The organism is Paraburkholderia panacisoli (assembly GCF_008369935.1).
Classification (GTDB): Bacteria; Pseudomonadota; Gammaproteobacteria; order Burkholderiales; family Burkholderiaceae; genus Paraburkholderia; species Paraburkholderia panacisoli.
Window position 1 is genome coordinate 1 of record NZ_VTUZ01000045.1, and the last position, 57,671, is coordinate 57,671.

Sequence of the window (57,671 nt, forward strand, 5' to 3'; positions counted from 1 at the left end):
GGGATTCGCGAACGATTTCGACGCGGCCTGGGCCCAGGCGGTAAGGGGGCTCAACATCGCCCGCTGGAATTCGTGAAATTGATAGAGCATAGGTGCTCCGTTTTAAGCGGTTCGCATGGGGCTGCGCAAACACGCGTATCGCGTCGCGGCGGGCCGTTTAGCTAGCCTCAGTTTGACGATCACGATACATCCGTGTCGGTACGTGGCTATTGTCGGTAAAGGCGGTTATCAGGCATGTTCGCGATAGCCTCGGCATCGACGAGACTTTCGGCGATTTTTTGCTTGGCGGGATTGTTGATCCATGATGGTTCGCTCATCGAAGTGTCGGGGATGCGCGGATGGCGCAAACAAGATGCTGCAAGATACCTCGTCCCCTGGTCGCTGCATGAACGTGTTATGCCGGAATCACCGACACTCATGCGGAACTATGATGTCCGTTCATTGCAGGCCGCTTCGGGTCGGGCGGAAATGCGTTCCACGAGCCATCCTCAGGCCGCAAGAAGAATATCGAAACCATCGCGCCCGATCGCAACGTCCGGAGATCTGCACAGCGCTTGCGCTGCCGGACGGTACGGTGAACTTGAGGGACGCGGACAGCCATCTCCAGTGTCGGAGATAGCCATTTTTCGACGGCCCAGTCTAAGGACCTCTCCGCAGCTCTCATATCGTTCTCCACGGCTCGCGGCGCGTCGACGAAGCAAGTTTGCCAACAGGCAGACGCAAGCACAATCGAAGGGATGCGTCGAAATCTGCCACGCGCACGATGTCTTCTGCCACACAACGGCGATACGATTTATTGCCGGACCGTCACGGAGGGTTCTGGCCGGGCACGCGACGAGCGCAGTCGCAACGCAAAGGTCCGCTGTCCGGGGCACAGCCGTCGCTCGAAAGTCCCTGCGAAAGAGTGGACCAGCGGCCATAGATGGCCGTACTGAGCCCGATGGCGATCGCTTCAAATCAACCGCGAACGGCATTCAAAATCTTCTATAGCGCCGTTCGCAGTCGTTCGACATCGCGGTACGCTGCCCACAATTCCAGATCGCCGCGCCACTCATCCTCCACGCCGCACGATCGCCAGCGTTACGGCGGCGCCCAGCGTCAGGAGCTGGGCGCCGCGCCCGTCGCGTTCATCACGATTGGCTAATGCCACGACGGGCGACGAGTGCCCTATATGCGCAAAAGATGTCCCGCTGTTCAGCATCGACCCGGACCCGGACTCGCCAACGCCGTGCTCACGTGATTGCGCCGGTAGTGGCGCGACCTGGGTCGAGATCGTTGCCCGTATATAGACATCACGTATCGAACTGCGGCGCGTCACGCCGGTTGGATTGACGCGCAGCTGATCACGTTCACTCGACGGACGTGGCAGCAACAGGCATCGAGAGTTGACCACGTACGCACAAAACCATCGCTAAGACGCCAGCGAAATCGATCGCCGCGCCGAACCGAAATGCGCTGCTGTAGCCGCCGAAATACTGGATCAGGAACCCCGTCAGCGCCGGGCCGATAATGCCGGACAGATTACTCAGGAAATGAATGAAGCCGCCGACACCACCCTGCCGGTGCAGCGGGAGTATTTCGTGCTGAATTGCCCAGATCGACTGGCAAGAGCCAGTGAGAAAGAACAGCGCCGCTGCAATCAGCGCGACCGCCGCGGTTAGCGAACCGGCCGACGTGATGCCAAGCACTGCAACGCCCGATAGCGCAAGCGGAATGGTTGCCACGAGCTTGCGTGCCATGATCGGGTCGTCCATCCGGCGGTAGATGAAGTCGCCGATAACGCCGCCGCCGAAATAGCCGAGTGCGCCGCAGATCCATGGAATCGATGTGATGATGCTCATCGACCGCAGGTCGAGATGCATCACGTTGGTCAGATAGCTCGGCAGCCAGGAGATGAACACGTACTGCGTGTAGTTCACGGCGAAAAGACCCGCGCCGAGCGCAAGCGTACTTGGACGGCGCAAATACGCACCAAGCGTCATGCCGTCTTCTTCGACGTTGCGTGCTTCGGCGACCGCGCGGCTCGCGGCGATCAGTTTCCGTTCCTCATCGCCGACGCGATGGCTTTGAGCGGGCGTTTCGGTAACGAACAGGCGCCAGCACACGATCCACACCAAGCCGAGGATCCCGATTACCACAAACGACGCTCGCCACCCGAAGGCCACTGCGATCAGACCGACGACCGGCCCGGCGATCGCATTGCCGAGCGTCTGCCCGGAAAAGGTGAAGCCGATCATCGTCGCCGCTTCATGACGGGGAAACCAGTTGGAGATCGTGCGGTTCGTGTTCGAACTCATCGGCCCTTCGCCAATGCCGAAGAATATCCGGTAGATCAACAGCGACACAAAGCCGGTAGCAGCTGCGGTGAGCCCGCAGAACAGCGACCAGACAGTCATTGCCCACGTGAAGACGCGCAAGGTACCCCACTTGTCCGAAAAGTAGCCACCGAGAAACGAAAAAACCGAGTAGCCAACGAAGAAAGTGCTGAAGACGATGCCGAGCTGCGAGGGCGACAGATCAAGCGACTTGCCGACGATCGGTGCGACGATGCCTAGCGCTGCGCGGTCCATGTAGTTGATCGCGCCGGCTGTAAATAAAAGGCCGGCTACTACATAGCGATATTTTCCAGGCTGCATATTTGTGTCCGTGAATTTATTTGGCTGTGCCGCGGCCAAACCTATGGGATCGGTCCGCACAACGCCGCCGCGGCCGCTTTGCAGACCATGCGAATCGCTACGCCCGTCATTTCACATCGGTCCGGCCCTGCAGTACTCGAGGTAGCGCGGCGCTGCCGACATAACAGAAGCCGATGCCTTCGATGCGGTCGCGGGCGCGGAATTTGACGACACCATCCTCCCGCCTCGACGCTGTCTGCGTAGCGAACGAAGTCACGCGCTCCAGCGGAACGACGGCACTGCAGACGGCAAGCGGTTCGCTTCCTGGCATTGTCAGCACTCCTCCTGGAGGTCGGCCGCGTTTCGGTTCACGGCCGTCTGCAACGGAGTGTGATAGCCCTTGACGAGCTGGAACAGTATCCTTTGGTATATCCAGACGATAAAACGCCGGCAGCGGATCGGGCCACTTTGCAGTGCGCGCTTGATTACTGTTTCGCCGCAAGACGGATTCTGCCGTTCCCATGATCGCGATCAGGTTGGGTAAATCTGTTATGCAAGAGATTCTTCGCTGTTGTGTATAGGCCGTTCGCGATCGGAATGCCAACATGAGTCCTCTTTGAGGGGAATACCATGAGCACCACGGTCCGATATGACTTCCGCAGCGACACCGTTACCCGGCCAGGTCTGGCCATGCGCGCGGCCATTGCCGCGGCCGAAGTTGGCGATGACGTCATGGGCGATGACCCGACCGTCAAGCGGCTTGAAGAACGGATGGCTGACATGCTCGGGAAAGAGGCAGCTCTATTCGTGTCGTCGGGTACGCAGTCGAACCTGATCGCGCTCATGGCGCATTGCGAGCGCGGCGACGAGTACATCGTCGGCCAGAATGCCCACTGCTACCGCTGGGAGGCGGGCGGCGCAGCGGTGCTGGGCGGTATCCAGCCCCAGCCACTGAACAACCAGGCGGACGGTTCGCTGCTGCTCAAGGACATCGAGGAAGCCATTAAACCGGATGATCCACACTTCGCGCGCACGCGCCTGCTCGCCCTCGAAAACACGATCGGCGGAAAGGTTTTACCACTGTCTTACGCCGATGCTGCGACGATGCTGGCCCGTCGGCACGGCCTCGCCTGCCACCTGGACGGAGCCCGGGTATTTAACGCCGCCGTGGCCCTGAGGCTTCCGGTCAGCATGCTCGCGCGCCCGTTCGACACCGTGTCCGTATGCCTTTCCAAAGGACTCGGCGCGCCAGCAGGATCGGTGCTCGTTGGTCCTGCGGCAGTTGTCGCCAAAGCAAGACGCCTGCGCAAGATGCTGGGCGGCGGCCTGAGGCAAGCAGGGATTCTCGCTGCGGCGGGTCTTTATGCGCTGGATCACCATATCGAACGGCTCGCTGACGATCATGCCAATGCAAAGTCGCTCGCGCAGGGTTTGTCGGAACTTCCAGGTCTGTCCGTATCGGTGCCCGCCACAAATATCGTCTTCGTGGATGTGGCCGCCGAGGTCGCATTGGACTTCGCAAACCATCTGGCCGCGCAGGGTGTCGGCGTCACGTCCGTATATGGCGCAACCAGACAGCGCTGGGTCACGCACCTTGACGTCGGCGAGCAAGCCGTAGCGTTTGCGCTTGCTGCCGCGCGCGATTTCTTTGCCGGCCGCGATTCGCGTAGCCTCGCGAGCGTGCCTCACGCTGAGCACAGCTAGCTCCTTAGCGTGCGCGATAGCCCTAAAGAAGTCTCCCCGTCACCCTCAACCATGCGCAATCATGCAAGCTGAAAATTTTTCGCTGCAACAGTACTTCGACCGGATTGGCTTTCAAAAAAGCGGGAAAGCGGACATTGCAACCATCACAGATATGATGAGGTGTCAGCTATTCACCGTGCCGTTCGAAAATCTCGATGTGCAGGCGAAAAAAATCGTCTCACTGATTCCCGAGGAGATCGTCAGAAAGATTCTCCACAAAAGGCGAGGTGGGTATTGCTATGAAGTGAATGGACTCTTTGCTATGGCACTTGAGGCAACGGGCATTCCATATCAATTCGTTGCCGCCCGGCCGATGTTCTACCCGGTCAAGAGACCCAAGACCCATATGGCGCTCGTTCTAACGTTGGACGGTGTCCGCTGGTTGTGTGACCTGGGCTTCGGAAGTTATGGGATCAGGGCTCCGATGCGACTGGATCTGCTGGACGTTCAAGTAGAACAGGACTCGGATACGTTCATGCTGACCCTATCCGACAATCAGGAATACGTATTGAAAGCGATGGTCGATGGCGAATGGACCAATCAATATGCATTCGACCTGTCTCGCCATGAATGGATTGATTTTGTGCCCGCCAATTACCTGAATTCCACGCACCCGGACGCAGTATTTGTGCAGAAGCTATTGATTGTCCTGCACGACCAGGCCGGTCGAAAGATCCTGTTTGGCGACACGCTAAAGATCGTGAAAAACGGACAAACTGAACAGCGAACCATTGTTCCCGGTGATCGTATATCGATGTTGTCGCGAGAGTTTGGCCTGGACGCTACGGAGCGCTGATCGCTTTGGAGGCACCTTGGGACAACCGATCTGGCGCATTCTGAGCACCCAAGGTCCGCAAGTTGCGGTTTAAACCGACCTTCGAACGCACTACCACTGTTCAAGTGAAACGAAACACCCCGTTGAGCCTTAAAGCTTCACGGGGTTTTTTTAGCGGCGCTTTTTTGACGCGACGGCAAATTTGTTGATCGCCAATCGCGCGTGGTTTTGCTGCGGCGGCCAATCGTTGCCGGCTGCATTCTTCAACTCGTCCTCTGTCATGCGGCGACATCGCATCGCGCCAGTATCGCCGCCCAAAGCAATCCGCCCTATCGCGCTCTGCCCACTCCGCCCCAGTTGAAACCAGACCCGGCCTGCAACGCGGGTACCCACTTCGCGCAAACCTGAAACGCCAGCAGCGCGCCGCCTACCGCAAACAGAACGGGAATCAGAAAGTCCTGCCCCACGTGCGTAAATTCAAACACGAGCACCACCGCCGTGATCGGCATCTGCATCGAAGCCGCGAGAAACGCCGTCGCACCGACCACCGCAAACGCCCCTAACGACGCCCCCGGCCAGAACACGCTCCACGTTCCGCCGAGCACGATCGCCAGCAACGCGCCGTTCGCAAGGCCGGGCGTCAACAGCCCGCCCTCCGCACCCGCGCGCAAACTGCTCGCGGTGATCACGACCTTCAGCACCAGGAGCATCGCGGCGAGGCTGATCGTCAGGCCGCCATCGAATGCCAGGCCTGCCGGGCCTTTGCCGTTGCCGAGCAACTGCGGGAAATGCATGGCCAGCACGCCGATGATCGCGAAGTTCAACAGCGACATCACCGGCAAGCGCCAATCCTTCGGCGCCGCGGCGCGCGAGCGCTTCATCAGTTCCGTAAAGCCCCTCGCGGCCGCGCCGAAAATCGGCCCGCAGACAACGGACCACGCGACCAGCGAGGCGCTCACTGTCATCGACGGCACGAGATATTGATGCTCGTTACCCAATCCCACTTGCGCGACCAGCGCCGCGATCGACGAAGTCACGATGGCCGGCACCAACGCCGGCCAGCCGAAGGTGCCCAGCAGGACTTCGAGCACGAACACCGCGCCGCCGAGCGGCACGTTGTACACCGCGGCCAGCCCGGCGCCCGCACCACACGCAACCATGATCCGGCTCTGCGCGACCGACAGCCCCGCGCGGCGCGACAGCCATCCGGCGAGCGCCGAGCCGATTTCACGCGGCGCCACTTCGCGGCCGAGCGGCGAACCCAGCGCGACCGTGACGATCTGCAGCAGCGCGTGGACTGCCGTGCTCGCCAGAGGCATCTGTGGATCGTCGGATTTGACGGCCTGACGGATGCTCACGAGCGGCCGCCCGAAGCGATACAGCGCCCACCAGCCGAGGCCCGCGACGAGTCCGCAGATCGTCAGGACCAGCACGCGGTGCTCGGGTGTCGCAGCGCTCACGCCTTGCAGAAAGCTCTCCGCGCTGATCGCGTGCGCGACGCTGTATCCATACGCGAGGTGCTGGATCGCGTGCAGCAACAACGCGAGCAGCATGCCGCCTAGACCCGCGCCGATGCCGGTGAGCAAGGTGACCGAGGTGACTGCCGCGAACGAGCTGTGTTCACGGCGCACCGGCATGGAAGTGTTTGATTTGACTGACATGATGCGTTGATGGAGCGGGATGGAAGGGACGGCAGCCATCTTATTCCGCAACGCACCATGAATCAAATTGATTTTTAAGATCTACTGATGCGCTATTTGCATATATGAATTAGACGGAACGCTTGCCTGTGGAACGCGTTGGGATGGGCACGGCTCAGCGATGAGCTGGCAAAGAGGCAGATCGTCATTGATCCGTCTCGCTTCGATACGCGACGCGGAGGCCACTCGAGCCGCAGTGATACGCACCCCACAAACTGATTCCGACGAGTGCAACCCTCTACCCCACCCGCCCAATATATGGTTCACTGCATTTAATCCGGCCGCGCTGCAACCCCATTAAACATTACATAAAACAAACACCAATCCAGACCAAATTACATTTATCCAACATTAAGCATGCATTGTGAATTCAGCACGAAAATTGCTCCAGGGATTAATACGGATAAACGTGCGGTCATTCATGCAAGCGCTTAACAGTCGGCGTACACTCGCCGCAAGCCCTTACCAGAGGGCGCACGGGGCTGCGAAGCCGCCCGTCGTCAAATACGGGTTACTGGAGAGACAGGAGAACAATCAATGAGCTGGACACGGGAACAGAGAAACGTCACGATCGCCGCCTATCTAGGCTGGACACTCGACGCATTCGATTTCTTTCTAATGGTGTTCGTATTGAAAGATATCGCGGCGGAATTCAATACGACCATTCCGTCGGTCGCGGTTGCGATTATGTTGACCTTGATGATGCGTCCGGTCGGCGCATTGATTTTCGGCTGGCTCGCCGACAAGTACGGCCGCCGTCCCACGTTGATGCTCAACATCGCGTGCTTCTCGCTGCTCGAACTGCTGTCTGGTCTGTCGCCGAACCTGATGACGCTGCTCGTGCTGCGCGCGCTGTTCGGTATCGCGATGGGCGGCGAATGGGGCGTCGGCGGCGCACTGACCATGGAAACCGTGCCGCCCAAATCGCGCGGCATCGTCTCGGGTCTGCTGCAGGCGGGTTATCCGAGCGGCTATCTGCTGGCGTCGATCGTGTTCGGGGTGTTCTACCAATACATCGGCTGGCGGGGCATGTTCTTTGTCGGCGTGCTGCCCGCGCTGCTCGTGCTGTATGTGCGCGCGCACGTGCCGGAGTCGCCGGCCTTCAAGACGCTCGAAAAGAAAGTGCGGCCTGGCCTCATCGCCACGCTGAAGCAGAACGTCGGCTTGTCGCTCTACGCGATCGTGCTGATGACCGCGTTCAACTTCTTCTCGCACGGCTCGCAGGATCTGTATCCGACCTTCCTGCGCGTGCAGCATCAGTTCGACGCGCACACGGTGTCGTGGATCACGATCGTGTTGAACATCGGCGCAATCTGCGGCGGGCTGTTCTTCGGCTGGTTCTCCGAAAAGATCGGCCGCAAGCGCGCGATCTTCATCGCCGTGCTGATCGCGTTGCCGGTGCTGCCGTTGTGGGCGTTCTCGAGCACGCCGGTGCTGCTCGCGCTCGGCGCGTTCCTGATGCAGATCTCCGTGCAAGGCGCATGGGGCGTGATTCCGGTGCACCTGAACGAAATCTCGCCCGATGAAATTCGCGCGACCTTCCCCGGCCTCGTGTACCAGCTCGGCAATCTGATCGCGTCGGTCAACGGCCCGTTGCAGGCGAGCGCCGCTGAAGCGCACGGCAACGACTACGCGCTCGTGATGGCGGTGGTGATCGGCATCGTCGTCGTGGTGATCGCCGCGCTGATTCCGTTCAGCCGCGAGCGGCGCGGCATCGACATGACGCAATCGGCCAAGGAAGTCGCTGCGCATGCCACAGGAAGCCCCGTTGGAGGACAGGTTTAAGCGTTCGAACCAAACGGCGATTTCGCGGGCGCGTTCTCCCGCACAATAGCTGCAAAGGCGGTCCTATCCGCCGCGACGCAAAAGACGCGTCATGTCATACACGCCAGGCCAAACACAGCCAGCAAGCAACACGAGGCCGTTCCGATTTCGATCGGAACGGCCTTTTCTATTTCCGCGCGATCTGACGCGTCGCGCGCAGCGCAAAGGCGGTTCTCGTCAGGTCTTCTAGAGGAGTTAGTCGACTACGACCCTTGATCGCATCGCCCGTCCTTCCTTATCCTGAAAAAAACGGCCGTTTCAAATTTCGATTTGAAGCGATTGTTTGCGGGCCGCACGCCCGGCAAACTGGGAGACGCTATACATGGCAGTTCGCACGACAGGCCGGCATGCCGGCGATACGAAATCGCGCATTCTCGACGCCGCCGAAACACTGTTCATCGAATGCGGCTATGAGGCGATGTCGCTGCGCCAGATTACTTCGCGCGCCGAGGTCAATCTCGCGGCGGTCAACTATCACTTCGGCAGCAAGGAATCGCTGATTCATTCGATGCTGTCGCGTCGGCTCGACCGGCTCAACGAGGAACGGCTCAAGCTGCTCGACCGCTTCGACGCAATGCTCGGCGCGCGTCTGACCTGCGAGCACGTGCTCGGCGCCATGTTCATTCCGGCGCTGCGTCTGTCACGCGATCCGCGGGTCGGCGGCAAGGCCTTTCTGCGTTTGCTGGGCCTCGCTTATACCGATCCGTCGCCGTTCATTCGCGACTTTCTGAACGGGCATTACGAGACCGTGGCGGCGCGCTTTTTCGATGCGTTCCAGCGCGCGTTGCCGCATCTGCCGCGCGAAGAACTGGGCTGGCGTCTGCACTTCGCAATCGGTGCGCTGTCGGGCGTGCTGGCCGGCACCGATACCGACAGCCTGATTTCCGAGTTCTCGCAGGGCAAGTCGATGAACGATCTGCAGTTGATCGCACGGCTGGCATCGCTGATGGTGGCCGCGCTCAAGGCGCCGTTGCCCGACAGCTCGCAACTGGCCGCGTTCGCCGCGGTGCTGGGCGACGCGGCCGAAAGCGCGGCGGAAAGCGCCGCGCACGGCGCGGGAGAATGCGGGCTGGACAGCGCGAACGGGGCCGCCGCCGCGCCGCAGGCGCGAACGCATGGGCAAAGCGCGACGGGAGCATCGGTGGACGGCGCATCGGATGGCGAACGCCGGGGCGGCGGCATCGAAGCGGCTTCGTTTCAGCACGCGATGCACGGCACGGCGTAGAGGCAAAAAACGTAGCAGCCGATGCGCACGGCGCCGTCATGGGCAGTCCGCGCGAAACCCGGCGGCGAGCCGCGGCGTGCGGCGCGATAAACCCCGCTGCCCTATTGCGCGAGAAGCCGCGCAACATGGCAAGCACGCCGAAGCATCGATGCCGCCGAAGCAGCAATACGAAGCCGGCACGCGAGGCGATCGAAGACGCAAAGAAAACCGCAACGCAACGAGGCGACAGGTAAGCAACGCACACGGTGAACCCCGCACATTCGACCTGCGCTTCGAGACCGCGCACCTAAGTCAGCACACGGGGTCGAACTATCAATACGGCGCGCACGAGGTCACAGGAGCGCTTCGCAGCAAGCAGCAGCACAAGCGCGGCATAAGCGCAGCACGAGAGCAATAAAAGCGCGTCCCGAAGCGCCGCAACCGCAACGCGAAGCAGCCACACCGCCGCGCGGAAGATCACAGGAACGCGAGCCGTCCGCCCCACGTATGCGTTCGCACGCATCATCGAAACAGGAGGAAACGTCATGTCGTGGTTCATCCTAGTGCTCGTCATTGCCGCTCTTGCGCTCGTCTACGTTCAGGCGCGCGCGTCCTGGTGGCTGGCCGCCATGATCGTCTGGGTGGCGGCCGCGCATGTCAGCGGCGCAGCGGGACCCGCCGCCACGACTCTGCTCGCGATCGTGCTCGTCCTCCCTGCCCTCGCGCTCACGCTCAAGCCGCTGCGCCGCGCGTGGCTGACCAGACCGGTGCTCGACGTCTTCCGCAAGATCCTGCCCGAGATGTCGCCGACCGAGCGCGATGCGATCGAGGCGGGCACGGTCTGGTGGGACGCCGAGCTGTTCTCGGGACGCCCGCACTGGGACAAACTCCTCGGCTACGGCCCGGCCACGCTGACGCCCGAAGAGCAGGCATTCCTCGACGTCGAATGCGAGCAACTGTGCGATCTCGCGAACGACTGGGAAACCACCATGGTCTGGCAGGACCTGTCGCCGGTCACCTGGCAGTTCATCAAGGAGCGCGGCTTTCTCGGCATGATCATTCCGAAGCAGTACGGCGGCAAGCAGTTCTCCGCGTACGCGCATTCGCAGGTCATCATGAAGCTCGCCACCCGCTGCTCGGCCGCCGCCGTTTCGGTGATGGTGCCGAACTCGCTCGGCCCCGCCGAACTGCTGATGCAGTACGGCACCGAGGAACAGAAGAACCACTATCTGCCGCGCCTTGCGCGCGGCGACGAAATCCCCTGCTTCGCGTTGACAAGCCCTTACGCCGGTTCCGACGCGGCGGCGATTCCGGACATCGGCATCGTCTGCAAGGGCAGTTTTGAAGGCCGCGAGACGCTGGGCTTTCGCGTCACCTGGGACAAGCGCTACATCACGCTCGGGCCGATCGCGACCGTGCTCGGCCTCGCGTTCCGCGCGCTCGACCCCGACCACCTGCTCGGTTCGACCGACGAGCCCGGCATCACCTGCGCGCTGATTCCGACCGAACACCCAGGCGTGAATATCGGCCGCCGTCACTGGCCGCTGAACGCGGTGTTCCAGAACGGCCCGAACTCGGGCAAGGATGTGTTCATTCCGCTCGACTGGGTGATCGGCGGGCGCACGCAGGTCGGCAACGGCTGGCGCATGCTGATGGAATGCCTCGCGGCAGGCCGCGCGATTTCGCTGCCGTCGTCGAATGTCGGGATGGCCAAGCTCGCGGTGCGCGGCATCGGCGCGTATGCCGCGATTCGCCGCCAGTTCCGCACCGCCGTCGGCAAGTTCGAAGGCGTGCAGGAAGCGCTCGGCCGCATGGGCGGCAATCTGTACGTGATGGACGCCGCGCGCCGGCTGTCCGCACAGGCGGTGGACCTCGGCGAAAAGCCGTCGGTGATTTCGGCGATCGCCAAGTATCACATCACCGAACGGGCCCGCATGGTCATCAACGACGGCATGGATGTCGTGGCCGGCAAGGGCATCTGCATGGGGCCGTCGAACTTTCTCGCGCGCGCCTATCAGCAGGTGCCGATTTCGATCACCGTGGAAGGCGCCAACATTCTCACGCGCTGCCTGATCATCTTCGGCCAGGGCGCGATCCGCTGCCATCCGTATGTGCTGAAGGAAATGGCCGCGACGCGCGAAAGCGATCATGCCAAGGCGCTGCGCGATTTCGACGCGGCGTTCTTCGGCCATGTGAGCTTCACGCTTTCCAACGTCGTGCGCAGTTTCGTGTACGGCATCACAGGCGGCGTTCTGATCGCAAAGCCGCGCACCGCGTATGCGCCGCTGCATGGGTACTACCGCGCGGCCACGCGCGTGTCGACCGCCTTCGCGCTGCTCGCCGACGTCTCGATGTTCGTGCTCGGCGCCGATCTGAAACGCCGCGAGCGCCTCTCCGCCCGGCTCGGCGACGTGCTGTCCCAGCTGTACCTGATCTCGGCGACGCTCAAGCGCTTCGAAGACGAGGGCCGTCAGGAGGCCGATCTGCCGCTCGTGCGCTGGGGCGTCGAGGACGCGCTGTACAAGGCGCAGCACGCGCTCGACGGCGTGCTCGCGAATTACCCGAACCGGCTCGCCGCCGGCCTCGTGCGCGCGCTCGCGTTCCCGTTCGGCCTGCCGTACCGCGAACCGTCGGACCGCATCGGCGGCGACATCGCCGAGCTGATGCAAACGCCCGGCGCGGCGCGCGAGCGTCTGGTGTCCGACTCCTATGTGCCGCATCCGGATGTCGACGCGCTCGGCTACGGCGAGCTGGTGTTCGAACTGAACCCGCGCGTCACGCAAATCGACCAGAAGCTGCGCGACGCGGTCAGACAAGGCCTGCTCGCCCCGATGCCGCAAAGCCTCGCGGAGCTCGGCGCATGGACCGACGCGGCCCAGCAGCAAGGCCTGATCGACGCCGACGAGCGCCGCGTGCTCGATGACTACGCGCGCTATGGCGCGCAGGTCGTGAAGGTCGACGACTTCCCGGCCGACTTCGACATGCTCGCCGGCCTGCAAAAACGCAAGGAGGCGCTCGACCGCGCGCTGGAACTCGCGGCCTGAGTCCCGGCCTGAGTCTCGGCCTGGGCCCAGCGGGGCGCGCGAAAAACCTGGTGGCAAGGCGTACCGGATGCGCTCAACTCAGTGCACACTGACACACGTCCGGCCAGCGGAGCAAACAACAATATGAACGACTCTTATCTGCAGTTCGTCAACTCGCCGTTCGGCGCGCGCCTCGCGCGCTCGGTCGGCCTGCCCAGGCCCGAGGTGCTGCGCCGCTATCGCGCGGACCGGCCGGAGTTCGAAGGCCTGGTGGCGATCGGCGGGGGGCGCGAGCCACGTCTGTTCGACGCGCTCGCGAATCTGGTGGCGAGCATCGGCGTAACGAGTGTCGCGCACGGGAGCGCCGGCCTGTGGGTGCCGCTCGCCACTCGCCACGGTCTGATGACCGGCCGCTTCGAAGCGGCGGAGCCCGGCTCGCCCGGCAGGCTCGCCGCCCTGCTGTTCGACGCGAGCGGGATCGAAGACAGCAGCCAGCTCGCGCCGCTCTATCAGTTCTTCCACGACACGCTGCGCTCGCTCGGCAAGTGCGGCCGCATCGTCGTGCTGGGACGGCCGCCGCAGGCTTGCGCGAGCCCGCGCCAATGGACCGCGCAGCGCGCGCTCGAAGGCCTGACGCGCTCGCTCGGCAAGGAAGCGGGTCGCGGCAGCACGGCGAATCTCGTGTATGTCGCGCAAGGCGCGGAAAGCGGCGTCGAAGCGACGCTGCGCTTCTTTCTGTCGCCGCGTTCGGCGTATGTGTCGGGTCAGGTGGTGAGCATCGACGCGGGCGGCGCGGGCGACACAGCCGGGGCTCACGCGCCGCCCGCATTCGACTGGGCGCAGCCGCTCGCGGGCCGGCGCGCGGTCGTGACGGGCGCCGCGCGCGGCATCGGCGCGTCGATTGCGAGCGTGCTGGCCGCCGAAGGCGCGCACGTGATCGGCATCGATATCCCGTCGGCGCGCGACGCGCTCGACGCAACGATGCGCCAGCTGAACGGCACCGCGCTCGCGTTCGACATCGCCGCGCCGGAAGCCGCCGCGCAGATCGCCGCCGCGCTCGACGAACTGGGCGTCGACATCGTCGTGCACAACGCCGGCATCACGAAGGACAAGACCATCGCGAAGATGACCGACGCCACATGGCAAAGCGTGATCGACATCAATCTCAGCGCGCAGGAACGGATCGATGATGCGCTGCTCGGCGCCGGCATCCTGCGTGACGGCGGCCGCATCATCGGCGTGTCGTCGATCAGCGGGATTGCGGGCAATCGCGGCCAGACCAATTACGCGACCTCGAAGGCCGGCGTGATCGGCCGGGTGCAAAGCATGGCGCCGTCGCTGCGCGCGCGCGGCATCACGATCAACGCGGTCGCGCCCGGCTTCATCGAAACGCAGATGACCGCGAAGATTCCGCTCGCAATCCGCGAAGCCGGCCGCCGCATGAACTCGATGAGCCAAGGCGGCCAGCCGGTCGACGTCGCACAGACCATCGCATGGCTCGCGCATCCGGGCTCGGCGGGCGTCACGGGCCAGGTCGTGCGCGTATGCGGACAAAGCCTGATTGGAGCATGAGCATGCGCGAACCAGGGGACCCGTTCGGCAGCGGGGCGGCGGGCGCGGCGCGCGGCGACGCGGTGCGGCCGAAGACCGTCGTCATCGAAACCTTGCCCGCGCCGGCGAAACTCTATGCGCGCGCGTTGACGGGCATCGTCAAGCGCGCACGCCAGACACCCACGCCGCAACTGCCGCCGCTGCGCCTCGTGCGCCCCGCCGTCGTGCTCGAGCCGGGGCCGGTCTGGCGTTACGCGCGCGTGTGCGGCTTCATCCCCGAGCACGGCGTGCCGCTCACCTATCCGCACCTGCTCGCCTTCCCGCTGCATCTGCTGATGCTGACCGACCCGGCGTTTCCGTGGCCGGCGCTCGGGCTCGTGCATCTGGCCAATCACGTGCGGCTGCGCCGGCCGCTCGCGTACAAGGACCTGCTGCGCGTCGAGGTGGAATTCGGCGCCCTGCTGCGCCACGACAAAGGTCAGGCGTTCGTGCTGCATACGCGCATGTACCGGCGCGGCGAGGCGGTGTGGGACGGCGACAGCGTCTATCTGAAACGCGCGGTGCCCGCGAGCGGCAGCGCGCTCGAGCCGCTCGAACTCGGCCCCGCCGCGCTGCAACGGATCGCGCGCTGGCAGCTCGCGCCGCAACTGGGCCGCGACTACGCGGGCGTGTCAGGCGACTACAACCCGATCCATCTCACCGCGCTGTCGGCGAAGGCGTTCGGTTTTCCGCGCGCGATCGCGCACGGCATGTGGACGCTGGCGCGCGCCGCATCCGCGCTGCAACCGCCCAAGCCGCTGGCCGAAGCGTCGCTCAGCGCCGAATTCAAGCTGCCGCTGCTGCTGCCGGGCGAGGCGTCGTTGTGGAGCGCGTCGCCGTCGCTGATCGAACGCGATTTCGAGTTGCGCGACATCGCCGGCGAAAAGCCGCATTTGCGCGGCCGCATGCAGTGGAGGCTGCAATGAAATCCGCGCGCCGTTATCGCCGTGTGGAATTCATGCCGCCCCGCGGACGTTGTTGCATCACGGCGTGCTGATCCCGCTCGCACAAATCACACCACTCAACCACAGCGAACGCCCCAAGGAGCCGAGCATGTCCAACCCGCTACCCGCCGTGCGCCGCGTCGCCATCGTCGGGGGCAACCGGATACCGTTTGCCCGTTCGAACACCGCCTACGCGAGCGCGTCGAATCAGGACATGCTGAGCTTCACGCTGCAAGGGCTGATCGACCGCTACAACCTGCATGGCGAACGCCTGGGCGAGGTCGCGGCCGGCGCCGTCATCAAGCATTCGCGCGACTTCAATCTGACGCGCGAAGCCGTGCTCTCCACCACCCTGGCCAGGGAGACACCCGCGTACGACGTGCAGCAAGCCTGCGGCACCGGACTCGAAGCGGCGATCCTCGTCGCCAACAAGATCGCGCTCGGGCAGATCGACGCGGGCATCGCGGGCGGCGTCGACACGACCTCGGACGCGCCGATCGGCGTCAACGAAAAGATGCGCCAGATCCTGCTCGAAGCGAATCGCAGCAAGAGCGCCGGGCAGCGCGTGGGCGCGCTGGCCAGGCTGCGGCCCGGCATGTTCTTCAAGCCGCTGCTGCCGCGCAACAACGAGCCACGCACGGGGCTCTCGATGGGCGAGCATTGCGAACTGATGGCCAAGCGCTGGAACATCTCGCGCGAGGCGCAGGACGTGCTCGCCCGGGAGAGCCATCGCAAGCTCGCCGACGCGTACGCACGCGGCTTCGTCAACGACCTGATGACGCCGTACCGGGGTCTTGCGCGCGACAACAACCTGCGCGCCGATCTGACGCTCGAAAAGCTCGCGGGCCTGAAGCCGGTGTTCGACCGCGACGCCGGCACGCTGACCGCCGGCAACTCGACGCCGCTCACCGACGGCGCGTCCGCCGTGCTGCTCGCGAGCGACGATTGGGCGGCCCGGCGCGGGCTGCCGGTGCTCGCGTACCTGAGCTGGTCGGAGACGGCCGCGGTCGACTTTTTCGACAAGAAAGAAGGCCTGCTGATGGCGCCCGCCTACGCGGTGCCGCGCATGCTGGCGCGCGCCGGCCTCACGCTGCAGGACTTCGACCTGTACGAAATCCACGAAGCCTTCGCGGCCCAGGTGTTATGCACGCTCGCGGCGTGGCAGGATGACGAATATTGCCGCACGCAGCTCGGCCTGGCCGGCCCGCTCGGCGCAATCGACCGCGCCAGGCTGAACGTGAACGGCAGCTCGCTCGCCACCGGCCATCCGTTTGCGGCGACCGGTGGACGCATCGTCGCCGGCCTCGCGAAGATGCTCGCGCAACTCGATAAACCGGCCGGCACCGCACGCGGGCTGATCTCGATCTGCGCGGCAGGCGGCCAGGGGGTGGTCGCGATTCTGGAACGCTGAGGGTGGCAGCCGTTGTTGCGTTCGCTTGATTGAAGGGTTTGCTTTACGCGCGGCTGCAACGCACGCTTTGCCTGCATTGACGACCGGCCGCCAAACCAGCACACAAACAGATGAAGCCACGGCTTCAGGAGACGACCGATGATCCAGCCTACTCAAGCCCCGCTCCCGCCTGCCGCCGGGTCGGCCGCAGCGGCGAACCCCGCCCCGCACCGCGTGCCCAACACCGACGGCATCTGGTACGAGTCGTATCCGCCGGACGTGCCGCGTGACATCGATGTCACGCAATACGAATCGCTCGTGCAGTTCTTCGACGAATGCATCGCGCGGTTCCGCGAGCGGGTCGCGTATGTGAGCGTCGGCGCGAATCTGACCTACGGCGAACTGGGCCGCAAGGCCACCGCGTTCGGCGCGTATTTGCAGAGCATCGGCGTGAAGCCCGGCGAGCGCGTCGCGATTATGCTGCCGAATACGTTCCAGTATCCGGTGTCGCTGTTCGGCGTGCTGAAAGCGGGCGCGGTGGTGGTCAACGTGAATCCGCTCTATACGGTGCGCGAACTCGCGCATCAGTTGAAGGACAGCGGCGCGCAAACCATCATCGTGTTCGAGAACTTCGCGAAGACGGTCGAAGACGCGCTGCCTGGCACCAAGGTGAAGAACGTCATCGTGACCGGTCTCGGCGATCTGCTGGCCGACGGTCCGAATCTGAAGGGCCGTCTGCTCAATTTCATGTTGCGCCGCGTGAAGAAGATGGTGCCCGCGTACAAGCTGCCGCAAGCGGTGCCGCTGCTCGACGCGTTGTCGGCCGGTTACTCGCTGCCGCTGACGCCCGTGCGCGCCACGCACGACGACATCGCGCTCCTGCAGTACACGGGCGGCACCACCGGCGTCGCGAAAGGCGCGATGCTCACGCACAAGAACATCATCGCCAATCTGCTGCAGGCCAAGGCGTGGGCCGAGCGCGAGTTGAAGGGCGAGATCGAAACGGTCCTCACGCCGCTGCCGCTCTATCACATCTATTCGCTGACCGTGAACGCGCTGATCTTCATGGGGCTCGGCGGGCGCAACATCCTGATCGCCAATCCGCGCGACATGAAGCGCGTGATGATGATCATCCGTCACGAGAAATTCACCAGCATGACGGCGGTCAACACGCTGTACAACGCGTTTCTCGACAACGAGGAATTCCGCAAGCGCGACTTCTCGAACCTCAAGCTTGCGATGGCGGGCGGCATGGCAACCCAGAAGGCGGTGGCCGACCGTTTCAAGGCCGTCACCGGCAAGCCGATCATCGAAGGTTATGGGCTGACCGAATGCTCGCCGATCGTCTCGATGAACCCGATCGACCTCGACACCATGCGCGACTTCGACGGCTCGATCGGCTTGCCCGCGCCGTCCACGCACGTGCGCTTCAGGAAGGACGACGGCAGCTGGGCCAACATCGGCGAAGCGGGCGAGCTGTGCGTGAAGGGCCCGCAGGTGATGAAAGGCTACTGGAACCGCCCTGAAGAAACCGCCAAGGTAATCGACGACGAGGGCTGGCTCGCCACCGGCGACATCGGCGTGATGGACTCGCGCGGCTTCATCCGCCTGATCGACCGCAAGAAGGACTTGATCATCGTGTCGGGCTTCAACGTGTATCCGAATGAAATCGAGGACGTGATCGCCGCCCATCCGGACGTGCGCGAAGTGGCCGCAATCGGCGTGCCCGACGCGGCACACGGCGAACGCGTGAAGGTGTTCGTCGTCAGGCGCAACCCGTCGCTGACCGCCGAGCAGGTGATCGCCCATTGCCGCAAGAATCTGACCGGCTACAAGGTGCCGAAGCTGGTGGAGTTCCGCGACGAACTGCCGCAAACCAACGTCGGCAAGATTCTGCGCCGTGCGTTGCGCGACGAGGAACTCGCCAAGCAAAAGTCTGCCTGACAGGGAACGCTGCGTTGGCGTCGCGCTTTTGCGCTATCTCGCGTCAGGTTCCGGAGGCCCGATGAAGCACCGCATGTCCGCACGCTCATGCCGGTCGCCGGCCTTCATGCGCGTCGCCGCAGTCGTCAAGACTGCGGTGCGCGCCGCCGCGTCAGGGTGCGCGCTGTCGTCACGCGGACTGCTGAGCTGCGCGCTGCTTGCCGGCGCCGCCATCGTCGCGGCGCCAGCGGCGTTCGCACAGAACGACGACACCCCGCCCCCGCTCGATGCCGCGAGCGCCGTCAAGGCGCCGACCACGCCGCCCGCGCAGGTCGGCAAGCTCACGCTGGATCAGCAGGTCAAATGGCTGCGCGCCGCGCAACGCAGCGGCACGCTGGAAAAACTCGCCGACGCGCAGCTGGTCGCGCTGTTCCAGTCGCTCGATCCGCTCGCGCTGCCGCGCTACATCAAGGAAGGGCCGACCGGCTACGCATCGTACGAGTTCACCATGCTGCGCTCGGAGCGCATTCACGGCCAGTGGCCCGACAAGCCCGATCACATGCTGGTTCGGCTCGCGCATGACCCGCTGCGGATCTACGCGAAGTGGCTGCCCGACGGCGCGCGCGCGGGCCAGGAAATCATCTACGACGAGTCCAGACGGACCGACGAAATGTACGGCCACCTGGGCGGGCTGATGAATGTGATGCCGTTGTGGACCGCGCTGAACGGTGCGCTCGCGCGCTCGCAATCGAACCACGACGTGCGCGATCTGGGCACCGAGTACATCGCGAGTCAGTACCTCAGCGAGGGCAAGAAATTCATCGAGGCCGGCTTGCCGCGCTCGACCCAGGTGGAAGTCAAGACGATCGACGGCGTGCGCGTGGTGGCCTTCACGTTCGAAACGCCGACCGGCCAGCCGCAGTTCTACGCGAAGAAGGAAACGCTCGGGCTCGATCTGCGGCATCCGTACTTCCGCAGCGTCGAGTCTTATGACAACGACGGCAAGCTGTTCGAGCGGATCGTGTTCGAAACCATCACGCCGAAGACTTTCGACGACGCCACCTTCGATCCGAAGAACAAGGCGTACAACTTCTAGCTTCCACTGTGCTCGTCGCGTGAAAGGCGCGGCGTGAACGCGAAGACGACGTGCGCCTGTTGCGCAGTTGAGCCCGTGCCCGGCTCGTGGCTGTGTGCGACCCGCAGATGCCCCGTGCGGGTGACAAGTTCGCCGAGCACGAAGTAGTCGGATGCGCGCGTGATGCCGATCAGCGCAGGTGGGGCCGGCGCGGCAGTGGGGCCGGATTGCCGGCCGAGAAGCGGCGCGAGCGTCGTGTACCACAGTGCGCCGATGTCGCCACCGGTTTCGAACGTCGGCAGCTTCAGTTGCGCGGCATAGCGCGCGAACGACGGCCCGCCAGCGAGCGTCGAATCGACGACCGCGAGCGTGCCGTCACGCGTTGCCGCGCGTGCGAACCACGGCCACACGCCGCTTGCCACGGTGGACCACCATGCTCCAGTCATCATGAAAGTGCGTCGGTCCATGGATGACTCCTGTCGCTATCGAGCGAAGCGCGCGCGTTGCCCGCGTTCACGTGTACCCGCGCCGGTCGCGCCACGCCGCCGGCCAGATGCCCTGCTTGCCCGGCGCGAGAATGCCGTTCGGGTCGAGCGCGTCCTTGATCGTTTCCGACAGCCGCAGCAACGCGCCATCGTTGAAGCTGTACTGAGCCGCCGCAAAATCCATGTACGCGAGATGCGCGCGATACTCGCCGTACCCCGCCGCGCGCGCATCGCTCATCAGCGAACGCAGCAACGCGCCGGCCTGCTCGACCTGGTCCGCGTCGTCGCGGTCGAAGATCGCCGCGAAGATGTGATGCAGATGACGCTCGCCCGCCGTGAATCCCCCGTAGTAATCGAAGCCGTATTCCGCCGCGCGCGTCTTGACCATCGTGTATTGGCGCAACGCGTCGCGCCCGGTCGCCGGACACACCGGCGCGAAGTCCACGTGAGCGCCCGCGCCGCCGCGCCAGTCGAGCATACGAAACGCGCTCATCGCGGGAATGCCGGCGAGGTTGCGGTCGCCGCCGCCGGTGGGCTGCGCATCGCCCGCATAACGCGCGGCGAAAAACCGCGCCTGCGGCACGCGGGCGAACGCGCGCTGCACGATCGCATGGCGTGCGTCGATCAGTTCGGGCGTGCCGTAGAGCGCGAAATGCAGATTCCAGCGCCCGACGTTCAGCTTGTCGAGCATCGCGACGACCGCGCTTTCCGGCATCGCACCCGGGCCCTCATACCACTGCCTGCGGGCCGACAAACCCGCCGCGCGGCGCAAGCCGCCTTCGATCACCGCGCGGTTGCGGATCGTTTCGTCGAGCCGCAATGGCCGCAGAATGTCGACGATCGCCTCGAGATCGGCCTCGTGGCGAAACTGGACTTCGCCGAGCAGATACGCGGGCGGCGCGGGCATCAGCCAAACCCCCAGCTTGGTGACGATGCCGTAATTCGACTGCATGAACATCGCATCGAACGAGGGGCCGTAGCCCGGCTGATACAGCTGCCATGCGGTGCCGATCTCGATGCCGCCCATGCCGGTGCGCAGCACGTCGCCGTTGGCGAGCACCACTTCCATCCCGCACTGCGTCGCCGCATGATCGCCGTACGCGGTGTAGCCGAAGCCGCGTTCGAGCGTGTTGCCGACCACGCTGCCCCAGCCGGCCGCGGGCGGATCGACCCACAGCTTGTAGCCCTTGTCGCGCAGATGCGCATACAGATCGAAGTAGCTGACGCCCGGTTCGACCAGCGCGTACGCGAGCGTCTCGTTGACCTCGATGATGCGGTTCATCCGCTGCAGATCGAGCACGACCGATCCCGCGAGACGCGGCGCGGCGCCGCCGTACGCGAAGTTGCGGCCGGTCGAGACGGTCCACAACGGAATCCGGTATTGATTGGCGACGCGCAGCACCGCGCGAATCTCGTCGACCGATGCGGGCAGCAGCGCAGCGCTCGCTGAAAACGCCTCGCGCTCGCCCGGCGCGAATGGATCGAGATAGGCGGTGAGCCCTGTCGTCGAAGTCACCACGTGCGCATCGCCGACAATCGCCCGCCATGCGGCGAGCGCGCGATCGAATTGCGCGGCGGAGAGTTTGGGCGGGACGCTCAAGGGCAATGAATATTCCTCCGGCGGGATGAAAGACGCGGCGGTGTATGAGCCTGTGTATTTTGCGCTTATGCGTTCCCGTGGCTCCGTGCGGTCGCCCGCTACTGCCACGCTTCCGGCTTGCCGCCGAGCGCGCTGCACACGTCGATCGCGATCGAGCGCAGCTTGCCTTCCGCGATCGACCCGGACAACGCATAGCCCAAGCGGTCGCTGACCCAGTAGAAGGTGCGCCGGTTGCCGTCGCGGAACAGGCGGAACGCGGTTTCGTCGCGCGCAATACCGGTGACGTACAACGTGAGGCGCTCGCCGGCGGTATTCTCGTACATGAATTGCGCGGCCGGTCCGGCCTCGCCGGGCAACAGCCTTCCACCCACCAGCGAGTAGCCATATTCCTGCAACGACGGCACCGACAGAGGACGGTTCAGCCGCTTGGACAGCCAGTTGATCAGATGCTCTTCTTCGCTCGCGGCGACTTCCACCGGATGACGCCGCTCCGGCGTGTACACCGCGTAGGCGATGTCCGCGCGCTGCGCGAAGCTCGGCGGCTGGCTGCCCGCGCCCCATGCCCCGTCCCACTTGCCGCCCGTCAGGCGCGGCGCGAGCGGACCCACCGCCAGCGCAAGCCCCGCGCCGACCGCGAGCCAGCACGCGGCGAGGCCCGCGCGCTGCCACCACGGCGGGCTGCGGCGCACCACGATGAACGCGGGTTCGTCTGCGGCGTCGCGTTCGGGGTCGTCGTGACGCGCGTCGAACTCAGCGCGCGCGCTGCGCTGCGGCGCGCCGCACAGCGCGCGCAGCGCGGCTTTCTGCGCACGCCACGCGGCCACCCGTGCGGCGGCCTGCGGATGCTGCTCCAGTTGCGCCTCTATCGCGGCGTGCTGCGCATGCGGCAGTTCGCCGTCCACAAACGCCGACAGCGCTCGCAGATCGAGCCCTTCGGGCAAGCTGGAATCGTAGTCGTCGTTATTCATTTCTGGTTTCTCACCACTTTCAACGGCGGAGACTTGCGCGTTGAGCCTTGGGTTGGCCCATGCGCCGGCCCCTCCGTCAGCAGCACGCGCATATGCTCACGCGCGCGCGACAGCCGCGACATCACCGTGCCTATCGGCACACCGAGCGCCTTTGACGCTTCCTGATAAGACAGCTCTTCCACGCAGACGAGCAGCAGCACTTCACGCTGCTCGACCGGCAGACAGTACAACGCGCGCTGCAAGTCGCGCAGCATCAGACCGTCGACTTCGGCTTGCGGCGCTTCGAGATTGCGCCACGGCGCGCTTTCGTCGTCGACGGCGATTTCGCGGCGGCCGCGCAGCTGATCGATATAAAGGTGCCGCAGGATCGTCAGAAGCCACGCCCGCAAATTGCTGTCGGGCCGGAACGCCGACCAGCGCGCGAGTGCACGCTCCGCCGTATCCTGCACGAGATCGTCGGCCCACGCCCGGTCGCCCGTCAGCGCGCGCGCATAGCGCCGCAACTGCGGGAGCCACGCGATCACATCCGCTTCGAAGCTCACCTTGCGAGCGGAAACTCAGTAGCCACCACCGCCACTACTGGTGCCGCTGGTACCTGACGCGCCGCTGTCGGTCGCGGACGTGCAACCGCCCGTTGCGAGCGACCCGAGCGCAAGCGCGAGCAACACGAAGACGGCGGACAGGATACGGGATGCTTTCATGGCGAATCTCCTTTGGCGTGCGCTGGCTGGCCAGCGCCCCGATCGGCCGCGTGCGGAATTGCAGGGCGGCCATGTATGACTTAACGCGAGCGCAGCGCGATTTATTCCCAGCAAAGGGCTTGCACCTATCCTTTTCCGCCATCCGCGCCGGGAACGCCTGGGGAATGCGTGGATGATGCCCGCGGCGATGCGGAAGAAACCGCCATAGCCCAGCAGATTCGTAACTCAACGTTACAGCCAATAGTTATCAGATGCTTATGCGCTCACAAGCCGTTATAGTGGACGCAGTTCGGGCCGCCGACTCGTTCCGCCCCACACAGGGTAGAATTGCGGCGAACCACCGTCTTTTTAACCTGAATTGTCCATGGCATCCGCAGAATCGCACCCGCAAAACGATTTCATGAACGCTGCGCGCAAAGAACGAAAGCGCGTCGAGATCTATCTCGTCAACGGCATTCGCCTGACGGGGTGCATCGAATCGTTCGATCAATACCTGGTGATGCTGCGCACACCTGTGGGTCTGCAAGGCATCTACAAGCGCGCGATCTCCACGATCCAGCTCGACACCGGCACACGTCCGGCGCCGCGCGCCGGGCGGCCGGCGCATGGCGAGCACAACACGCGTGGCCCGCACGGCTCGCGTGAACCGCGCGACCATCGTGAGCCGCGCGAACCGCGTGAACCGCGCGAGTCGTACGGGGCGTCGTCCACGGAGCGCTCATCGTCCGAGCGCGGCAGCGGCACGTCCGACGGCCCGGTGGTCGTCACGCGCCGCCGGCGTCTGTTCGGCACGGGCGGCGACGGCAACCACGGCGGCGGCAATCATGGCGGCAGCAATCATGGCGGCAGCGGCAGCGGCAGCCCCGGCAACAACAGTGGCAACAACGGCAACGAATAAGCGGCCGGCGCGGCGCTCGGCTATGCCACCGGCTGGCCGAGACGCTGCAAGATCTTCTCCAGTTGCATCACCGCTGCTTCCTCAGCTCGAATCCCCCTTTGACCGCCAACTCGCGGCGCCGTCAGTAGTCGGCATTCAGCGTGCGCAGCGCCGGTTACCTCGTTACCCACTCCGGATGTCCCCCAGTTCTGCTTCCACGACGTGCTACGCGATCACGCGCTGGGCGCGGTGGTTTGTTCCGGTCCATGTTGTTTTCGCTGCCTCGTGATTGGCTAGTGCTGTTGCGCTCTCTCCCGAGCGAGGCGCTGCCGGTTCGTGCGATGCGGTCTGCTGCGGCTTGCGGCGGCTTTTGCGTTCCGCTTCGCTGCCTGGCGGCACACGGAAAACGACGCGACGGCGTGCGAATTCAACGGATGCTGTGGCATTGGATGCTGGCTGACGCTCGCGTCATGCTGGCGGCCTCGAAAGGCGACATTTGCGATGCACGCTTGAGCCATTCGGCCGACACTCGGCGAGGTCCGCCATGCGCTATGCTGAATAGTCGACTCTCTTTTAGCGGAGCAAGTCATGACCAGCAAGAAGCCCCCCATATCTCAGCCCGGCATGCAGCCTGGCATCAAGTCCGCGGCGGCGCGGCCGTCGGCTGAATCCGACGATAGCCGTCTCGACGAGGCACTGGCGGAAAGCTTCCCCGCCAGCGACCCGATTGCCGTCGATTTGACAGATCCCCATGCGCCGGTTAAGGCAGCGTCCCCAGAGGGAAAGAAGCGGCGTTAGCGCAGGTGTTGGCGGCTGGTTTCGCCACTATGTGGGGCCACGCGAACGAGTTTGGAAATCGGAGAATGGTGGCCGCCACCGCTCGCGCGGAACATGCGGCGTTGGAGCGGAAAGCCGGCGCGCGCGATGGCGATGCACCTGGCCGCGAGAGCATCCGGCTTGCGGGGCAAACGTGGGCAGGCGAAAGCAGACAACACGGCGAAGATCGCTGATCAAGGCCGCCGGCCAGATAGCGATGTTGGCAGCGAATGTGATCAGCACCAGCGTGGGCGGCAAAGGCACTACGGCATCAGCATGGCCACAACCGTCATGCCCAGCAACCACCGCACGCTGTCAGTAAGTCAGCCGGAGCTTCCCCGTTCCGCCCTCCCCGCCAGACGAACCACAAGCCATCGCACTCAATGCGAAGGCAGGCCGCTCTCCAGTTGACGCTGAAGCTCGCGCACCTGGCGCTGCGCGACGCGCAACTGGTCCTGCGCGGCAAGCTTCTGTTGAGCCAGCGCCGTGGTTTCGGCGCGCTTCTCCTGCTGCTGGGTCGCAACGATGCTCTGCTGCTGCCGCGCGACATCGAGGTCGGCCTGCAAGCGGTTCGCGCGGTCCTGCGACAACGCGATCATCCGCTGCGTGAACGCCTTTTGCGCCTCGAGCTGCGTGCGGCGAATCTCGACATCCGACAGTTGCACCGTCTGACGCACGAAGTCCTTATAAATCATGTCGGCGCGCGCGGCGTCCTGCGTCTTGATCACGCGCCAGAAATTCTTTTGCTGGAACAGCGCGACGTAGTACGTCATTTCCTTGCCGTAAAACAGCAGACTCGCCCCGTAGCTGCCGTTGTAGGTGGTGCGCAGTTCGCTGAGATCCGACCCGTGGATCATCTGCTGCAATTCCGCCACATTGCCCGCGGCGGACTGCCGGCTTTCGTCCGGGGTCAGTGCAGTGGTCTCTGCTTGCCCGGTCTGTGCGGTCTGCGCGGTCTGTGCGGTGGTTGGCAGCGCGGTGCTCGTGCCGGGCTGGGAAACGACGCCAGCGCTTGCGTTACTGTCCTGCAGAGCCTGAGCATTCACACCTTGCACGGCTCCCACTGCGATGAATGCGGCGAGAGCAATCCGCCGTAGTTTCAACTTTCGGTCCATGTAATTCCTGCTTGAACAGTTTTTGTTTTAGTAGAAAACGGCTAATTATTACTTACTTTCGCGGGTTTCGGGCTCTTCGTCGAAAATTTGGTATCGGCGCATTTTCTTCCATGGAACCTTACGGCTGATGCCGAGATACAGCGCCGTGTGCTCGGCCATGTCTCATTTACTGCTGTCCACCAGCACTCCGGCCGCGCTCTCGGCCGGCACCGGCCCACTGGAGCACGCCAGCGCCGGCAGGCGCTGTAGCCGCGCCGCATCCCACGCGCCGATCTGGCGCACCGTCACGCCGATCCGCGCTGCCAGGTTACGCAACTCACGCACGTGCCGGGAAACCAGGTATCGGCGACCGCGTCGGCGAGCCAGTACGGCAGGTCCGGCAACGCGAACAGGCGCCCGGCGGCGATCACCTGCGCGATGAACGCCTGGAAGATCGCCATCTTGTCCACCGAGCCGCGCTCCTCGATCGACGGAATCTTCCACTCGATCACCGGGAGCCGGCAACACCGGTCGGCGTGGAACGTGCCGTCCTCTACCGATCAATTTCAATCAACCCGGCGCGCAAGGCCTTCGGACCGCGACCGAGAATGAGCTTACCGCGCCCGCCGAACAGTTGAGTGTGTCCGCGATGCCGCCGAAGGGCCGCGACAACGTCACGTATCTGACCGCGCACGCGTCGGTCCCCATCGACAGCAACGGCCTGATCGGCAAGATCGCCGCGTCGCACTATGGCGGCAATTGGGTCGACAATCCCGGCCTGCCCTCTTACATCGAACGCATCGTCATCAACGACGCGATCGGCGGCTCGTTCGCGTATCCGATCCTGTCGAGCCGCTCGCAAAGCGTGATCGGCACGGCGCCGGACTACGCGCCGCACGACGAGGGCCGCTATCACAACAAGCGGAACGGCGCGCGCATCGGCTTGCGCTCGCAAGTGCATGTGATGCAGCTGCAGGCCGGACATACCGGCGTGCAAACCGGCCAGGTGCGCCGCGCCAGTATCAGCGTGGCGAAGGCGTTCGACATTCTGGGCGGATCGAATCTGCCTGGCTCGAACCCTGCCAATCCTGCGTCGATCACTTCGTGAAGCGCGGCGCGAGCTTTCTCGCAAACTAACGAGTGGCCGCTGAAGATCGGCACCGCCGTTTCGCTCACCGGCAGTACAGCACGGTCTCATTGCCAACCTCGGAGCAGATCTCGTTCGGTGCGCAGCGTTTCGCACAGGGTTATCGACCGGGCGAAGCATCGGGCGATTCGGGCTGGGGCGCGCTGTTCGAAGTCATCCGCGCGTTCGCGCTGCGCTTCACGTATCTGCGCACGTTCACGCCGTACACATCTCGTTCGACATGGTGCGCGTCTATCTGCACGCGGGTACGTCGTCGCCATCGAAACTGTCGTCGATCGCGTTCGGCTTCCGGATCCCGGATGCGACGTAGTACAGCCTGGATCTGTCGGTGGCGAAGGCGGTCGACGACGCGCCGATGGAAAGCGCGTCGCGCAGCCCGTGCATCAACGCGACGTTCTCGTACCAGTTGAATTTGACGCTGCTTGAACGTGCCGGGCCCTGATTAGAGGTTCCCCTATCAAACGACGCGCGCACTTTCGCGTATTCTGCGCTGACGATGCAACCGGCGGCATGCACCCATGCACGCCGCGAGATGCAAATCACGTGAGCCGAAGCCAGACCTGAGAGGCAATACCAGGCCATCATGGCGGGCCTCGTCCGGGCACCGCCCGAGATACCGATAACGCCGCGCGACCACGAACGCGCCGTCTCTAATCAAGGAGGAAGACAATGACGCAATTCACCCAACACGCTCGCACAATCGCGCTTCGCACTGCCAAACATGCGGCTGTCGCCGGCCTGCTGCTCGCGAGCGCGGTGACGGCCATGGCGCAGACCGACACGCCGGTCGGCACGTGGCAAACCGTCGACGATCACACCGGCCAGCCCAAAGCGCTCGTGCAGATCGCGCAGGATGGCAGCGGCCAACTGAGCGGCAAGGTGATCAAGGGTCTCGGGGCAAACGATCAGCCTGATCGCCGCTGCACCGCTTGCACCGACGCACGCAAGGATCAGCCGATTCTCGGCATGACCATCATCAGCGACATGAAGAAGGACGGCGACGGCTGGGATCACGGGCAGATTCTCGACCCGGAAAACGGCAAGCTCTACAAGTGCAAGATGCACCTGGAAGATGGCGGCAACAAGCTGATCGTGCGTGGCTATATCGGCGTGGCGCTACTGGGCCGCTCGCAGACCTGGGTTCGTCAGCAGTAGTGCGCGACGCATGCAAGCACTGCCCTCTTTCGGGCCAGCGCGGATCATCTGTGAAGTGTGACTTACGCTGCCAGCAGCGTGTGCGCGGGCAGCGTCACCGCCAAAGCGCCGCTGCGGTCGGAATGAACAAAGAAACGGCCGGCGATCACTATCGCGCGGCCGTTTTGCATGTGAAGCAGACAGATCGACGCTGTCATGCAGCGTGCTTGAATGGCGACGCGTACGCGAACGGCGAAGCCGGCAGCGGTTTGCTCGGTGCAGGCTGGCACGCCGGAGGTGTAACGGCCACAGCAGGTACGGCAACCGGAGCGCTTTGCGTTGCGGCACGCTTCTGTTCGTCGCTCGCGTGCGTGCGCATGCGCGCTTCCATCAAGCAGCAGAGTTCCTCACTCGCGGCGCCGAGCAGTTGCTCCGTCACACGTTTGAGCACGCCGGATTCGTACCATGCCTTGAAGCGGCGATGACAGGTCTGATACGACGGGTATCTGCGCGGCATCGCGGACCAGGTTGCGCCGCTATACATGACCCACAGCACGCCGTTGAGCACCGATCGGGTATTGGCAAGCGGCCGGCCACGCTGTTCGGAACGCGGGCGCAGTTCAGGAAGCAACGGAGCAACACGCTGCCATTCTTCGTCAGTGATATCACGGTGCGGATTCATAGCTTCTCCTTTATCTAAACCAAGACAAAAGGTAGCCTGTGGTGCGCGCCCGGGACATAAGACCAATCTGAATCTTGAAAATGCGCCGTTTGGTGCAATCAGTTCGACCACTGAGCGTGATCTATCGCAAACGTATCGGCGGCCGTACCACTTGATCCGCCGGCTGACATCAGTTCGATGAGCGGCCCGAATACGCGCCCTGAAGCCGCTCAGGTCAGCGACGTGTCGACGATCCGTCGCGGCGTGTCGAGATACTCCTTCGACTGCATCTCGACAATCCGCGATACCGTGCGCGTGAATTCGTTCGCCATCGGCCCGTCCACGTACAGTTGCTCGGGCGGCACCGCGGCGGACATCAGCAGCTTGACCTTGTGGTCGTAAAACACGTCGATCAGCCACGTGAAGCGGCGCGCTTCCGAGGCCATGCGCACCGACATCTGCGGCACGCCAGAGAGAATCACTGCGTGAAAACGGCTGGCCAGTTCCAGATAGTCGTTCTGCGAACGCGGGCCGCCGCACAGCGTCGCGAAGTCGAACCACACGACGCCGTCCGCGCGGCGCAGCGCCTTCAGCTCGCGCTTCTCGATATGCAGGATCGGGCTCTCGTCGGGGACCGCGGCGAGGCGCGAGAACGCGTCGCGCAGCGCCTTGTCGGCGACCGCGCCGAGCGGCGTGTGATACACCTCCACCTGAGCGAGCGTGCGCTGCCGGTAGTCGATGCCCGCATCGACGTTGATCACGTCGAGCTTGTCCTTGATCAGCTCGATGGCCGGCAACATACGATCGCGATGCAGCCCGTCCGGATACAGCGTGTCCGGATCGTAGTTGGACGTCATCACGAACTGCACGCCGTTCTCGAACATCTTGTCGAGCAGACGGTACAGGATCATCGCATCCGCAATATCCGATACGTGGAATTCGTCGAAGCAGATCAGGCGGTAGCGCTTCGCGATGCGGCGCGCGAGTTCGTCGAGCGGATCGGCCGTGCCCTTCAGCTCTTCCAGTTCGCGATGCACTTCGCGCATGAACTCGTGAAAATGCAGCCGAGTCTTGCGATGCAGCGGCACGATCATGTAGAAGCTGTCCATCAGGAAGCTCTTGCCGCGCCCTACGCCGCCCCACATGTACACGCCGCGCGGCAGGTCGGGACGATTGATCAGCTTCTTGAACGCGTTCGAGCGGCGCGACTTGTATTCGACCCACTCTTCGTAGCACCGCTGCAGCCGGTCGACCGCCGCCCGTTGCGCGGGGTCGGATTGATAACCGCGCGTCTGCAGTTCTTTTTCGTAGTATTCGGTGACGTTCATGGTGTTGCTGCAAAAAGAAAGGCGGGAGGGAATGAACCCGCCCGCCTTGATGGTGATGCCAGAGTTGTGCTCAGTCAGGCGTGCGCGTGATTACATGTTCAGCGCGCGCTTGTCGACGGCGAGTGCCGCTTCGCGCATGACTTCCGACAGCGACGGATGCGGATGGCAAATGCGGCCCAGGTCTTCCGACGCCGCCTTGAATTCCATCGCCACGACGGCTTCCGCGATCAGGTCCGATGCGTTTGCCGAGATGATGTGCACGCCGAGCAGTTCGTCGGTCTTGGCGTCGGCGATCATCTTGACGAAACCATCCGCCTTGTTGATACCCAGCGCGCGGCCGTTCGCCATGAACGGGAACTGGCCCGTCTTGATCTCGCGGCCTTCGGCCTTCAGCTGCTGCTCCGTCTTGCCGACCCATGCGATTTCCGGTTCGGTATAGATCACCCACGGAACGCAGTTGTAGTCGATATGCGGTTTCTGACCGTCGATGATTTCGGCGACCAGCACGCCTTCGTCTTCGGCCTTGTGCGCGAGCATCGGACCACGCACCACGTCGCCGATCGCATACACGTTCGGCACCGCCGTCGCGCAATGCTCGTCGACGTCGATGAAGCCGCGCTCGTTGGCCTTCAGGCCGATCGCTTCGAGACCGAGGTTGTCGGTGTTCGGCACGCGGCCGATCGACACGATCAGGCGGTCCGCTTCGAGCGTCTTCGCGTTACCGTCCTTGTCCGTGTAAGCGATCGACACGCTGTTGTCGGTCGTCGTCACTGCGCCGACGTTCACGCCGACCTGGATGTCGAGACCCTGCTTCTTGAACTGCTTGGCCGCTTCTTTCGCGAGCGCCTGGTCAGCCGCGCCGAGGAATTCCGGCAGCGCTTCGAGCACGGTCACTTCCGCGCCCAGACGACGCCACACCGAACCCAGTTCAAGACCGATCACGCCGGCGCCGATCACAGCCAGCTTCTTCGGTGCGATGTCGAAGCTCAGTGCGCCTTCGTTGTCGGCGACGATCTTGTTGTCGACCGGAACGTTCGGCAGATGGCGCGCCTTCGAACCCGTGGCGATGATCACGTTCTTCGCCGTCACGACTTCGGTTTCGCCTTCGCCGCTCACTTCGATCTGCACGCCGGCGTCCGTCTTGCCGGTGAACTTGCCGTGACCCTTGAGCCACGTGATCTTGTTCTTGCGGAACAGGAATTCGATACCCTTGGTCATCTTCTCGACGATGCCGTCCTTGCGGGCCATCATCTTCGAGATATCCACCTTCACGTTGTCCACGGAGATGCCGTGGTCCGCGAGGTGATGCGATGCGTTTTCAAATTCTTCCGACGACGCGAGCAGCGCCTTCGACGGAATGCAACCCACGTTCAGGCACGTGCCGCCGAGCTTCAACGCGCCGGCCGGGTTCTGCCATTTTTCGATACATGCGACGGTCTTGCCGAGCTGCGCTGCACGGATGGCGGCGATATAGCCGCCAGGGCCTGCGCCGATCACGACGACGTCAAATTCTTTGGACATGACAATCCTTTTGATGGCGGAACGGCGCGTGACCACGCTTCGCGGCGCGCGCCGTTCCTTTACTGCGGAATGCTAAAGACGTGCTGCTTAGGTGGAGCCGGCTTGCGCAAAAGCAAGCCGGCTCCACCGGGATGGCGATTACAGGTCGAGCAGCAGACGAGCCGGGTCTTCCAGCGCGTCCTTCATTGCGACCAGCGACAGCACCGCTTCGCGGCCGTCGATGATACGGTGGTCGTACGACAGCGCCAGGTAGTTCATCGGACGGATCACGATCTGGCCGTTTTCGACCACAGCGCGTTCCTTCGTGGCGTGCACGCCCAGGATTGCGGATTGCGGCGGGTTGATGATCGGGGTCGACAGCATCGAACCGAACACACCACCGTTCGAGATCGAGAACGTGCCGCCGGTCATTTCTTCGATCGACAGCTTGCCGTCCTTGGCCTTCTGGCCGAATTCGGCAATCTTCTTCTCGATGTCGGCGAGGCTCAGTTGATCCGCGTTGCGCAGGATCGGCACCACCAGACCGCGCGGCGAACCGACAGCGATACCGATGTCGAAGTAGCCGTGATAGACGATGTCGTTACCGTCGATCGACGCGTTCACCAGCGGGAACTTCTTCAGCGCGTGAACCGCCGCCTTCACGAAGAACGACATGAAGCCGAGCTTCACGCCATGTTCCTTCTCGAACTTGTCCTTGTACTTGTTGCGCAGGTCCATCACCGGCGCCATGTTCACTTCGTTGAACGTGGTCAGGATGGCGTTGGTTTGCTGCGACTCGAGCAGACGCTCGGCGATACGCGCGCGCAGACGCGACATCGGCACGCGTTGTTCCGGACGGTCCTTCAGCCACTGGTCGGCCGAAGCAGGCGCCTTGACGTCGGGCAGCGACGGCTTCGCAGCCTTCGGTGCGGCAGCCGGTGCCGGTGCGGCCTTGGCAGCAGGCGCGCCAGCGGTCAGCACGTCGCCCTTGGTGATGCGGCCGTCGCGGCCGGTGCCGGCGACGTCGCCCGACGACAGGCCCTTTTCCGCCATCAGCTTGCCGGCAGCCGGCGAAGCAGCGGTATTCGCGCCCGTCGCAGCAGCGGCCTGAGCGGCCGGAGCAGGCGTGGCAGCCGGGGCCGGCTTCACTTCTGCTTCAACGGCGGCAGCGCTTGCGGTGCCTTCGGTGTCGATCTTCGCGATCACCTGGTCAGCGACGACGGTGTCGCCGTCGTTCGCGATGACCTGAACCAGCACGCCGGCCGAGGGTGCCGGCACTTCGAGAACGACCTTGTCGGTCTCGACTTCGATGAGAATTTCGTCGACAGCAACAGCCTCGCCGGGCTTCTTCTTCCACTGCAGCATCGTGGCTTCCGAGACCGACTCGGACAGCTGGGGAACCTTGACTTCAACAATAGCCATTATGAATATCCTGAATACGTATCGGGTGACGGCGCGGTGAACGACGACCGCCTGCGAACCATAACCGCGAATGGACCTTTATCGGACCACCGGACGCGGCACGGGAAAGCGCACTGCGCCTTCCCGGTTCGTCTGTTCTTTATTTAGCGATCGACGCGCTCTTGAGACGGCCGAAAGCGCCTTCGACCAGCGCCTTCTGCTGCTCGTAGTGCTTCGCGTAGTAGCCGACTGCCGGCGAGGCCGAAGCCGGACGGCCGCTGTATGCCAGCTTCTGTCCTTCCTTCATGCCTTCCTTCAGGTGGTGCTCGATGTAGAACCACGGGCCCTGATTCTGCGGCTCGTCCTGCACCCAGACCACTTCGGTCGCGTTGTCGTACTTCTTCATTTCCGCTTCGAACTGCTTGTGCGCGAACGGATAGAGCTGTTCGATACGGATGATCGCGACGTCGTTCGACTTGGTTTCGCGGCGATGCGCCACCAGGTCGTAGTACACGCGGCCCGAGCAGGCCACCACGCGCTTGACCTTCTTCGCGTCGACCGCTTCGTCCACTTCGCCGATGATCGGCTGGAACGCGCCCTTCGCGAGTTCCGACAGATCCGACACGGCTTCCTTGTGACGCAGCAGCGACTTCGGCGTAGCGACGATCAGCGGCTTGCGGAACAGGCGGATCATCTGACGACGCAGCAGGTGGAAAATCTGCGCCGGCGTGGTCGGCTGAACGACCTGCATGTTGTGGTCTGCGCACAGTTGCAGGAAACGCTCGATACGCGCCGACGAGTGCTCCGGACCCTGACCTTCGTAGCCGTGCGGCAGCAGCATCGTGAGACCCGACACGCGGCCCCACTTCACTTCGCCCGACGAGATGAACTGGTCGATCACGACTTGCGCGCCGTTCACGAAGTCGCCGAACTGCGCTTCCCATGCGACGAACGTATTCGGTTCAGCGGTCGAGTAACCGTATTCGAAGCCCAGCACCGCTTCTTCCGACAGCACCGAGTCGATCACCGTGAACTTCGCCTGACCTTCGGCGATGTTCTGCAGCGGCACGTAGGTGCCGTCGTTCCAGCGCTCGCGGTTCTGATCGTGCAGCACCGCGTGACGGTGCGTGAACGTGCCGCGGCCCGAGTCCTGACCGGTCAGGCGCACGGCATAGCCGGACGCGACCAGCGACGCGAATGCCAGGTGTTCGCCCATGCCCCAGTCGAGCTTCGCTTCGCCACGGCCCATCGCGCGACGGTCGTTGATGACGCGCTCGACCAGCGGGTGAACCTTGAAGTTTTCCGGGATCGTGGTGATGCGTTCGGCGAGGCGCTTCAGTTCCGCGAGCGGCACGGCCGTGTCGGCTGCGTCGGTCCACTTGCGGTTCAGGAACGGCACCCAGTCCACCGCGTACTTGCTCTTGTAGTTCGAGAGCACCGGATCGATCGTGTGATGGCCTTCGTCCATTGCCTTGCGGTAGGCCTTGACGTATTCGTCCGCGTCGTCGGCCTTGATCACGCCCTGTTGCACCAGCTTTTCAGCGTACAGCGCGCGCGTGCCCGGGTGCTTCGCAATCGTCTTGTACATCAGCGGCTGCGTGACCGCCGGCGTGTCCTGCTCGTTGTGGCCCAGCTTGCGGAAGCAGACGATGTCGACGACGACGTCCTTGTGGAACTGCATCCGGAAGTCGATCGCCATCTGCGTAGCCAGAACGACCGCTTCGGGATCGTCACCGTTCACGTGCAGCACCGGCGCTTCGATCATCTTGACGACGTCCGAGCAGTACAACGTGGAGCGCGAGTCGCGCGGGTCCGACGTCGTGAAGCCGATCTGGTTGTTGATGACGATGTGCAGCGTGCCGTGCGTGCCGTAACCGCGCGTTTGCGCGAGGTTCAGCGTTTCCATCACGACGCCCTGGCCTGCGAAGGCCGCGTCGCCGTGGATCTGCACCGGCAGCACTTGCAGGCCGCTGTCGTCGCCGCGACGGTCCATCCGGGCCTTCGCCGAACCTTCAACCACCGGGTTGACGATTTCGAGGTGCGACGGGTTGAACGCGAGCGACAGGTGAACCGGGCCGCCGTCGGTCGAGACGTCCGACGAGAAACCCTTGTGGTACTTCACGTCGCCGGCCGGCAGATCATCGACGTGCTTGCCTTCGAATTCGGCGAACAGGTCGGCCGGCATCTTGCCGAGCGTATTGACCAGCACGTTCAGACGGCCACGGTGCGCCATCGCGATGACGATTTCCTGAACACCGCGCGCGCCACCATGACGCACGACTTCGTCCATCGACGCGATGAAGCTTTCGCCGCCTTCGAGCGAGAAGCGCTTCTGGCCGACGTACTTGGTGTGCAGGAAGCGCTCGAGGCCTTCAGCGGCCGTCAAGCGGTTCAGGATGTGCTTCTTCTTGTCGTTGCTGAAGTTCGGCGTCGAACGGATCGATTCGAGCCGTTCCTTCCACCAGCGCTTCTGTTCCGGATCGCTGATGTACATGTACTCGGCGCCGATCTGGCCGCAGTACGTGTCGCGCAATGCCTTGACGATCTCGCGCAGCGAGGCCTTCTCGAATCCGAAATACAGATTCGTGGCGCTGAACTCCTGGTCCATGTCGGCTTCGGTGAAGTCGTAGAACGCGGGTTCGAGTTCGGGGATGGCGGGACGTTCGCGACGCTTCAGAGGATCGAGATTGGCCCATTGCGAGCCGAGGAAACGATATGCGCCGATGAGAGACTGGACATAAACCTGCTTGCGGGCAGTCGCGAGATCTTCGCCGCCGGCAGCCGTGCGCGGGATGAAGGCGTTAGCCTTGGCCCGTTGTGCAAACGATTCGACGATCGGGCCATGGGCCACGTCGTTGGCATTGCTGCCGTCCGATGCAGGAACGTTCTGCAATGCGTCGAAATAGCTGCGCCAGTTCTCGGGCACTGACGCCGGATTATCGAGATACGCTTCGTACATTTCTTCTACGTACGGAGCATTGCCGCCGAACAAATAAGAGTTCGACTGGAATTGCTTCATCATTTTTACGCTCACCTTTCTTCGAGTTTCTCGAGAAATAGCGGGTTACAGAACCTTCCGCGACACGGCCTGACCGTTTAGCGGATTGCGCGAATCAAGTCTTGCTTGGAAGGACCTAAAACTTTGCACCCGGGGAGCATAGCACAGAACGAATAGTCCAGATAGCAGGCGAATTGCCGCTCGAGCCCGTCGCGACGGGCTTTCGCCGCTCTTTTCAGGTCTCGCAACACACTTCTGTGAAAAACGCGAATGAACCAATGACGAACCACGGGCGACGGCGCGCAACGTTCCCGAAGCCCAGAAACGGCAAAAGCCACCCGGAGGTGGCTTCTGCGTGGCTTCTGCTTGCAACGTACTGCCGCAGATCGCCGCGAACTACGTCAGGCCGCGGCCTGCTTAGTCCACCGCGCCCTTGCGGCTTGCGCTACGGCGCTCGTGTTCCTTCAGGTAACGCTTGCGCAGACGGATCGACTGCGGCGTGACTTCGACCAGCTCGTCGTCGTCGATGAACTCGACCGCGTATTCCAGCGACATCTGGATCGGCGGCACGAGCCGCACTGCTTCGTCGGTACCCGACGAACGCACGTTGGTCAGCTGCTTGCCCTTGATCGGGTTCACGACCAGGTCGTTGTCGCGGCTGTGGATGCCGATGATCATGCCTTCGTACAGCGGCTCACCCGGCGATACGAACATGCGGCCGCGATCCTGCAGCTTCCACAATGCGTACGCAACCGCCGCGCCGTCGTCTTGCGAAATCAGCACGCCGTTGCGGCGCTCGCCAACCGCGCCTTCCTTGACCGGCTGGTACGAGTCGAACGTGTGGCTCATCAGGCCCGTGCCGCGCGTGAGCGTCAGGAATTCCGACTGGAAGCCGATCAGGCCACGCGCCGAAATACGGTACTCGAGACGCGTGCGGCCACGACCGTCCGATGCCATGTCGAGCATTTCACCCTTGCGGCGGCCCAGCTCTTCCATCACGCCACCCTGGTGGCCGTCTTCCATGTCGACGGTCAGGTTTTCGTACGGCTCGTGCTTCACGCCGTCGACTTCCGTCATCACCACGCGCGGACGCGACACGGCCAGCTCGTAGCCTTCGCGGCGCATGTTTTCCACGAGAATGGTCAGGTGCAGCTCGCCACGGCCCGCCACTTCGAACGTGGTTTCGTCGCCGGTTTCCTTCACACGCAGCGCGACGTTGTGGTTCAGTTCCTTCATCAGGCGGTCGCGAATCTGACGGCTCGTGACGAACTTGCCTTCGCGGCCGGCCAGCGGCGACGAATTGACGAGGAAGTTCATCGTCAGCGTGGGTTCGTCGACGGTGATCATCGGCAGCGCGTCCGGCTGTTCCTGTGCGCAGATGGTCACGCCGATGCCGATTTCCTCAATGCCGTTGATCAGCACGATGTCGCCGGCTTCAGCCGAGTCGACCTGCACGCGCTCGAGGCCCTTGAACGACAGCACCTGGTTGATCTTGCGGTTCAGGATCGCGCCGTCCGGGCCCGAACGCACGGCGACGGCCATGCCCGGCTTGATGCGGCCGCGCGTGATGCGGCCCACGCCGATACGGCCGACGTACGACGAGTAGTCCAGCGAAGTGATCTGCAGTTGCAGCGGCGCATCCGGATCGGCCGGGCGCACCGGCACGTGCTGGAGCACGGCTTCGAACAGCGGGCGCATGTCGCCTTCGCGCACGTCCGGGGTCAAGCCGGCGTAGCCGTTCAGGCCCGACGCGTAGACGATCGGGAAGTCGAGCTGTTCGTCGGTTGCGCCCAGCTTGTCGAACAGGTCGAACGTCTGGTTGATCACCCAGTCGATTCGCGCGCCCGGACGGTCCACCTTGTTGATCACGACGATCGGCTTCAGGCCGAGCGCCAGCGCCTTCTTGGTCACGAAGCGCGTTTGCGGCATCGGGCCTTCGACGGCGTCGACCAGCAGCAGCACCGAGTCGACCATCGACAGCACGCGCTCCACTTCACCGCCGAAGTCGGCGTGGCCCGGGGTGTCGACGATGTTGATGTGGGTGCCTTCGTACTCGACCGCGCAGTTCTTCGAAAGGATCGTGATGCCACGCTCCTTTTCGATGTCGTTCGAGTCCATCACGCGCTCGGCGATCTGCTGGTTGTCACGGAACGTGGCGGTCTGACGGAGGAGCTGGTCGACGAGCGTAGTCTTGCCGTGGTCGACGTGGGCAATGATGGCGATGTTGCGTAGGGCGCGAGTCATAGGAAACCTGGAGACAGTTGGAGTGCGCCGCTTGCTTACCGCTTGCTTATGCCGGTTACGTTACTGATACCAACCACGACAAGCCCAAAGCGCACTTTTGGGAACCCAATATTGTAGCACGCGGGGATGAAGCTTTCTGGGTATTCCCTGATAGACCATGCGCCGCCGCTGTCGCAACGCGCTTGTCGCAGCCCGAATCCGCCCGGGTAGCCTACGGGAAATCGCGCCCTATTATCTGTCGAAATCGGAAAGATCCTTGCCTAAGCTGTAATAACGCTTGCCGCGTCAATCAACCGCGCCCTATAATCCTGCCTAGTCAACCATTGCATTCGCACGAGAATCATGCCGGAGCCGTCCTCTACCCCAACGTCGGATCCTCGCGAATATCAGTTAGGTGAAAGCGTCGGCTACCTGATCTCGCGAGTGAAATCGACCCTGTCGAATCTGGTCACGCAGCGGAGCATGGCCGAACTTGGCATCACCAGCCAGCAAGGTAGCATCCTGTTCATGGTGGCGAGCGGCAAGTGCCTGCTGGCCGCCGAACTGGCCCGTGAATATGGAATCGACGCGAGCGCGGTCACGCGCCTGATCGACCGGCTCGAGAAGCGCGGCCTGCTGACCCGGGTGCGCAGCAATGAAGACCGGCGCGTCGTGCGCCTCGCGCTGACACCGGAAGGCGACGCGATCGCAGCCAGGATGCCGGCGATTTTCAACGGCGTGCTGGATAGCCTGCTCGGCGGTTTCACGCCCGAGGAAGTGGGCTTCCTGAAGAGCATGCTGCGCCGCGTACTCGTCAATGCCGGCGAACAAACGGGACTAACCCGTGATGCAGCAAGCAATCTTGACAGCAAATCGTAAGAAATTGCTTGCTGCGTCCATCATTACATTCCACTCAAAGAGTCGAGCGATGAAACCCCTTTTCCTGTCCGCGCCCGCGCTTCCGAGCCGGGCCGCTGTCGCCGCCGCGGTGACGGCGCTCGCCCTCACGGGGTGCGCGAACTACATCGGCGTGAAGAGCGACAAGCAGATGTCCTCGCCGACTCAATACGAATCCACGCAGAGTCTGCCCGCCGAAGGCGGCCAATGGCCGTCGCTCGACTGGGCCAACCAGTTCGGTGACCCGCAACTGCCCAAGCTGATCGCCGAAGCGCTCGACGGCAGCCCGTCGATTGCGCAGGCGCAGGCGCGTCTCGCGAAGGCGTCCTCGTATATCGAGACTTCGCGCGCGGCGCTCTTCCCCAAGGTCGAGGCCAGCTATTCATGGACTCGCGAACTGTACTCCGCCAATGCGCTTTTCCCGCCTCCCTTTGGCGGCACCTGGTATAGCGAGAACAACGTGCTCGCGAGCGCGTCGTGGGATCTCGACCTGTGGGGCAAGAACCGTCAGCGCCTGGGCCAGGCCGTGTCGCAGGAAAGGGCCGCACAGGCCGACATGCAGCAGGCGCGCGTGACGCTCGCCGCGTCCGTGGCGAGCACCTACAACCAGCTCGCGCAGCTGTACGCGTTCCGTGAAATCGCCGAGCACGAAATCGCCAACCGCCAGGACGTCGGCCGCATCACCGACGGCCGCGTGACGGCCGGCCTCGACACCAACGTCGAGCGACAAACCGCGGCCGGCAACATCGCGACCAGCCAGTCGAACCTGACCGACCTCGACGGCCAGATCACCGTCGTGCGCTACCAGTTGGGCGCGCTGCTCGGCAAGGGTCCGGATCGTGGCCTGCAAATCGCCAAGCCGACGCTGACCGGCGGCGACAAGGTGGCGCTGCCGAACAATATTCCGGCCGACCTCGTCGCGCGGCGCGCGGATATCGTCGCTGCGCGCTGGCAGGTCGAAGCTGCGATGCACGACGTGAAGGAAGCGAAAGCGGAGTTCTTCCCGGACGTCAATCTCGCAGCCGGCTTCGGTTTCGACGCATTCGGCTGGGGCCGCTTCCTCACCGCGTCAAGCCGTCAGATCCAGTTCGGCCCGGCGATCCACCTGCCGATCTTCGACGCCGGCGCGCTGCGCTCGCAGTTGAAGGGCCGTTATGCCGACTTCGACCTGGACGTGGCGAACTACAACCAGACGCTGATCAACGCTCTCCAGGACGTCTCGACGCAAGTGGCGTCGATCCGTTCGATCGACCGGCAAGAGGGCGACGCACAACGCGCGCTCGACGCGTCGAGCAAGGCATATCAGCTGGCGGTGATCCGCTATAAGGCCGGCCTGTCGCCGCAGTTGCAGGTGCTGACCGCCGACGACAACCGCCTCGCCGCCGAACAGACGGTGACGAGCCTGAAGATGCGCCGCCGCAATCTGCAGATCGGCCTCATCAAGGCGCTGGGCGGCGGTTTCGACGCAACGCAGACCGGCCTCGTGGTGCCGACCGATGCCCCGGCATCGGCCCCCGCCGCGACTGCCGCTGTGAACTGAGCGCGCGCAGCGCGGCCCGATCGAACACACGCACGAACACCCGAATAAACGACGACGTTCAAGAGAATCCGGAGCACATCAATGAGCACCCCCCAGCAGCCCGCGGCTAACCCACAGCCGTCGCAACCGGCGAACAGCGGCAAACGCAAGCGCATGATGACACTACTCGTCATCGTGATCCTGATCGCGGCCGTCGCCTACGGCCTGTACTACTTCCTCGTCGCGCGCTTCCATGAAGATACCGACGACGCCTACGTGAGCGGCAACGTCGTGCAGATCACGCCGCAAGTCACGGGCACCGTGATCGCGGTGAACGCGGACGACACGCAAGTCGTCAAGGCGGGCGATCCGCTCGTCGTGCTCGATCCGGCCGACGCGCGCGTCGCGCTGGAACAGGCCGAGGCGAATCTCGCGCAAACGGTGCGCCAGGTGCGCGGCCTGTTCGCCGACGACAACCAGTACCAGGCGCAAGTCGAACTGCGTCAGTCCGATCTGTCGCGCGCTCAGGACGATCTGAAGCGCCGTCTGACGGTCGCGCAAACCGGCGCGGTGTCGCAGGAAGAAATCTCGCACGCCCGCGACGCAGTGAAGAGCGCGCAAGCCGCCGTCGACGCCGCCAAGCAGCAACTGGCGTCGAACCGCGCACTGACCGCCAACACCACGATCGCGAACCATCCGAACGTGCAGGCCGCCGCCGCGAAGGTCCGCGACGCGTACCTGAACCACGCGCGTAACGTCCTGCCGGCGCCCGTGACCGGCTACGTCGCCAAGCGCTCGGTGCAGGTCGGCCAGCGCGTGTCGCCGGGCACGCCGTTGATGGCGATCGTGCCGCTTCACGACGTGTGGGTCGATGCCAATTTCAAGGAAGTGCAACTCAAGCACATGCGCATCGGCCAGCCGGTGGACCTGACGGCCGATGTGTATGGTTCGTCGGTGCCGTATCACGGCAAGGTGGTCGGCTTCTCCGCAGGCACGGGTTCGGCGTTCTCGCTGCTGCCCGCGCAAAACGCGACCGGCAACTGGATCAAGGTGGTGCAACGTCTGCCGGTGCGTATCGCGCTCGACCCGCAGGACCTCGACAAACACCCGCTGCGCATCGGCCTGTCGATGCAAGCCGACGTGAACATCAAGGACGAGAACGGCGGTCAGCTCGGCCAGGCGCCGAACACGGCTTATCAGACCAACGTCTTCGACAAATACGGCGACGAAGCCGACGCGGAAATCGCTCGGATCATCGCGGAAAACGCGGGCCCGAACGGCGGCTCGCAGAAGTCGACGCAAGCTGGCGCGGCCAAGGCCGCCGCGAAGAGCTGATACGAGCCGAACGACGATTCATAGAAGGCTTCTTTAATGGCTCAGGCTCAGGCGCAAGCCCCTCATCCGCCGCTCGAGGGCGCGCAACTGGTGATCGGCACCATCGCGGTGTCGCTCGCCGTGTTCATGAACGTTTTGGACACGTCGATTGCGAACGTGTCGATCCCGTCGATTTCCGGCGACCTCGGCGTGTCAGCCGACCAGGGCACATGGGTGATCACCTCGTTCGCGGTCGCGAACGCGATCTCCGTGCCGCTGACCGGCTGGCTCACCGACCGCGTCGGCCAGGTGCGCCTGTTCATGGCGTCGATCGTGCTGTTCGTGATCTCGTCATGGATGTGCGGCCTCGCGCCGACGCTGCCGTTTCTGCTGGCTTCGCGTGTGCTGCAAGGCGCGGTGGCCGGTCCGATGATTCCGCTGTCGCAAACGCTGCTGCTCGCCAGCTATCCTCGCGCGAAGGCGCCGATGGCGTTATCGATGTGGGCGATGACCACGCTGATCGCACCCGTGGCCGGTCCGATTCTGGGCGGCTGGATCTCGGACAACATCTCGTGGCCATGGATTTTCTACGTCAACATCCCGGTCGGCGCGATCGCCGCCGTGGCGACGTGGATGATCTTCCGCAACCGCGACTCGGTGATCAGAAAAGCGCCGATCGACGGCGTCGGCCTCGGCCTGCTGATCGTCTGGGTCGGCTCGCTGCAGGTGATGCTCGACAAGGGCAAGGACCTCGACTGGTTCTCGTCGACGACCGTCGTCGTGCTGGCGCTGGTCGCGGTGATCGCGCTCGCGTTTTTCATCGTCTGGGAATTGACGGCCGAGCATCCGGTGGTGGACCTGTCGCTGTTTAGCCGGCGCAATTTCACCGGCGGCACCATCGCGTTGTCCGTGGGCTACGGGCTTTACTTCGGCAATCTTGTGTTGTTGCCGTTGTGGCTGCAAACCGATATCGGCTACACCGCGACCGAAGCCGGCCTGGTGATGGCGCCGGTCGGACTGTTCGCCGTGCTGCTGTCGCCGATCACGGGCAAGATCTTGCCGCGCACCGATCCGCGGTATATCGCGACGCTGTCGTTCCTCGTGTTCGCGCTGTGTTTCTGGATGCGCTCGCGTTATACGACGGGCGTCGACACATACTCGCTGCTGGTGCCCACCTTGATTCAGGGGATCGGCATGGCCGGGTTCTTCATCCCGCTCGTATCGATCACGTTGTCGGGGTTGCCGGGCAACCGGATTCCGGCGGCGTCGGGCTTGTCGAATTTCGTCCGGATCATGTGCGGCGGCATTGGCACCTCGGTCTTCCAGACCGCGTGGGATCACCGCACGATCATGCATCACGCACAACTGGCGGAGCAGGCCAATGCGTACAACCCGGTGTTCGAGCAATCGATCCGCCAGATGGGCGCGGCGGGGTTCAGTCAGCCGCAGGCATACGGTCTGTTCAATACGATGGCCACGCAGCAAGCCGCGCAGTTGGGCGTGAACGATCTGTTCTTTGTGTCGGCCGGCATTTTCGTCGCGCTGATCGCGCTGATCTGGGTCACACGGCCGGAACGCGCCGGTGGCGATGCGGGTGCGGCGGCGGCGGCTGCGCATTGAGGCACCGCTTCAGTCCGACGAACCGGGCGATATGAAAAAAGGCGGGACCGCTCGATAGCGGTCCCGCCTTTTTTTCATCGCGAGTGCCGAGGCTGAGGGCTCGCTGGCGCATGCGTGGCCGTGCTCGCACCTTTGCCTTGAGATCGATGCGAGCGATCTAGCTCGCCGTCGTCACCACCAGCCGTTCGGGCGCGAGCACGCCCTCGCCTTGTTTCGCGACACCCAGCAGGCGGCCTTGCCCGGCATACACCCTGACGCGCGGCGCATTCACGGCGTCGCCAGCAATGTCCAGTTCGGAGAGCTTCAGACGCTGGCCATGCAGGAAGCGGCGCGTCTGTTCTTCGTTCAACCGCACGAGCGGGAACGTCGACAGCAACGCGTCCACCGGTTGCAGCCACCCATCGCGCTCGCTCTCGTTTGCGTCGGACAGCGCGTCGAGCGTCACCGAATTCGCCAGCGTCAACGCGCCGACGCCGGTGCGCCGCAACGCGACCAGATGCGCGCCGCACCCCAGCGCTTCGCCGATATCCTCGGCCAGCGTGCGCACATACGTGCCCTTGCTGCACGTCACGCGAAACGTCACGTCCGGCAGCGCGCAGGCCAGCAAATCAAGCGCGTGAATCGTCACCTGACGCCCTTCCCGCTCGACCGTCTGGCCCGCGCGTGCGTATTCGTACAATGGTTTGCCGTCGCGCTTGAGCGCCGAATACATCGGCGGAACCTGAACGATATCGCCAAGGAACTGCGGCAAAACGGCCCGCACCGCCGCCTCGTCGCACGTCACGTCGCGCGTGACGAGCGCTTCGCCTTCGGCGTCGCCGGTGGTCGTGCGAATGCCCAGGCGCATAGTGGCCTCGTAGGTCTTGTCGGCTTCGAGCAGGTCTTGCGAAAACTTCGTGGCTTCGCCGAAACACAGCGGCAGCAGGCCGGTCGCCAACGGATCGAGGGTGCCGGTGTGGCCCGCCTTCTTTGCCAGATAGAGACGCTTTGCGCGAATCAGCGCGTCGTTGCTCGACAGGCCGAGCGGCTTGTCGAGTAGCAGCACGCCGTCGAGCGCGCGACGCGGCACGCGGGGGCGTTGAGGTGCGGTCATGTCAGAAAGGCGAGAGACGTCAATGAATACGGGAAACAGCACGGGACGCAGCGCAACTCGGCATCGCGTCAAGCGCCTCGGTTCGCGGCGCGCTTAGTCGTCTTTCGCGCGATTGGCGTTCGCCTCGTCGATCAGACGTGACATTTCGACCGCCCGCTCGATCGTTTTGTCGTAGTGGAAATGCAGCGTCGGCACCGTATGAATATGCAGCCGCTTGAACAACTGATTGTGCAGATGGCCGGCGGCGTGCGTGAGCGCGTCGAGCGTGTGCTGCGGGTCGCCGGTCAGCGTCGTGAAATAGACTTTCGCGTGCGCGTAGTCCGGCGTCAACTCGACGCTCTGAATCGTGACGATGCCGATGCGCGGGTCTTTGACCTCGCGCAGCAACTCGGACAGATCGCGCTGGATCTGATCGGCGATCTGCACGTTGCGATTGGGAGAAGAACGTTTCTTAGGCATGGTGTTGTGTGATCCGTGGTGACGGATGCAAAAAATTGTTCGCGCGGCCGGGGATCGTCATGCGGGCGGCCGGCAAGCGACGCGGTCGATCGGAACCTGACCGCAGACCTGCTCCGGGCGCCAAACCGCGGGCGCCAGACTGCGGGCGCGAACCGGTTGGCCCAAAAACAACGGGCGGAGCGGGCGTTGAAGCCCGCTCCGCCCGTTGAGCCGTGCCGCGTGACTTACAGCGAACGCGCGACTTCGGTGACCTCGAAGACTTCGAACTGATCGCCTTCGACGATATCGTTGAAGTTCTTGATCGACATACCGCACTCGAAGCCCTGACGGACTTCCTTCACGTCGTCCTTGAAGCGCTTGAGCGAATCGAGCTCGCCCGTGAAGATGACGACGTTGTTGCGCAGCACGCGCACCGACGACGAGCGCTTGACGAAGCCGTCCGTAACCATACAGCCGGCCACCGCGCCGATCTTCGGCACCTTGAAGACCTGGCGCACTTCGACCGTACCCGTCACGACTTCGCGCTTCTCCGGTGCCAGCATGCCCGACATCGCGGCCTTCACGTCATCCACTGCGTCGTAGATGATGTTGTAGTAGCGGATATCGACGCCGTTGGCTTCCGCCAGCTTTCGAGCCTGCGCATCCGCGCGGGTGTTGAAGCCGATGATGACCGCCTTCGAAGCCGTAGCCAGGTTGACGTCGGACTCGCTGATGCCACCCACGGCGCCGTGCACGATCTGCACACGCACTTCGTCGGTCGACAGCTTGAGCAGCGACTGCACCAAAGCTTCCTGCGAACCTTGCACGTCGGCCTTGACGATGAGCGGCATGTACTGCACTTCGCCTTCGCCCATCTGTTCCAGCATGTTCTCGAGCTTCGCGGCCTGTTGCTTGGCCAGCTTGACGTCGCGGAACTTGCCTTGACGGAACAACGCGACTTCACGCGCCTTGCGGTCGTCCGGCATGACGATAACTTCTTCACCGGCTTGCGGGACTTCCGACAGACCCTGGATTTCGACCGGGATCGACGGACCGGCGGACTTGGTCGGCTTGCCGGTTTCGTCGAGCATGGCTCGCACGCGACCGTAAGCGCTGCCTGCCAGCACCACGTCGCCGCGGTTCAGCGTGCCCGACTGGACCAGGATCGTTGCGACCGGACCCTTACCCTTGTCGAGCTTCGCTTCGATGACGAGACCCTTGGCCGGTGCGTCGACCGGTGCCTTCAGTTCCAGCACTTCGGCTTGCAGCAACACGTTTTCGAGCAGGTCGTCGATACCCGCGCCGGTCTTGGCCGACACCGACACGAACGGCGAATCGCCACCGTACTCTTCCGGCACGACGCCTTCCGCGACGAGTTCCTGCTTCACGCGCTCCGGATTCGCATCCGGCTTGTCGATCTTGTTGATCGCGACGACGAGCGGCACACCGCCTGCCTTCGCATGGGCGATCGCTTCCTTCGTCTGCGGCATCACGCCGTCGTCGGCGGCGACCACCAGAATCACGATGTCGGTTGCCTTCGCACCGCGGGCACGCATGGCCGTAAAGGCTTCGTGACCCGGCGTATCGAGGAACGTGATCACGCCACGCGGCGTTTCGACGTGGTAAGCGCCGATGTGCTGCGTAATGCCGCCCGCTTCGCCCGCTGCGACCTTCGCGCGGCGGATATAGTCGAGCAGCGAGGTCTTGCCGTGGTCGACGTGACCCATGACCGTGACGACCGGCGGACGCGGCAGTGCTTCCGCATCGGACGCTTCGCCTTCGACCAGCATGGCTTCCGGATCGTCCAGCTTGGCCGCAACCGCGTGATGGCCCAGTTCCTCGACGATGATCATCGCCGTTTCCTGGTCCAGCATCTGGTTGATCGTGACCATCTGGCCGAGCTTCATCATCGACTTGATGACTTCCGAAGCCTTCACCGCCATCTTGTGCGCCAGATCGGCGACGGTGATGGTTTCCGGCACGTGCACTTCACGCACGATCGGTTCGGTCGGCGCCTGGAACGTGGTGCTTTGATCCTGATGCTTGCCGCGACCCTTCGGGCCACCGCGCCAGCCACGATCGACACCGCCGCTCGTATCGCCGCGCGTCTTGATGCCGCGGCGCTTTGCTGCGTCGTCCTGCCAGCCGCCCTTGCCGCCGCCCGGCTTCTTCTTGTCGCCGGCGGACGGCGTGGTGGTAGCAGCCGGAGCCGCAGCAGCAGGCTTGCGGGCTGCCGCCGGACGCGCCGCTGCTTCACCAGCCGGACGTGCCGGCTTGTGCAGCGTGCCCTTGGCTTCCGCGGCCTTGGCCGGCTCGGCGGGCTTCGGTGCCGGTTCCGGCGCCTTCACCTGCGCCTTGCGCGGCGTACTCATCATTTCGCGAATGGCGCGCGCTTCGGCTTCCGCCGCCGCACGGCGCTTGGCGATCTCTTCCTGCTCGGCGCGCGCTTTCTCGGCGGCCTGACGCGCCGCGTCTTCGGCCTTCTTCGCGGCTTCGCGTTGCGCAGCACGTTCAGCCGCTGCGCGTTCGTCGTCCTGCTCGCTTTCCTTGGCGGTCACCGGCTCCGCTGCCTTGGCAGGCGCCGACTCGGCCTTCGCGGCCACCGGCTGCGCAGCTTGCACAGGCTGCTGGACCTTCTCGCGAGCTGCCGCCTCGGCCGCAGCCGCTGCGCGCTTTTTCGCGGCTTCTTCTTCCGCGCGACGGCGCTCGGCTTCAGCAGCCTGCTCACGCGCCTGACGCTCAGCTTCTTCGCGTTCGAGCTGTTCCTGGCGCGCCTTCAGCTCCTGAGCCTGCTTCTCGAGCAGTTCGGCTTCGTGGCGTGCTTCCTCTTCACGGCGCTGCAGTTCGAGGTCGTCGACCTCGGCGCCTTCAGCCGCATGATTCGATGCATCCCCGCCTTCAGCGGAGGTTTCGTCGCGGCGGACGAAAGTGCGCTTCTTACGCACCTCGACCTGAATGGTGCGAGCTTTGCCCGTCGCATCGGATTGCTTGATTTCCGATGTATGCCGGCGCGTCAGCGTGATCTTGCGCTTGTCGGCATCGTTCGAGCCATGCGACTTGCGCAAGTGGTCGAGCAGACGCGCCTTGTCCGCCTCGGACAGGTTGTCGTCTTCGCTCGCTTTCTGGACGCCCGCCGCCTGCAGCTGCTCGAGCAGCACGCCTGCAGGCATTTTCAGTTCCGCGGCAAATTGGGCTACGTTGTTACTCGCCATTCATTCCTCTTAATGCAAGGACCTATTCCTTGCGGTTAGCATCGGGTCATGCGGCCTGACGGCCGCGTTCAATTTAGTGCGCCATGGTCATTTCTCACTGGAACCAGTGTTCACGTGCTTTCATGATCAACGCCTTAGCGGCATCCTCTTCCATTCCGGTCATCTCGACCAGTTCATCCACGGCCAGCTCGGCGAGTTCGTCGCGCGTCTGGACCTGGTGTTCGGCCAGCTTTGCGAGCAGGTCGGCGTCCATGCCGTCCAGGCTCTTCAGGTCGAGCGCTACATTTTCGACCTTTTCTTCATTCGCGATCGCCAACGTCAACAGCGCGTCGCGCGAGCGATTACGCAGTTCGTGAACGGTGTCTTCGTCGAATGCTTCGATTTCGAGCATTTCGTTGAGCGGCACATAAGCGATCTCTTCGAGGCTCGTGAAGCCTTCGTCGATCAGGATGTCGGCAACCTCTTCGTCGACATCGAGACGCGCCATGAACAGGTCACGCAGTACACCGCGCTCCTGATTCTGCTTTTGCGCAGATTCGTCCGGCGTCATGATGTTGATCTGCCAGCCGGTGAGTTCGCTGGCAAGACGCACGTTCTGGCCGCTGCGGCCGATCGCGACCGCCAGTTCGTTTTCGTCTACGACGACGTCCATCGAATGCTTTTCTTCATCGACGACGATCGACTGGACGGCTGCCGGCGCGAGCGCGCCGATCACGAACTGTGCGGGATCTTCCGACCATAGCACGATGTCGACGTTTTCGCCACCAAGCTCGTTACGCACCGCCTGCACGCGCGAACCGCGAATGCCGACGCAAGTGCCGATCGGATCGATGCGCTTGTCGTACGCGACCACGCCGATCTTCGCGCGCACGCCCGGATCGCGGGCGGCCGCCTTGATTTCCAGCAGGCCCTGTTCGATTTCCGGCACTTCCATCTCGAACAGCTTCATCAGGAATTCGGGCGCCGTGCGCGACAGCTCGATCTGCGGACCGCGCGCGGTGCGATCGACCTTCGCGATGTAGGCGCGCACGCGGTCGCCCACGCGCAGGTTTTCCTTCGGAATCAGCTGATCGCGGCGCAGCAGCGCTTCGACACGGCCGGTTTCGACGATGAAGTTGCCCTTGTCGAGGCGCTTCACCGAGCCAGTCATGATGTGCTCGCCGCGCTCGAGGAAGTCGTTCAGGATCTGCTCGCGCTCGGCGTCGCGCACCTTCTGCAGGATGACCTGCTTGGCGGCCTGCGCACCGATACGGCCGAATTCGATCGACGGCACCGGTTCTTCGATGAACTCGTCGAGCTGGATTTCGGGCTTCTGTTCGCGTGCTTCGAACAGCAGGATTTCCTGATCCGGCTCCTGCAGGCCGGCTTCGTCCGGCACAACTTTCCAGCGGCGAAACGTTTCGTGCTCGCCGCTTTCACGGTCGATATGGACGCGGATGTCCGCATCTTCTTCGAAGAGTTTCTTGGAGGCCGAAGCGAGAGCCGCCTCGAGCGCGGCAAATACCACGTCTTTGTCGACATTCTTCTCGCGTGCCAGCGCATCCACCAGCATCAACACTTCGCGACTCATTGTTTGCGGCTCCTAAAGTCAACTTTCGGAACGAGGCGTGCTTTGTCCATGTCCGCGAGCGTGAAATCGAGCATCGCGGCGCCTTCCTTCCCTTCAAATTCCAGACCGATCGTTTCGCCTTGCGGAGCATGCAGGATGCCCCGGTACGATTTCCGTCCGTCCAATGGCTTTTTCAATGTGATTACCACTTCGCTGCCTGCGAAGCGTTCGAAATCCGCCAGTTTTTTCAGCGGGCGGTCGAGACCGGGCGACGACACTTCAAGCCGCTCGTAATCGATATTTTCGACCGTCAGAACGTGCTGGAGCTGACGCGTGACTTTCTCGCAGTCTTCGATCGCGATCCCGGCCGGCTGGTCGATATAGATACACAACATGCCGCGCCCGGTGCGCTCGAGATCGACGAGCTCGTAGCCGAGTCCCACGACCGTGGTTTCAATCAGTTCCGTCAGTTGCACAGTGCCCTCTTAGATGTTCGCGCAGCGAGCCTGCCGCCTGTTTTGCAAACAACCAATGCGGGCCGCGCGCCAAGCCGGCGCACGTTAGTGCGAACCCGAGATGCCGAACCACGATGAACTGAGCGGCAAAAAAAAATGGGCTAAACGCCCATCATCTTATTACCTGTGGTCGCACCTGAGCCGCACGTGAAAAGCCGCACGCCCAGCGACTTCGCGATTGTAGCCATTTTTCGGGACAAACGCAAACCGCAGAGCGCCGTGCGAAGCGCATTTCCGCTTGATTTCATGGGAATCTTTCGACGATATCGGGGCGTTGCGCGCCGTTTGCAAGGCGGCCTGCGCCGCCGGACAAGCACGGGCAAACAAGCCCTGCCCCATTTTCTGCGTACACCGCGGTTCGTGCATTGTCTGAAACTCGCGGCGAGCGTCGATCGAATCGGACGGCGACCGCTAAATCGTCAAAGAACGATTCGCGGCTGCCGTCATGCGAGGCCAAGCTCGCGGCTTAACGGCCGCGCGAACGGCCGCGCGGCGCGCCACCGCCACGATTGGCGCCGCCCGGGTTGGCATTGCCGCCACCCGCGCGATTGGCGTTGCCGCCGCGGTTGCCGCCAGGTCCGCGATTGCCGCCCGGATTTGCACCGCTGCCACCGGCACGCTTGCCGCCGCCGGCGCGATTGCCGCCAGGCGACGGCGCGCGATTGCCGTCGACCTCACGGCCGCCCCGCGGGCCACCCGTGCCGCCGCCCAGCGCGCTGCCGAAACCACCGGCGCCGCGGCCCGCGCCACGGTTGCCGTAGCCGCCGCCGAAACCGGCGCCCGCACCGCCGCCCAAGCCACCGCCCGCCGCGCCGCGCCGGCCTTGGCCGCGCGGCTGCTGTTCGAACCGGCTATGCGACATCAGTACGGGTTCGCGGCCGATGAAGCCCATCGAGGTTTGCATCGGGTCCGGCTGCTTGCGCTCCGGCGCCGAACTGCGGCCGCCGCGCTCTTCCGCGGGCGCCTTCAGGCCGACCGACGCCATCAGCGCACGCACCTGATTGTCCTCGAGCTCTTCCCAACGGCCGCGTTTCAGGCCCTTGGGCAGCGAGATCGGGCCGTGACGCGTACGGATCAGGCGGCTGACCATCAGACCGGCCGCTTCGAACATACGACGCACTTCGCGGTTACGCCCTTCGGCAAGCGCAACGTGATACCAGTGATTCGTGCCTTCGCCACCGCCATCGCGGATGCGCAGGAAGTTCGCCGGACCGTCGTCCAGTTCGACGCCGTGCAGCAGCTTCTGACGCATGCCTTCGGCCAGTTCGCCGACCACGCGCACCGCATATTCACGCTCCACGCTGTAACGCGGGTGCATGAAGCGGTTCGCCAGATCGCCCGACGTGGTCAGCATCAGCAGACCTTCGGTGTTGAAGTCGAGGCGGCCGACCGCGAGCCATTTGGCGGTTTTCATCGGCGGCAGGTTATCGAACACCGACGGACGGCCTTCCGGATCCGCATGGCTGACAATTTCGCCGGTCGGCTTGTGATACAGCAGCACCCGGGGCGGCTTGTTGGCCAGCTTGCGCTTGACCGGCTTGCCGTTGATGCGAACCTGGTCGGTCGGCATGATGCGCTGGCCGATGTGAGCCGGCTCGCCGTTCACCGAAACCCGTCCGGCGACGATCAGCTCTTCCATGTCCCGTCGCGAACCCATGCCCGCTTCGGCCAGCACCTTGTGCAGCTTCGGCGCGTCGTCGTCCGCCGCCAGCACGCGCTTGGGCGCGGCCGGTTTGCCTCGACGCAGCATCGGCGCGCGCACGCCGCCGGTGGCGCTGTTGTCCGCGTCGAACGCTGGCGAAGTCACATACGAGAACAGATCGTCCTGGCCCGCTTCGGGGGCTGCCGCCGCTTCACCGCCACGGCGATTCTGGCGCTGACCGCCTTCGCGCGGCTGGCGCTCGCGCTGACCTTCACGCTGACCTTCGCGCGGCGCTCCGTCGCGTTGACCAGCCTCGCGCTTCGCGCCGCCCGCCTGGGCGTTGCGCCGCGAGCCTTGGCCTTTGGCACCCCCGTCCTTGCGCGGCATGCGCACTTGGGCGACCACCTCGCCGTCCGGCGGCGCTTCGGTGACGACCGGCGCGCCTTGCGCGGGCGCCCCTTCGGCGCCCTTCGCCTTCGCCCCGGCGCGGCGCCGCGCGATCAGGCTGCGCGGTCCGCGGCGCAGGCCGCGGCGCGGACGGTCTTCGCCCTCTGCTTCCGCGCTCTGTACCGGGCGCTCGCCCTCGCCTGCCGACGCTTGCGTGGTGCGCGCTTCGTCGGCCCGCGCCGACGGCACGGCGCGCTCGGATTCGGACGAATCGGTGTCGTGGGTATGTGTCAAAACAACCTCAAAATGTCAGGTCGCGCACGCCCGTTGCGGGCGTGGCAAAAAAGTTCGGTTACGTCAGGCGCTGCGCGACTCAGGTTCGTCGTCGGTCAGCACGCCTGCGTCCTGTGCGGCATCGCGACGATCTTCAGGATCGCCGTGCGCCGCCGTGGTCGGGTTCGGCTCGGCGGCGCGCTCCGTATTGCGGAGTGCGCCCGAGTCGTGCGCGGGTATTGCCGGATCGGCCTGGGAGACCGGATCGTGGTTCTGTGCGGACCCGGCGATGCCGGCCCGCGATGCTGCATGTGCCGTTTCGGCATGTTCTTGCACGGCCGGCGCGTCGAGCGCGTCCGGCTGCGGCGCCGCAACGGCTTCCGCGGCGTTGCCGGCTGCTTCGGTTTCGTGCAACCCGGCCCCTGCTGCGTCTGCGACCGGCGCTTCAGCTGCCTGCACCGATTCCGCGAGTTCGCCGGCCTCACCTTGTTCGCCCGCCGCCGACTCCTGCACGGTCTCGCCAGCCTCGCTATCGGCAAACTCGATCGCATGCTGGCCGAGCAGATCCACATTCAGCTGCGCCGACGGATCGGCGAGCGGCGGCAATTCGTCGAGCGCGGTCAGTCCCAGATCGTCGAGGAATTGCCGCGTGGTCGCGTACAACGCCGGACGTCCCGGCACGTCACGATGACCGATCACTTCGATCCAGCCGCGATCTTCGAGCTGCTTGACGACCTGCGTATTCACCGTGACGCCGCGAATCTCTTCGATATCGCCACGCGTCACCGGCTGCCGGTAGGCAATGATCGCGAGCGTTTCGAGCACCGCGCGCGAATATTTCGGCGGCTTCTCAGGATGCAAACGATCCAGATACGAACGCATCGCGGGCTTACTTTGAAACCGCCAGCCCGACGCCAGCCCGACCAGCTCCACACCGCGCCCAGACCAGTCCTGCTTGAGGTCTTCGAGCAAAGTCCGAACGGTGTCTGCCGACACGCCGTCGGCAAAGAGCTTGCGCAACTCGCCGAGCTTTAACGGCTCCTGCGCGCAGATCAAGGCAGTCTCGAGGACGATCTTCGCCTCTTGGGTATTCATGCAGCTAGGTCAGACCCTGTGGTCAAAGAACCGGATCAAACAGACGATGTGGAACTGAAGACGCGCTCGCCCGATTCTGATCGGTCATATTGATGGGAGCACGCACCGGGGGGAGGCGAAACAGACTATCGAGCCAAACCCAGCCGGACGGAGCAGCGATATTCCTGAAAAGGAATCGCGTGACTGAGCGCCATATTACGCAAAAACAATCAGTGCGTAAAGGCGGAATCCCCGGCGCATTTTCTGGCCGCGCTCCGGCCGGCGAACCTGAGCGAAAAAACGGAGATAAACCCGGCGAAAACTCCGCCCTTTTTTAGGCTGTTTCAGTCGCCAGACCGGCTATTTCTCCGCCAGACTCATTAAACGGTCTTGTGCCGCGCCAGGAATTGCTGCAGACGCTCGACGCCTGCGTCGAGCCGCGCCGTGTCGCATGCGTAGCACCAGCGCACGAAACCCTCGCCCTGCGGACCGAACGCACTGCCGGGCGCCACGCCCAGCCCCACTTCGCGCACCAGCGCCTTGCACAGTTCGAGGCTGCGCGACGCACCCGGCATCGAGAAGAACAGGTACATCGCGCCGGGCGGCGTCTTGACGTCGACACCCGGCACGGCCGACAGCGCGCGCACCAGATGGTCGCGCGACGCTTTCAGATCGTGCACCAGTTCCCGGGTAAAGCGCTCGCCCTGCTCGACGGCCGCAATGCCCGCCTGCTGGACGAACGACGGCGCGCATGAGGTGTTGTACTCGACCAGCTTGGCCAGATCGTCCATCAATTCGGAGGGCGCCACGATCCAGCCAAGCCGCCAGCCGGTCATCAGCCACGCCTTCGAGAACGAGTTCACACAGATCACGCGCTCGTCTCGCGCGGCGAGATCGAGAAACGACGGCGCGGTACGCGCCTGCGCGCCGCTCGCCGCGGAGTCGGCTAAGTCTGCGTGCCCATAGTAGAGACGCTCGTAGACTTCGTCGGCGACGATCCAGATGCCGTTGCGGCGGCAATGCGCGAGCACGGCGCGTTGGTCGTCTCGGCTCATCACCCAGCCGGTCGGATTGTTCGGCGAGTTGATCAGCAGCATTTTCGTGTCGGGCGTCAGCGCCGCCAGCAATTGCTCGACGTCGAGCTGCCAGCCGCGCTCGCCATAGCCCAGCGCGACCGTCTCGACATGCGCACCAAGAATCCTCGGAATCTCGACCAGATTAGGCCAGAGAGGGGTCACCGCGACGACCCGATCGCCGGCGCCCACGACCAGTTGCGCGGCAAGCATCAACGCGTTGACGCCGGCGCTCGTGACCGCGACGTGGTCCGCCGAGGTCGCACCGTGCAGTTCGCTGACGTAGTTCGCGAGGGCCGCGCGCAATGGTGCGATGCCCAGGTTGTGCGTGTAGAACGTCGCGCCGGCGGCCAGTGCGGAGCTGGCGGCGTCGCGGATGAAGGCTGGCGTGACCCGGTCGGATTCGCCGAACCAGAACGGCAGCACGTTGTCGACGCCGAAACCGGCGTTGGCGACTTCACGAATTTGCGAAGGACGCAGCGCGCGCACGGCGTCGCGCGCATTCGGGATGGATGGCACAGACGAATCCAATTCGCTCATCGAGGCTTCCGCACGGAGAAAAAATAAAGGCTGATGCTCAGGAAAGGCGATAGTTTAGCGCGGCGCCCGTCGTGGAAGCAGCGAAGGCGGCAGCCGGCCGGGTACGGCCGAAAGGACGGTTACGGCAAAGTTTGCTGCCCGGGCGGTAACGCTCGCCCGCGCGCGTGCCATTGCTCGCCACGCGCGGGCCATCGCCTGAATCGCGACGCTGCTGCAGACCCCAAGCCTCCGCCCCACCGCGTTGCGGGCGATGCCGTCAGGTCGCGCCAGCGCACCAGTTCGCCCCTGCGCTCCACAAGCGGCACGAGTGGTCGCGCCCCCATCGAAGCGCCAACCACGGCAGCACGCTCGCGCCCGCCTCGACTCGCCGCGCCGAGAAAAAACATGAAACCTCAGCTAGCCGTGTCGCGGAATCTAGCTCAGATCCTCCGCCCGCGCCGGCAATTGACGGATCAAGTCCCACACCGCCTCCGCTGCGGGCGACAGCGAGCGATCACGCCGCCTCACCAGTTCGACCGTGCGCTCCGCCCGCGGCACGAGCGGTCGCGCCACCATCGAAGCCCCAGCCGGGAGCGGCAAGGCCAGCCACGGCAGCACGCTCACGCCGACGCCCGCCTCGACGAGCCCGAAAACGGTCGCGGAATGCCCCAGCTCCTGCACCACCGTGGCACTCACCCCGTATTCCTGCATCGCGGCGTCGATGATCGGCCGGCTGCCCGACGCGTAGTCGAGCAGCACGAGCTGCTGGCCTTCGAGGTCCGTCCACGCCACCTGTTTCTGCGCCGCCAGGGGGTGGTCGTCGCGCGAGACCAGGCAGAACGAGTCCGTCATGAGCGCTTCGCTGAGCAGGTCGTCGGCGGAAAACGGGCCGATGATCACGCCGAAATCGACCTCGCCGGACTTGACCTTGCGCACCACGTCGCTCTGCACGTCGTCGCGCAGGCCCAATGCGATGTACGGAAACTGCCGCCCGCACGCCGCCACGACGCGCGGCATCAGCCGACAAGCGACCGTCGGACTTGCGGCCACTACCACGCGTCCGCGCCGCTGCTCGCCGATCTCGCGGATTTCGCGCAGCGCGTCGTCGAGGTCCGACAACAGACGCGACACGCTCGACACCAGGTTTCCGCCCACATCGGTGAGTTGTACGTCGCGCGTGGTGCGATCGATCAACTTGAGGCCGATTTCGCCCTCGAGTTCGCGCACACAGCGGCTCACCGCCGATTGCGTCAGGCCGATTTCATCGCCGGCGCGGCTGAAGCTTTGCAGGCGCGCGACCTCGATGAAAACCCTGAGTTGACGCAGCGTTACATTCATTTAACAGTCTCATCAATAGCGTCATTTGATGCGTATTGTAAGGCCAAAAAGCCGCCGCGCCCCCTCACGGCGATTTTCGCTGCAATGCAGCAATGCTGCGCAAACGCACGTTGGTCGGGCCTAGGTGCACAAGATTGGTGATTGTCCCGATTTGCGAGATGGGTTTTTTAGATTCTCATACGCCCCTAGCTAGCGCCCGCGCTGGCCCGCCGTCACAGGGCTTCGAGGCAGTCGGAATCAACTTGGCACACTTCCTGCATTTACATGCACACAGGATCGGCGCCATGACTTCTGCCTCAATAGCAGACCGTGGCAAGCCCGACCCCCTTGGCACTCGCCTATCGAGTGCATGGAGAGTGCGCGGCGCGGGGCAGCGCACCGGAGTTAGCTTCGCTGAGGTGAAACATGATGCTGTTCGACGATTTGAGAGACAACGAGTGGGCGCTGGTCGAGGCTTTGTTCTGCGCTG

General features: G+C 63.9%; 44 protein-coding genes and 1 pseudogene (1 of these 45 running past the window's edge). 19 read left to right on the plus strand and 26 right to left on the minus strand.

Annotated features, from left to right (window positions below; translation table 11 throughout):
• Positions 1–1,349: 1,349 nt before the first annotated feature.
• Both FVF58_RS40420 and FVF58_RS40425 read right to left on the minus strand, forming a co-directional pair.
• On the minus strand, positions 1,350–2,636 hold the full coding sequence (locus tag FVF58_RS40420) for an MFS transporter (RefSeq protein ID WP_149675253.1): 1,287 nt from the start codon (positions 2,634–2,636) through the stop codon (positions 1,350–1,352).
• Between the two features lie 106 nt (positions 2,637–2,742).
• Complete coding sequence (locus FVF58_RS40425) at positions 2,743–2,946, minus strand: hypothetical protein (RefSeq protein ID WP_149675254.1); 204 nt, start codon at positions 2,944–2,946, stop codon at positions 2,743–2,745.
• Positions 2,947–3,245: 299 nt separating this feature from the next.
• On the opposite strand from FVF58_RS40425, the gene ltaE reads away from it, so the two are divergent.
• Together ltaE and FVF58_RS40435 are read left to right on the plus strand one after the other, a co-directional pair.
• Positions 3,246–4,319 (plus strand): low-specificity L-threonine aldolase, encoded by a 1,074-nt coding sequence (gene ltaE / locus FVF58_RS40430; protein WP_149675255.1) that lies wholly within the window; start codon positions 3,246–3,248, stop codon positions 4,317–4,319.
• Between the two features lie 61 nt (positions 4,320–4,380).
• Positions 4,381–5,154, plus strand: coding sequence for an arylamine N-acetyltransferase family protein (locus tag FVF58_RS40435; protein WP_149675256.1), 774 nt, complete (start codon positions 4,381–4,383; stop codon positions 5,152–5,154).
• Positions 5,155–5,462: 308 nt separating this feature from the next.
• Here FVF58_RS40435 and FVF58_RS40440 read toward each other — a convergent pair whose 3' ends face one another.
• A complete protein-coding gene (locus tag FVF58_RS40440; protein ID WP_149675257.1) occupies positions 5,463–6,794 on the minus strand; it encodes a chloride channel protein in 1,332 nt (443 codons plus the stop codon).
• A gap of 576 nt (positions 6,795–7,370) precedes the next feature.
• On the opposite strand from FVF58_RS40440, the gene FVF58_RS40445 reads away from it, so the two are divergent.
• From FVF58_RS40445 to FVF58_RS40480, 8 genes are all read left to right on the plus strand, one after another.
• Positions 7,371–8,618, plus strand: a complete 1,248-nt coding sequence (locus FVF58_RS40445; RefSeq protein WP_149675258.1) for an MFS transporter — start codon at positions 7,371–7,373, stop codon at positions 8,616–8,618.
• A gap of 361 nt (positions 8,619–8,979) precedes the next feature.
• Positions 8,980–9,882: a TetR/AcrR family transcriptional regulator gene (locus FVF58_RS40450; protein ID WP_149675259.1), complete on the plus strand. Its 903-nt coding sequence runs from the start codon at positions 8,980–8,982 to the stop codon at positions 9,880–9,882.
• A 524-nt stretch (positions 9,883–10,406) separates the two neighbouring features.
• Positions 10,407–12,905, plus strand: a complete 2,499-nt coding sequence (locus tag FVF58_RS40455; protein ID WP_149675260.1) for an acyl-CoA dehydrogenase — start codon at positions 10,407–10,409, stop codon at positions 12,903–12,905.
• 123 nt (positions 12,906–13,028) lie between these two features.
• A complete protein-coding gene (locus FVF58_RS40460) occupies positions 13,029–14,456 on the plus strand; it encodes a 3-oxoacyl-ACP reductase (RefSeq protein ID WP_149675261.1) in 1,428 nt (475 codons plus the stop codon).
• A gap of 2 nt (positions 14,457–14,458) precedes the next feature.
• Complete coding sequence (locus FVF58_RS40465) at positions 14,459–15,400, plus strand: MaoC/PaaZ C-terminal domain-containing protein (protein ID WP_149675262.1); 942 nt, start codon at positions 14,459–14,461, stop codon at positions 15,398–15,400.
• Positions 15,401–15,527: 127 nt separating this feature from the next.
• A complete protein-coding gene (locus tag FVF58_RS40470) occupies positions 15,528–16,829 on the plus strand; it encodes an acetyl-CoA C-acetyltransferase (protein WP_149675263.1) in 1,302 nt (433 codons plus the stop codon).
• 138 nt (positions 16,830–16,967) lie between these two features.
• Positions 16,968–18,752, plus strand: a complete 1,785-nt coding sequence (locus FVF58_RS40475; RefSeq protein WP_149675264.1) for an AMP-binding protein — start codon at positions 16,968–16,970, stop codon at positions 18,750–18,752.
• A gap of 61 nt (positions 18,753–18,813) precedes the next feature.
• Complete coding sequence (locus FVF58_RS40480) at positions 18,814–19,827, plus strand: DUF1571 domain-containing protein (RefSeq protein WP_149675265.1); 1,014 nt, start codon at positions 18,814–18,816, stop codon at positions 19,825–19,827.
• Here FVF58_RS40480 and FVF58_RS40485 read toward each other — a convergent pair.
• The 5 genes from FVF58_RS40485 to FVF58_RS51900 form a co-directional block, all read right to left on the minus strand.
• A complete protein-coding gene (locus FVF58_RS40485) occupies positions 19,824–20,273 on the minus strand; it encodes a hypothetical protein (protein ID WP_149675266.1) in 450 nt (149 codons plus the stop codon). The genes FVF58_RS40480 and FVF58_RS40485 overlap by 4 nt on opposite strands.
• Before the next feature lie 46 nt (positions 20,274–20,319).
• Positions 20,320–21,897, minus strand: coding sequence for an FAD-binding oxidoreductase (locus FVF58_RS40490; RefSeq protein ID WP_149675267.1), 1,578 nt, complete (start codon positions 21,895–21,897; stop codon positions 20,320–20,322).
• Positions 21,898–21,989: 92 nt separating this feature from the next.
• Positions 21,990–22,859, minus strand: coding sequence for an anti-sigma factor family protein (locus FVF58_RS40495; RefSeq protein WP_149675268.1), 870 nt, complete (start codon positions 22,857–22,859; stop codon positions 21,990–21,992).
• Complete coding sequence (locus tag FVF58_RS40500; protein ID WP_149675269.1) at positions 22,856–23,401, minus strand: RNA polymerase sigma factor; 546 nt, start codon at positions 23,399–23,401, stop codon at positions 22,856–22,858. Before FVF58_RS40500 ends, FVF58_RS40495 begins: the two co-directional genes overlap by 4 nt.
• Positions 23,402–23,416: 15 nt before the next feature.
• Positions 23,417–23,560, minus strand: coding sequence for a hypothetical protein (locus FVF58_RS51900; protein WP_188131090.1), 144 nt, complete (start codon positions 23,558–23,560; stop codon positions 23,417–23,419).
• Between the two features lie 364 nt (positions 23,561–23,924).
• Between FVF58_RS51900 and hfq the strand changes: the two genes are divergently transcribed.
• Positions 23,925–24,458, plus strand: a complete 534-nt coding sequence (gene hfq / locus FVF58_RS40505) for an RNA chaperone Hfq (RefSeq protein WP_149675270.1) — start codon at positions 23,925–23,927, stop codon at positions 24,456–24,458.
• Positions 24,459–25,025: 567 nt separating this feature from the next.
• On the plus strand, positions 25,026–25,235 hold the full coding sequence (locus FVF58_RS40510) for a hypothetical protein (protein WP_149675271.1): 210 nt from the start codon (positions 25,026–25,028) through the stop codon (positions 25,233–25,235).
• A 398-nt stretch (positions 25,236–25,633) separates the two neighbouring features.
• Here the strand turns inward: FVF58_RS40510 and FVF58_RS40515 are convergent, their stop codons facing one another.
• A complete protein-coding gene (locus FVF58_RS40515; RefSeq protein ID WP_149675272.1) occupies positions 25,634–26,368 on the minus strand; it encodes a DUF2968 domain-containing protein in 735 nt (244 codons plus the stop codon).
• A gap of 48 nt (positions 26,369–26,416) precedes the next feature.
• A pseudogene (locus FVF58_RS40520) lies at positions 26,417–26,904 on the minus strand (sigma 54-interacting transcriptional regulator); the annotation flags it as partial.
• Between the two features lie 92 nt (positions 26,905–26,996).
• On the opposite strand from FVF58_RS40520, the gene FVF58_RS55000 reads away from it, so the two are divergent.
• On the plus strand, positions 26,997–27,455 hold the full coding sequence (locus tag FVF58_RS55000) for a ShlB/FhaC/HecB family protein (protein WP_246217432.1): 459 nt from the start codon (positions 26,997–26,999) through the stop codon (positions 27,453–27,455).
• 270 nt (positions 27,456–27,725) lie between these two features.
• Here FVF58_RS55000 and FVF58_RS55005 read toward each other — a convergent pair whose 3' ends face one another.
• Positions 27,726–28,079, minus strand: coding sequence for a hypothetical protein (locus FVF58_RS55005; protein WP_246217433.1), 354 nt, complete (start codon positions 28,077–28,079; stop codon positions 27,726–27,728).
• 84 nt (positions 28,080–28,163) lie between these two features.
• On the opposite strand from FVF58_RS55005, the gene FVF58_RS40530 reads away from it, so the two are divergent.
• Positions 28,164–28,649 (plus strand): DUF2147 domain-containing protein, encoded by a 486-nt coding sequence (locus tag FVF58_RS40530; protein ID WP_149675273.1) that lies wholly within the window; start codon positions 28,164–28,166, stop codon positions 28,647–28,649.
• A gap of 193 nt (positions 28,650–28,842) precedes the next feature.
• Here the strand turns inward: FVF58_RS40530 and FVF58_RS40535 are convergent, their stop codons facing one another.
• The 6 genes from FVF58_RS40535 to typA all read right to left on the minus strand — a co-directional run bounded on the left by FVF58_RS40535 (position 28,843) and on the right by typA (position 38,760).
• Positions 28,843–29,310: a transposase gene (locus FVF58_RS40535; RefSeq protein ID WP_149675274.1), complete on the minus strand. Its 468-nt coding sequence runs from the start codon at positions 29,308–29,310 to the stop codon at positions 28,843–28,845.
• Between the two features lie 209 nt (positions 29,311–29,519).
• Positions 29,520–30,617: a cell division protein ZapE gene (gene zapE, locus FVF58_RS40540; RefSeq protein ID WP_149675275.1), complete on the minus strand. Its 1,098-nt coding sequence runs from the start codon at positions 30,615–30,617 to the stop codon at positions 29,520–29,522.
• A gap of 90 nt (positions 30,618–30,707) precedes the next feature.
• Positions 30,708–32,138: a dihydrolipoyl dehydrogenase gene (lpdA, locus tag FVF58_RS40545; RefSeq protein WP_149675276.1), complete on the minus strand. Its 1,431-nt coding sequence runs from the start codon at positions 32,136–32,138 to the stop codon at positions 30,708–30,710.
• A gap of 138 nt (positions 32,139–32,276) precedes the next feature.
• The gene (gene odhB, locus FVF58_RS40550; RefSeq protein WP_149675277.1) at positions 32,277–33,539 is read right to left on the minus strand and encodes a 2-oxoglutarate dehydrogenase complex dihydrolipoyllysine-residue succinyltransferase; all 1,263 of its coding nucleotides are present in this window, start codon (positions 33,537–33,539) and stop codon (positions 32,277–32,279) included.
• 139 nt (positions 33,540–33,678) lie between these two features.
• Positions 33,679–36,540 carry a 2-oxoglutarate dehydrogenase E1 component gene (locus FVF58_RS40555; RefSeq protein ID WP_149675278.1) on the minus strand — a complete coding sequence of 954 codons (2,862 nt, stop codon included), beginning with the start codon at positions 36,538–36,540 and terminating at the stop codon, positions 33,679–33,681.
• Between the two features lie 393 nt (positions 36,541–36,933).
• On the minus strand, positions 36,934–38,760 hold the full coding sequence (gene typA / locus FVF58_RS40560) for a translational GTPase TypA (RefSeq protein ID WP_149675279.1): 1,827 nt from the start codon (positions 38,758–38,760) through the stop codon (positions 36,934–36,936).
• Between the two features lie 342 nt (positions 38,761–39,102).
• Between typA and FVF58_RS40565 the strand changes: the two genes are divergently transcribed.
• From FVF58_RS40565 to FVF58_RS40580, 4 genes are all read left to right on the plus strand, one after another.
• Positions 39,103–39,618: a MarR family winged helix-turn-helix transcriptional regulator gene (locus tag FVF58_RS40565; protein WP_149675280.1), complete on the plus strand. Its 516-nt coding sequence runs from the start codon at positions 39,103–39,105 to the stop codon at positions 39,616–39,618.
• A gap of 49 nt (positions 39,619–39,667) precedes the next feature.
• Entirely contained in the window at positions 39,668–41,176 is a 1,509-nt protein-coding gene (locus FVF58_RS40570; protein WP_149675281.1) for an efflux transporter outer membrane subunit, read from the plus strand.
• An 81-nt stretch (positions 41,177–41,257) separates the two neighbouring features.
• Complete coding sequence (locus FVF58_RS40575; RefSeq protein WP_149675282.1) at positions 41,258–42,490, plus strand: EmrA/EmrK family multidrug efflux transporter periplasmic adaptor subunit; 1,233 nt, start codon at positions 41,258–41,260, stop codon at positions 42,488–42,490.
• 36 nt (positions 42,491–42,526) lie between these two features.
• Complete coding sequence (locus FVF58_RS40580; RefSeq protein ID WP_149675283.1) at positions 42,527–44,089, plus strand: DHA2 family efflux MFS transporter permease subunit; 1,563 nt, start codon at positions 42,527–42,529, stop codon at positions 44,087–44,089.
• A 157-nt stretch (positions 44,090–44,246) separates the two neighbouring features.
• On the opposite strand, the gene truB is transcribed toward FVF58_RS40580, so the two are convergent.
• The 9 genes from truB to FVF58_RS40625 all read right to left on the minus strand — a co-directional run bounded on the left by truB (position 44,247) and on the right by FVF58_RS40625 (position 57,202).
• Positions 44,247–45,182 (minus strand): tRNA pseudouridine(55) synthase TruB, encoded by a 936-nt coding sequence (gene truB, locus FVF58_RS40585; protein ID WP_149675284.1) that lies wholly within the window; start codon positions 45,180–45,182, stop codon positions 44,247–44,249.
• 93 nt (positions 45,183–45,275) lie between these two features.
• On the minus strand, positions 45,276–45,641 hold the full coding sequence (rbfA, locus tag FVF58_RS40590) for a 30S ribosome-binding factor RbfA (protein ID WP_149675285.1): 366 nt from the start codon (positions 45,639–45,641) through the stop codon (positions 45,276–45,278).
• A gap of 224 nt (positions 45,642–45,865) precedes the next feature.
• The gene (gene infB / locus FVF58_RS40595; protein ID WP_149675286.1) at positions 45,866–48,832 is read right to left on the minus strand and encodes a translation initiation factor IF-2; all 2,967 of its coding nucleotides are present in this window, start codon (positions 48,830–48,832) and stop codon (positions 45,866–45,868) included.
• Positions 48,833–48,926: 94 nt separating this feature from the next.
• Entirely contained in the window at positions 48,927–50,402 is a 1,476-nt protein-coding gene (nusA, locus tag FVF58_RS40600; RefSeq protein WP_149675287.1) for a transcription termination factor NusA, read from the minus strand.
• A complete protein-coding gene (rimP, locus tag FVF58_RS40605) occupies positions 50,399–50,857 on the minus strand; it encodes a ribosome maturation factor RimP (RefSeq protein ID WP_007182297.1) in 459 nt (152 codons plus the stop codon). The genes nusA and rimP overlap by 4 nt, the downstream gene beginning before the upstream one ends.
• A 505-nt stretch (positions 50,858–51,362) precedes the next feature.
• The gene (gene rluB / locus FVF58_RS40610) at positions 51,363–53,219 is read right to left on the minus strand and encodes a 23S rRNA pseudouridine(2605) synthase RluB (protein WP_149675288.1); all 1,857 of its coding nucleotides are present in this window, start codon (positions 53,217–53,219) and stop codon (positions 51,363–51,365) included.
• A gap of 63 nt (positions 53,220–53,282) precedes the next feature.
• The gene (scpB, locus tag FVF58_RS40615) at positions 53,283–54,293 is read right to left on the minus strand and encodes an SMC-Scp complex subunit ScpB (protein ID WP_149675289.1); all 1,011 of its coding nucleotides are present in this window, start codon (positions 54,291–54,293) and stop codon (positions 53,283–53,285) included.
• Between the two features lie 359 nt (positions 54,294–54,652).
• On the minus strand, positions 54,653–55,885 hold the full coding sequence (locus tag FVF58_RS40620; protein ID WP_149675290.1) for a pyridoxal phosphate-dependent aminotransferase: 1,233 nt from the start codon (positions 55,883–55,885) through the stop codon (positions 54,653–54,655).
• Between the two features lie 414 nt (positions 55,886–56,299).
• Positions 56,300–57,202: a LysR family transcriptional regulator gene (locus FVF58_RS40625; protein ID WP_149675291.1), complete on the minus strand. Its 903-nt coding sequence runs from the start codon at positions 57,200–57,202 to the stop codon at positions 56,300–56,302.
• Positions 57,203–57,610: 408 nt separating this feature from the next.
• Between FVF58_RS40625 and FVF58_RS40630 the strand changes: the two genes are divergently transcribed.
• Positions 57,611–57,671, plus strand: partial view of a transposase gene (locus FVF58_RS40630; protein ID WP_188131091.1) — the 5' portion only. Its footprint extends 338 nt past the window's final position; 61 of the gene's 399 nt are visible here — the first part of the coding sequence; its start codon is at positions 57,611–57,613; its stop codon lies beyond the right edge, outside the window.

Excerpts from the sequence above, each read along its gene's own strand:
- FVF58_RS40420 (WP_149675253.1), bottom strand. The coding sequence starts at position 2,636 with ATGCAGCCTGGAAAATATCGCTATGTAGTAGCCGGCCTTTTATTTACA.
- FVF58_RS40425 (WP_149675254.1), bottom strand. The coding sequence starts at position 2,946 with ATGCCAGGAAGCGAACCGCTTGCCGTCTGCAGTGCCGTCGTTCCGCTG.
- ltaE (WP_149675255.1), top strand. The coding sequence starts at position 3,246 with ATGAGCACCACGGTCCGATATGACTTCCGCAGCGACACCGTTACCCGG.
- FVF58_RS40435 (WP_149675256.1), top strand. The coding sequence starts at position 4,381 with ATGCAAGCTGAAAATTTTTCGCTGCAACAGTACTTCGACCGGATTGGC.
- FVF58_RS40440 (WP_149675257.1), bottom strand. The coding sequence starts at position 6,794 with ATGTCAGTCAAATCAAACACTTCCATGCCGGTGCGCCGTGAACACAGC.
- FVF58_RS40445 (WP_149675258.1), top strand. The coding sequence starts at position 7,371 with ATGAGCTGGACACGGGAACAGAGAAACGTCACGATCGCCGCCTATCTA.
- FVF58_RS40450 (WP_149675259.1), top strand. The coding sequence starts at position 8,980 with ATGGCAGTTCGCACGACAGGCCGGCATGCCGGCGATACGAAATCGCGC.
- FVF58_RS40455 (WP_149675260.1), top strand. The coding sequence starts at position 10,407 with ATGTCGTGGTTCATCCTAGTGCTCGTCATTGCCGCTCTTGCGCTCGTC.
- FVF58_RS40460 (WP_149675261.1), top strand. The coding sequence starts at position 13,029 with ATGAACGACTCTTATCTGCAGTTCGTCAACTCGCCGTTCGGCGCGCGC.
- FVF58_RS40465 (WP_149675262.1), top strand. The coding sequence starts at position 14,459 with ATGCGCGAACCAGGGGACCCGTTCGGCAGCGGGGCGGCGGGCGCGGCG.
- FVF58_RS40470 (WP_149675263.1), top strand. The coding sequence starts at position 15,528 with ATGTCCAACCCGCTACCCGCCGTGCGCCGCGTCGCCATCGTCGGGGGC.
- FVF58_RS40475 (WP_149675264.1), top strand. The coding sequence starts at position 16,968 with ATGATCCAGCCTACTCAAGCCCCGCTCCCGCCTGCCGCCGGGTCGGCC.
- FVF58_RS40480 (WP_149675265.1), top strand. The coding sequence starts at position 18,814 with ATGAAGCACCGCATGTCCGCACGCTCATGCCGGTCGCCGGCCTTCATG.
- FVF58_RS40485 (WP_149675266.1), bottom strand. The coding sequence starts at position 20,273 with ATGGACCGACGCACTTTCATGATGACTGGAGCATGGTGGTCCACCGTG.
- FVF58_RS40495 (WP_149675268.1), bottom strand. The coding sequence starts at position 22,859 with ATGAATAACGACGACTACGATTCCAGCTTGCCCGAAGGGCTCGATCTG.
- FVF58_RS51900 (WP_188131090.1), bottom strand. The coding sequence starts at position 23,560 with ATGAAAGCATCCCGTATCCTGTCCGCCGTCTTCGTGTTGCTCGCGCTT.
- hfq (WP_149675270.1), top strand. The coding sequence starts at position 23,925 with ATGGCATCCGCAGAATCGCACCCGCAAAACGATTTCATGAACGCTGCG.
- FVF58_RS40510 (WP_149675271.1), top strand. The coding sequence starts at position 25,026 with ATGACCAGCAAGAAGCCCCCCATATCTCAGCCCGGCATGCAGCCTGGC.
- FVF58_RS40515 (WP_149675272.1), bottom strand. The coding sequence starts at position 26,368 with ATGGACCGAAAGTTGAAACTACGGCGGATTGCTCTCGCCGCATTCATC.
- FVF58_RS55000 (WP_246217432.1), top strand. The coding sequence starts at position 26,997 with ATGCCGCCGAAGGGCCGCGACAACGTCACGTATCTGACCGCGCACGCG.
- FVF58_RS55005 (WP_246217433.1), bottom strand. The coding sequence starts at position 28,079 with ATGATGGCCTGGTATTGCCTCTCAGGTCTGGCTTCGGCTCACGTGATT.
- FVF58_RS40530 (WP_149675273.1), top strand. The coding sequence starts at position 28,164 with ATGACGCAATTCACCCAACACGCTCGCACAATCGCGCTTCGCACTGCC.
- FVF58_RS40535 (WP_149675274.1), bottom strand. The coding sequence starts at position 29,310 with ATGAATCCGCACCGTGATATCACTGACGAAGAATGGCAGCGTGTTGCT.
- zapE (WP_149675275.1), bottom strand. The coding sequence starts at position 30,617 with ATGAACGTCACCGAATACTACGAAAAAGAACTGCAGACGCGCGGTTAT.
- lpdA (WP_149675276.1), bottom strand. The coding sequence starts at position 32,138 with ATGTCCAAAGAATTTGACGTCGTCGTGATCGGCGCAGGCCCTGGCGGC.
- odhB (WP_149675277.1), bottom strand. The coding sequence starts at position 33,539 with ATGGCTATTGTTGAAGTCAAGGTTCCCCAGCTGTCCGAGTCGGTCTCG.
- FVF58_RS40555 (WP_149675278.1), bottom strand. The coding sequence starts at position 36,540 with ATGATGAAGCAATTCCAGTCGAACTCTTATTTGTTCGGCGGCAATGCT.
- typA (WP_149675279.1), bottom strand. The coding sequence starts at position 38,760 with ATGACTCGCGCCCTACGCAACATCGCCATCATTGCCCACGTCGACCAC.
- FVF58_RS40565 (WP_149675280.1), top strand. The coding sequence starts at position 39,103 with ATGCCGGAGCCGTCCTCTACCCCAACGTCGGATCCTCGCGAATATCAG.
- FVF58_RS40570 (WP_149675281.1), top strand. The coding sequence starts at position 39,668 with ATGAAACCCCTTTTCCTGTCCGCGCCCGCGCTTCCGAGCCGGGCCGCT.
- FVF58_RS40575 (WP_149675282.1), top strand. The coding sequence starts at position 41,258 with ATGAGCACCCCCCAGCAGCCCGCGGCTAACCCACAGCCGTCGCAACCG.
- FVF58_RS40580 (WP_149675283.1), top strand. The coding sequence starts at position 42,527 with ATGGCTCAGGCTCAGGCGCAAGCCCCTCATCCGCCGCTCGAGGGCGCG.
- truB (WP_149675284.1), bottom strand. The coding sequence starts at position 45,182 with ATGACCGCACCTCAACGCCCCCGCGTGCCGCGTCGCGCGCTCGACGGC.
- rbfA (WP_149675285.1), bottom strand. The coding sequence starts at position 45,641 with ATGCCTAAGAAACGTTCTTCTCCCAATCGCAACGTGCAGATCGCCGAT.
- infB (WP_149675286.1), bottom strand. The coding sequence starts at position 48,832 with ATGGCGAGTAACAACGTAGCCCAATTTGCCGCGGAACTGAAAATGCCT.
- nusA (WP_149675287.1), bottom strand. The coding sequence starts at position 50,402 with ATGAGTCGCGAAGTGTTGATGCTGGTGGATGCGCTGGCACGCGAGAAG.
- scpB (WP_149675289.1), bottom strand. The coding sequence starts at position 54,293 with ATGAATACCCAAGAGGCGAAGATCGTCCTCGAGACTGCCTTGATCTGC.
- FVF58_RS40620 (WP_149675290.1), bottom strand. The coding sequence starts at position 55,885 with ATGAGCGAATTGGATTCGTCTGTGCCATCCATCCCGAATGCGCGCGAC.
- FVF58_RS40625 (WP_149675291.1), bottom strand. The coding sequence starts at position 57,202 with ATGAATGTAACGCTGCGTCAACTCAGGGTTTTCATCGAGGTCGCGCGC.